At 54.5% G+C, this 57,671-nt stretch carries 48 protein-coding genes and 1 pseudogene (2 of these 49 only partly in view); 23 read left to right on the forward strand and 26 right to left on the reverse strand.

The features are described 5' to 3' along the window. The 5 genes from ABD931_RS21640 to ABD931_RS21660 form a co-directional block, all read right to left on the reverse strand. Positions 1 to 1,110, reverse strand: the 5' portion of a protein-coding gene (locus ABD931_RS21640; protein ID WP_345270049.1) for a SusC/RagA family TonB-linked outer membrane protein. The gene continues 2,043 nt to the left of window position 1, outside the view; the window shows 1,110 of its 3,153 coding nt (coding positions 1-1,110); the start codon lies at positions 1,108 to 1,110; its stop codon lies beyond the left edge, outside the window. Positions 1,111 to 1,131: 21 nt separating this feature from the next. Then, complete coding sequence (locus tag ABD931_RS21645) at positions 1,132 to 2,025, reverse strand: carbohydrate kinase family protein (RefSeq protein ID WP_345270050.1); 894 nt, start codon at positions 2,023 to 2,025, stop codon at positions 1,132 to 1,134. Between the two features lie 18 nt (positions 2,026 to 2,043). Then, positions 2,044 to 3,372: a sugar porter family MFS transporter gene (locus tag ABD931_RS21650; RefSeq protein WP_370469344.1), complete on the reverse strand. Its 1,329-nt coding sequence runs from the start codon at positions 3,370 to 3,372 to the stop codon at positions 2,044 to 2,046. Positions 3,373 to 3,578: 206 nt separating this feature from the next. Next, on the reverse strand, positions 3,579 to 6,302 hold the full coding sequence (locus ABD931_RS21655; protein WP_345270051.1) for a substrate-binding domain-containing protein: 2,724 nt from the start codon (positions 6,300 to 6,302) through the stop codon (positions 3,579 to 3,581). Between the two features lie 39 nt (positions 6,303 to 6,341). After that, on the reverse strand, positions 6,342 to 7,025 hold the full coding sequence (locus ABD931_RS21660) for an MCP four helix bundle domain-containing protein (protein ID WP_345270052.1): 684 nt from the start codon (positions 7,023 to 7,025) through the stop codon (positions 6,342 to 6,344). Positions 7,026 to 7,555: 530 nt separating this feature from the next. Between ABD931_RS21660 and ABD931_RS21665 the strand changes: the two genes are divergently transcribed. Beyond that, positions 7,556 to 8,368 carry a class I SAM-dependent methyltransferase gene (locus tag ABD931_RS21665; RefSeq protein ID WP_345270054.1) on the forward strand — a complete coding sequence of 271 codons (813 nt, stop codon included), beginning with the start codon at positions 7,556 to 7,558 and terminating at the stop codon, positions 8,366 to 8,368. Between the two features lie 18 nt (positions 8,369 to 8,386). Here ABD931_RS21665 and ABD931_RS21670 read toward each other — a convergent pair whose 3' ends face one another. The 3 genes and pseudogenes from ABD931_RS21670 to ABD931_RS21680 all read right to left on the reverse strand — a co-directional run bounded on the left by ABD931_RS21670 (position 8,387) and on the right by ABD931_RS21680 (position 8,852). Continuing rightward, the gene (locus ABD931_RS21670) at positions 8,387 to 8,542 is read right to left on the reverse strand and encodes a hypothetical protein (RefSeq protein WP_345270195.1); all 156 of its coding nucleotides are present in this window, start codon (positions 8,540 to 8,542) and stop codon (positions 8,387 to 8,389) included. A gap of 56 nt (positions 8,543 to 8,598) precedes the next feature. Continuing rightward, positions 8,599 to 8,649, reverse strand: a pseudogene (locus ABD931_RS21675) (hypothetical protein); the annotation flags it as partial. Positions 8,650 to 8,705: 56 nt separating this feature from the next. Further along, positions 8,706 to 8,852, reverse strand: coding sequence for a hypothetical protein (locus ABD931_RS21680; protein ID WP_345270055.1), 147 nt, complete (start codon positions 8,850 to 8,852; stop codon positions 8,706 to 8,708). A gap of 318 nt (positions 8,853 to 9,170) precedes the next feature. On the opposite strand from ABD931_RS21680, the gene ABD931_RS21685 reads away from it, so the two are divergent. Together ABD931_RS21685 and ABD931_RS21690 are read left to right on the forward strand one after the other, a co-directional pair. Then, a complete protein-coding gene (locus ABD931_RS21685) occupies positions 9,171 to 10,007 on the forward strand; it encodes a hypothetical protein (RefSeq protein ID WP_345270056.1) in 837 nt (278 codons plus the stop codon). 336 nt (positions 10,008 to 10,343) lie between these two features. Further along, positions 10,344 to 11,297 (forward strand): AraC family transcriptional regulator, encoded by a 954-nt coding sequence (locus ABD931_RS21690; RefSeq protein ID WP_345270057.1) that lies wholly within the window; start codon positions 10,344 to 10,346, stop codon positions 11,295 to 11,297. Positions 11,298 to 11,341: 44 nt separating this feature from the next. Here ABD931_RS21690 and ABD931_RS21695 read toward each other — a convergent pair whose 3' ends face one another. From ABD931_RS21695 to ABD931_RS21720, 6 genes are all read right to left on the reverse strand, one after another. Further along, positions 11,342 to 11,827, reverse strand: a complete 486-nt coding sequence (locus tag ABD931_RS21695; protein ID WP_345270058.1) for a DUF2165 family protein — start codon at positions 11,825 to 11,827, stop codon at positions 11,342 to 11,344. A 92-nt stretch (positions 11,828 to 11,919) separates the two neighbouring features. Beyond that, positions 11,920 to 12,306, reverse strand: coding sequence for a DUF3471 domain-containing protein (locus ABD931_RS21700; RefSeq protein WP_345270059.1), 387 nt, complete (start codon positions 12,304 to 12,306; stop codon positions 11,920 to 11,922). Positions 12,307 to 12,329: 23 nt separating this feature from the next. After that, positions 12,330 to 13,313, reverse strand: coding sequence for an alpha/beta hydrolase (locus ABD931_RS21705; RefSeq protein ID WP_345270060.1), 984 nt, complete (start codon positions 13,311 to 13,313; stop codon positions 12,330 to 12,332). 149 nt (positions 13,314 to 13,462) lie between these two features. Further along, positions 13,463 to 13,882 (reverse strand): hypothetical protein, encoded by a 420-nt coding sequence (locus ABD931_RS21710; RefSeq protein WP_345270061.1) that lies wholly within the window; start codon positions 13,880 to 13,882, stop codon positions 13,463 to 13,465. 299 nt (positions 13,883 to 14,181) lie between these two features. Further along, positions 14,182 to 14,508 (reverse strand): alpha/beta hydrolase family protein, encoded by a 327-nt coding sequence (locus tag ABD931_RS21715; RefSeq protein WP_345270062.1) that lies wholly within the window; start codon positions 14,506 to 14,508, stop codon positions 14,182 to 14,184. A gap of 2 nt (positions 14,509 to 14,510) precedes the next feature. Then, positions 14,511 to 14,972: an alpha/beta fold hydrolase gene (locus ABD931_RS21720; protein WP_345270063.1), complete on the reverse strand. Its 462-nt coding sequence runs from the start codon at positions 14,970 to 14,972 to the stop codon at positions 14,511 to 14,513. A gap of 157 nt (positions 14,973 to 15,129) precedes the next feature. Between ABD931_RS21720 and ABD931_RS21725 the strand changes: the two genes are divergently transcribed. After that, a complete protein-coding gene (locus ABD931_RS21725; protein ID WP_345270064.1) occupies positions 15,130 to 16,050 on the forward strand; it encodes a phosphotransferase family protein in 921 nt (306 codons plus the stop codon). Positions 16,051 to 16,075: 25 nt separating this feature from the next. Here the strand turns inward: ABD931_RS21725 and ABD931_RS21730 are convergent, their stop codons facing one another. Beyond that, on the reverse strand, positions 16,076 to 16,498 hold the full coding sequence (locus ABD931_RS21730; protein ID WP_345270065.1) for a GNAT family N-acetyltransferase: 423 nt from the start codon (positions 16,496 to 16,498) through the stop codon (positions 16,076 to 16,078). A 47-nt stretch (positions 16,499 to 16,545) separates the two neighbouring features. Between ABD931_RS21730 and ABD931_RS21735 the strand changes: the two genes are divergently transcribed. The 3 genes from ABD931_RS21735 to ABD931_RS21745 all read left to right on the forward strand — a co-directional run bounded on the left by ABD931_RS21735 (position 16,546) and on the right by ABD931_RS21745 (position 21,158). Next, positions 16,546 to 17,919 carry a TrpB-like pyridoxal phosphate-dependent enzyme gene (locus tag ABD931_RS21735; RefSeq protein ID WP_345270067.1) on the forward strand — a complete coding sequence of 458 codons (1,374 nt, stop codon included), beginning with the start codon at positions 16,546 to 16,548 and terminating at the stop codon, positions 17,917 to 17,919. Between the two features lie 671 nt (positions 17,920 to 18,590). Further along, a complete protein-coding gene (locus ABD931_RS21740) occupies positions 18,591 to 19,556 on the forward strand; it encodes a sugar phosphate isomerase/epimerase family protein (RefSeq protein ID WP_345270068.1) in 966 nt (321 codons plus the stop codon). A 48-nt stretch (positions 19,557 to 19,604) separates the two neighbouring features. Next, positions 19,605 to 21,158 (forward strand): M20/M25/M40 family metallo-hydrolase, encoded by a 1,554-nt coding sequence (locus ABD931_RS21745; protein WP_345270069.1) that lies wholly within the window; start codon positions 19,605 to 19,607, stop codon positions 21,156 to 21,158. A 3-nt stretch (positions 21,159 to 21,161) separates the two neighbouring features. On the opposite strand, the gene ABD931_RS21750 is transcribed toward ABD931_RS21745, so the two are convergent. Both ABD931_RS21750 and ABD931_RS21755 read right to left on the reverse strand, forming a co-directional pair. Further along, positions 21,162 to 21,989, reverse strand: coding sequence for a sterol desaturase family protein (locus ABD931_RS21750; protein ID WP_345270070.1), 828 nt, complete (start codon positions 21,987 to 21,989; stop codon positions 21,162 to 21,164). A gap of 237 nt (positions 21,990 to 22,226) precedes the next feature. Next, positions 22,227 to 23,177: a threonine ammonia-lyase gene (locus tag ABD931_RS21755; RefSeq protein ID WP_345270071.1), complete on the reverse strand. Its 951-nt coding sequence runs from the start codon at positions 23,175 to 23,177 to the stop codon at positions 22,227 to 22,229. Between the two features lie 161 nt (positions 23,178 to 23,338). Here ABD931_RS21755 and ABD931_RS21760 point away from each other — a divergent pair, with 161 nt between their 5' ends. Beyond that, positions 23,339 to 25,981, forward strand: coding sequence for a DUF7133 domain-containing protein (locus ABD931_RS21760; RefSeq protein ID WP_345270072.1), 2,643 nt, complete (start codon positions 23,339 to 23,341; stop codon positions 25,979 to 25,981). Positions 25,982 to 26,054: 73 nt separating this feature from the next. Here ABD931_RS21760 and ABD931_RS21765 read toward each other — a convergent pair whose 3' ends face one another. Then, the gene (locus tag ABD931_RS21765; protein WP_345270073.1) at positions 26,055 to 27,545 is read right to left on the reverse strand and encodes a glutamate synthase subunit beta; all 1,491 of its coding nucleotides are present in this window, start codon (positions 27,543 to 27,545) and stop codon (positions 26,055 to 26,057) included. A gap of 91 nt (positions 27,546 to 27,636) precedes the next feature. Further along, on the reverse strand, positions 27,637 to 32,220 hold the full coding sequence (gene gltB, locus ABD931_RS21770) for a glutamate synthase large subunit (RefSeq protein ID WP_345270075.1): 4,584 nt from the start codon (positions 32,218 to 32,220) through the stop codon (positions 27,637 to 27,639). Between the two features lie 499 nt (positions 32,221 to 32,719). Between gltB and ABD931_RS21775 the strand changes: the two genes are divergently transcribed. From ABD931_RS21775 to ABD931_RS21785, 3 genes are all read left to right on the forward strand, one after another. Beyond that, positions 32,720 to 32,938, forward strand: coding sequence for a LytR/AlgR family response regulator transcription factor (locus ABD931_RS21775; protein WP_345270076.1), 219 nt, complete (start codon positions 32,720 to 32,722; stop codon positions 32,936 to 32,938). Between the two features lie 143 nt (positions 32,939 to 33,081). Beyond that, positions 33,082 to 33,192 (forward strand): hypothetical protein, encoded by a 111-nt coding sequence (locus ABD931_RS21780; protein WP_345270190.1) that lies wholly within the window; start codon positions 33,082 to 33,084, stop codon positions 33,190 to 33,192. A gap of 253 nt (positions 33,193 to 33,445) precedes the next feature. Next, positions 33,446 to 34,129 (forward strand): hypothetical protein, encoded by a 684-nt coding sequence (locus tag ABD931_RS21785; RefSeq protein WP_345270077.1) that lies wholly within the window; start codon positions 33,446 to 33,448, stop codon positions 34,127 to 34,129. A gap of 132 nt (positions 34,130 to 34,261) precedes the next feature. Here ABD931_RS21785 and folP read toward each other — a convergent pair whose 3' ends face one another. After that, on the reverse strand, positions 34,262 to 35,116 hold the full coding sequence (gene folP / locus ABD931_RS21790; RefSeq protein ID WP_345270078.1) for a dihydropteroate synthase: 855 nt from the start codon (positions 35,114 to 35,116) through the stop codon (positions 34,262 to 34,264). Between the two features lie 117 nt (positions 35,117 to 35,233). Here folP and ABD931_RS21795 point away from each other — a divergent pair, with 117 nt between their 5' ends. The 3 genes from ABD931_RS21795 to ABD931_RS21805 all read left to right on the forward strand — a co-directional run bounded on the left by ABD931_RS21795 (position 35,234) and on the right by ABD931_RS21805 (position 37,512). After that, a complete protein-coding gene (locus tag ABD931_RS21795; protein ID WP_345270080.1) occupies positions 35,234 to 35,779 on the forward strand; it encodes a DUF1599 domain-containing protein in 546 nt (181 codons plus the stop codon). Continuing rightward, positions 35,776 to 36,918, forward strand: coding sequence for a BT_3928 family protein (locus ABD931_RS21800; protein ID WP_345270081.1), 1,143 nt, complete (start codon positions 35,776 to 35,778; stop codon positions 36,916 to 36,918). The genes ABD931_RS21795 and ABD931_RS21800 overlap by 4 nt, the downstream gene beginning before the upstream one ends. Before the next feature lie 87 nt (positions 36,919 to 37,005). Then, positions 37,006 to 37,512 (forward strand): shikimate kinase, encoded by a 507-nt coding sequence (locus ABD931_RS21805; RefSeq protein ID WP_345270082.1) that lies wholly within the window; start codon positions 37,006 to 37,008, stop codon positions 37,510 to 37,512. A gap of 92 nt (positions 37,513 to 37,604) precedes the next feature. Here ABD931_RS21805 and ABD931_RS21810 read toward each other — a convergent pair whose 3' ends face one another. After that, the gene (locus tag ABD931_RS21810; protein ID WP_345270084.1) at positions 37,605 to 39,158 is read right to left on the reverse strand and encodes an OmpP1/FadL family transporter; all 1,554 of its coding nucleotides are present in this window, start codon (positions 39,156 to 39,158) and stop codon (positions 37,605 to 37,607) included. A gap of 149 nt (positions 39,159 to 39,307) precedes the next feature. Then, entirely contained in the window at positions 39,308 to 40,606 is a 1,299-nt protein-coding gene (locus ABD931_RS21815) for a pilus assembly protein (protein ID WP_345270085.1), read from the reverse strand. 186 nt (positions 40,607 to 40,792) lie between these two features. Here ABD931_RS21815 and proS point away from each other — a divergent pair, with 186 nt between their 5' ends. The 3 genes from proS (at position 40,793) to ABD931_RS21830 (ending at position 44,993) form a co-directional block, all read left to right on the forward strand. Then, positions 40,793 to 42,265, forward strand: coding sequence for a proline--tRNA ligase (gene proS / locus ABD931_RS21820; RefSeq protein WP_345270086.1), 1,473 nt, complete (start codon positions 40,793 to 40,795; stop codon positions 42,263 to 42,265). 159 nt (positions 42,266 to 42,424) lie between these two features. Further along, the gene (locus tag ABD931_RS21825) at positions 42,425 to 44,359 is read left to right on the forward strand and encodes a redoxin domain-containing protein (protein WP_345270087.1); all 1,935 of its coding nucleotides are present in this window, start codon (positions 42,425 to 42,427) and stop codon (positions 44,357 to 44,359) included. Positions 44,360 to 44,561: 202 nt separating this feature from the next. Beyond that, positions 44,562 to 44,993: an FKBP-type peptidyl-prolyl cis-trans isomerase gene (locus ABD931_RS21830; protein ID WP_345270088.1), complete on the forward strand. Its 432-nt coding sequence runs from the start codon at positions 44,562 to 44,564 to the stop codon at positions 44,991 to 44,993. Between the two features lie 54 nt (positions 44,994 to 45,047). Here ABD931_RS21830 and ABD931_RS21835 read toward each other — a convergent pair whose 3' ends face one another. After that, the gene (locus tag ABD931_RS21835; protein ID WP_345270089.1) at positions 45,048 to 45,455 is read right to left on the reverse strand and encodes a hypothetical protein; all 408 of its coding nucleotides are present in this window, start codon (positions 45,453 to 45,455) and stop codon (positions 45,048 to 45,050) included. A 137-nt stretch (positions 45,456 to 45,592) separates the two neighbouring features. On the opposite strand from ABD931_RS21835, the gene uvsE reads away from it, so the two are divergent. Continuing rightward, positions 45,593 to 46,510 (forward strand): UV DNA damage repair endonuclease UvsE, encoded by a 918-nt coding sequence (uvsE, locus tag ABD931_RS21840; protein WP_345270191.1) that lies wholly within the window; start codon positions 45,593 to 45,595, stop codon positions 46,508 to 46,510. An 85-nt stretch (positions 46,511 to 46,595) separates the two neighbouring features. On the opposite strand, the gene ABD931_RS21845 is transcribed toward uvsE, so the two are convergent. Both ABD931_RS21845 and ABD931_RS21850 read right to left on the reverse strand, forming a co-directional pair. Continuing rightward, the gene (locus ABD931_RS21845; protein WP_345270090.1) at positions 46,596 to 47,219 is read right to left on the reverse strand and encodes a T9SS C-terminal target domain-containing protein; all 624 of its coding nucleotides are present in this window, start codon (positions 47,217 to 47,219) and stop codon (positions 46,596 to 46,598) included. Between the two features lie 313 nt (positions 47,220 to 47,532). Next, positions 47,533 to 48,207 carry a TetR/AcrR family transcriptional regulator gene (locus ABD931_RS21850; RefSeq protein WP_345270091.1) on the reverse strand — a complete coding sequence of 225 codons (675 nt, stop codon included), beginning with the start codon at positions 48,205 to 48,207 and terminating at the stop codon, positions 47,533 to 47,535. A 197-nt stretch (positions 48,208 to 48,404) separates the two neighbouring features. On the opposite strand from ABD931_RS21850, the gene ABD931_RS21855 reads away from it, so the two are divergent. The 5 genes from ABD931_RS21855 (at position 48,405) to ABD931_RS21875 (ending at position 57,335) form a co-directional block, all read left to right on the forward strand. Continuing rightward, the gene (locus tag ABD931_RS21855) at positions 48,405 to 49,415 is read left to right on the forward strand and encodes an ABC transporter transmembrane domain-containing protein (protein WP_345270092.1); all 1,011 of its coding nucleotides are present in this window, start codon (positions 48,405 to 48,407) and stop codon (positions 49,413 to 49,415) included. Between the two features lie 25 nt (positions 49,416 to 49,440). Further along, entirely contained in the window at positions 49,441 to 50,790 is a 1,350-nt protein-coding gene (locus ABD931_RS21860) for an HlyD family secretion protein (protein ID WP_345270093.1), read from the forward strand. A gap of 17 nt (positions 50,791 to 50,807) precedes the next feature. Continuing rightward, positions 50,808 to 52,190, forward strand: a complete 1,383-nt coding sequence (locus ABD931_RS21865; RefSeq protein WP_345270094.1) for a TolC family protein — start codon at positions 50,808 to 50,810, stop codon at positions 52,188 to 52,190. Between the two features lie 61 nt (positions 52,191 to 52,251). Then, complete coding sequence (locus ABD931_RS21870; RefSeq protein WP_345270095.1) at positions 52,252 to 55,728, forward strand: carboxypeptidase regulatory-like domain-containing protein; 3,477 nt, start codon at positions 52,252 to 52,254, stop codon at positions 55,726 to 55,728. A 146-nt stretch (positions 55,729 to 55,874) separates the two neighbouring features. Next, positions 55,875 to 57,335, forward strand: a complete 1,461-nt coding sequence (locus ABD931_RS21875) for a DUF6600 domain-containing protein (protein WP_345270096.1) — start codon at positions 55,875 to 55,877, stop codon at positions 57,333 to 57,335. Positions 57,336 to 57,410: 75 nt separating this feature from the next. On the opposite strand, the gene ABD931_RS21880 is transcribed toward ABD931_RS21875, so the two are convergent. Continuing rightward, positions 57,411 to 57,671 carry the 3' end of a hypothetical protein gene (locus tag ABD931_RS21880; RefSeq protein WP_345270098.1) on the reverse strand. 546 nt of this gene lie beyond the right edge of the window, so only the last 261 of its 807 coding nucleotides appear in the window; its start codon lies beyond the right edge, outside the window; the stop codon is at positions 57,411 to 57,413.

Below are 57,671 nucleotides of genomic sequence, written 5' to 3' on the forward strand. Positions count from 1 at the left end.
GCGGCCACTCAGTTTATCGGCACCCGTGTAGCGCAGCATACCGGTATTCTTATAGTAGCCGAGATTTACCTGCAGCGATGACGTTTTGGTGCCGCCCGAAATGGTCAGTTCGTTGTTGGTGACCACACCGGTTTTGTACATCACATCCTGCCAGTCGGTATCGCCGGCGGGCATATTGGCGTTGCCACCCACCAGCGGTTTCACGCTGACACTGTTCAGCTTCGGGTTCTTGAAATCTTTGTTCCAGTCGAAGGCGTACAGCGCACCGTAGCCATCTTCCGGATTAACGCCATCGTTGACGGATGCCTGCCACAAGGCCTTCCCCCGGTCAACGGCATTGAGCATCTTAAACCGGGCGTACTTTTCAGACTGGGCCGCAATGCTGCTGTTAAAGTCGATGTTGAGCTTACCGTTGGTATTGGCCCCGTTTTTGGTTGTCACGATAATAACACCGTTAGAGGCCCGGGAGCCGTAGATGGATGCCGCCGAGGCATCTTTCAGCACCTGTACCGATTCAATGGAGTTGGGGTTCAGGCCCTGAAAAACCTCCGGCCGTTTCGTCGGAACGCCGTCGATGATGTAGAGCGGGTCGGTATTGCCGAGGGTATTGGCTCCGCGAATCAGGATGCGGGAGTTGGCTCCGCTGGGTGTACCCGTCTTCTCGATATAGAGGCCCGGTACGCGGCCCTGCAGCGCCTGCATCGGATTACCCGGACTTACGTTCCGGATCGGCGCTAAATCCACCACTGCCACGGCACCGGTCAGGTCTTCTTTGCGGGAGGTGGTGTACCCCACCACCACGACTTCAGATAATTGGCCACCGTCGGCCAGAGCAACCTGGATGCTGTTCTTGCCGACAATAGAGACCTGCTGCGTGGCATAGCCGATGTACGACACCTGCACCGAGGTAGCGCTGGTTGGTACAGACAGGGTAAACGCACCTTTCGCATCCGTAGCGGTGCCGGTGGTGGTACCGGGCACAATGATATTAGCTCCGGGCAGGGGCTCATTGGTTTTTGCGTCGGTGACGCTCCCCGTCAGCACCCGCTGTGCCAGGGCCAGTTGCAGGGTCAGCAGCAGGGCTGCGAGGGTAAATAGACAGCTTTTCATGAGAAAAAGGTTTGAGAGAAACTATACAGATTGGTTGGTGGTAATGGCTTTGTAACCCGGTATCGTCTCCGGGATGATGGGCGTAGCTCCCCGCTGCGTGGCTACGTAGGCGCCCACGGCGCAGGCATACCGCAGGGTGTGTTCGGGGGTTTCGCCGGCCAGGTACATCGTCAGGAAAGCAGCCAGGAAAGCGTCTCCGCTGCCTATGGTATCTTCGACCTGCACCGAAACGCCGGGGCTTTCGTAATAGCCGGTGTTGTCCAGCAGCGCGGCTCCGTTTTCGCCCCGCGTCAGGCACACAGCCCGGAGAGCATACCGCTGCCGCAGCAGATTCATGGCTTCCTGCTCGTCGGTCTCCCCGCTGTACCAGCCCACGATTTCGGCCAGTTCGTTGTGGTTGACCTTCAGTATATCGGCCTTCTTCATCAGCGCTTCGATGACTTCCCGCGTGTAGTGCGGAGTCCTCAGGTTGACGTCGAATACCTTCAGCGACGCTTCATCCAGCAGATGGAGCAGGGTGTCGCGGGTGGTTTGGCTGCGGGCGGCCAGACTGCCGTAGACCAGCACCGCGCCCCGGCAGAGTGCCTTCAGGCTGTCGTCGAACTGGATATAATCGTAAGCTACCGGCTGCAGGAGTTTGTAGATAACCTCGTTGCGGTCGGTGATATTGGCTTTGGCCACACCCGTCAGATGCGTGTGGCTCGTCTGCACATACGTAGTCGGCAGCGAATTAGCCTCTAAGAACTCAATCAGTTCGCGGCCCAGGTCGTCGGTGCCGACGCGGCTGATGAGTTGGGCGTCGAGGCCGAAGTTGCGCAGGTGGACGGCTACATTCATTGGAGCGCCCCCGGCCTGTTTGCCGGTAGGGAGTACGTCCCAGAGAATTTCTCCGAAACAGATTAGGGTTGGTGTCATCAGATGAAGGGAAACGGATTAGTGAACAACGAACGTCCTGCCGACCTGCTCCAGGCTGGTGCCTTTGGTTTCGGGCATCAGTCGGGCCACAAACAGGAGTTGCAGAACCATCATGAACGAGAAGAACAGGAACGTATGCCCACCCCCGAAATGCCCGGCCAGGTACGGGAACGTGAACGTGATGACGGCCGCCATCAGCCAGTGCGTGAAGCTGCCCAGCGCCTGACCAGTAGCCCGGACTTCATTCGGGAAAATTTCGGAGATAAACACCCAGATAACGGCTCCCTGCGAGAAGGCGAAGAAGGCAATGTAAACGAACAGGAACAGCGGCACCGACATGCCCCCGAAATCTTCGGTGTAGAAAGCACGGGCCACCAGTGCCAGCATCAGAATTAGCCCCACGGAGCCGATTTTCATGAGCGTCCGCCGACCGAAACGGTCGATGAGGTTCATAGAAATCATGGTGAAGATGAGGTTGATGAGGCCGATACCCGCCGACGACAGCAGGGCCGAACTTTTGCCCAGGCCCGTCATTTCGAAAATCCGGGGAGCGTAGTAGATGATAGCGTTGATACCGGATACCTGGTTGAAGACCGCGAACAGCATAGCCAGCATCACGGGTGTTTTGTACTTTGCGGAGAACAGCCGGATTTTTGATTCGCTGGTCTGACCGGCGCTTACCTGCAGGTCCAGCAGGGTTTGTTCACTGGCAGTAGGGTCAATAAGGTTCAGCACCTCGCGGGCTTCGGCGACCAGACCCTTCTTCAGCAGCAGCCAGCGGGGGCTCTCCGGAATTTTTAGAACTGCTACAAGAAAGATGAACGACGGCAGCGCCTGTACGCCCAGCATCCACCGCCACGAGTCGGTACCGATACCCGCCAGCAGGTAGTTGGACAGGTAGGCCACCAGAATACCCAGTACGATATTGAACTGGAACAGGGCCACCAGCCGTCCGCGTGATTTGGCCGGCGATATTTCGGTAATGTACATGGGAGCCGCCACCGACGAAGCACCTACACCCAGGCCGCCCAGAAACCGGAACACCAGAAACATACTCCAGTCGACCGCCAGCGCCGTGCCGAGCGACGACACCAGGTACAGCACCGCAATCCAGAACAACGTCTTTTTACGACCCAGTGCCTCTGCCGGAATACCACCCAGCATGGCACCGAACACCGTACCCATGAGGGCGATGGAGACGGTGAGCCCGTGCTGCCAGACCGACAGCTCCCATAACGTTTGCAGGGACTGCTCGACACCGGAAATAACGGCGGTATCAAATCCGAAAAGAAAACCGCCGAGTGCTGCGGTAATTGACCAAAAAAAGATGCGTTGTTTCTGACTCATGGTTGACTGAATTGGAATCGTTGTGCGTCAATCGATGAGTCAAAGCTACCGTCCCTGTTACGGACCGCCTTTCGCTAACCGTTCAAATCCTTTCGAATTTGGGTCTGCTGGTAAATGCCTTATAATCAAGGCTTTATTTGGTTTGCTGGAAGCGGGGGTTTCAAAATTGTTACACGGATTTTCAGTTTTGTTTCAACAGAATCCGCTTAGGCATTTACTGAGGAGGACCTGCGGTATTCCGACGGTGTTTGCTGCGTATGCTGCTTGAAGAAGGTGGTGAAATAAGCCGGGGAACTGAAACCGGCTTCGTAGGCGATTTCCGCCATGGTTTTGGTCGATTCTTTGAGGAGGTATTTAGCCCGTTTCAGCCGAATCTGAGCAAAGTAGTCTGTAATGTTCATGTCGAGCAGCGCCTGCACTTTACGGTACAGTTGCACCCGCGACAGTCCCATATCGCGGCTGAGTTGCTCCACGCCGTAATTGGTATCGGTGAGGTTCTGCTCAATATGGGCGGTGAGCTCATTCAGAAATTTTTTCTCCTGCCGGTTACCCGACTGCGACACAAAATCGGCGTTCATCCGGCGCTGCCATTTTTCGCGATTGGCAAGGGTAGTCCGAATGGTTTCAATCAGGTGAACGGTATTAAAGGGTTTGGCGATGTAGGCGTCGGCTCCGGCTCGGGTACCGTCAATGCGGTGTTCCATCTGCCCTTTGGCCGTGAGCAAAATCACCGGTATGTGCGATGTTCGGAAATCGGCCTTCGTGCGCTGGGTCAGTTGCAGGCCGTCCAGGCCGGGAAGCATAATGTCGCTGATGATTAAATCCGGTACCGCTTCCAGTATACGCTCCCAGCCTTTTTCGCCCGTCGGCTCGGCCAGTATCTCGTATTCGTCGCTGAGCCGGCTGACCAGAAACTGGCGTAAATCGTCGTGATCCTCTACCACCAGCAGCGTGCCCTTTTGTCCGGAAGCCGGCGCGGGTTTTTCCGGCACCTCGTCAAGTTCGGGCAGGATAACAGGTGAGTGGGCAACGGGTGTGCCTTCCCTTTCTTCCGGGGCCAGGTGGGCGCTGCCCAGCGGCAGTAGCATGGTAAAGGTTGCGCCTTTGCCTTTCTCCGACTGCACGTCAATGTAACCCTGGTGCAGGTTAACAAACTCGCGGGAGAGCGCCAGCCCGAGACCGTTGCCGAGATTGAAGGGCTTCGTACCGCTGAAAAACAAATCAAATGCGTGCGCCTGCTCTTCGGGCGTCATGCCTTCGCCGTTATCCTGCACCTGAATCATGACCTGATTGTCGCGTACATCCAGCAGTACATGAATCAGGCCGCCTTTGGGCGTATACTTAAACGCGTTGGACAGCAGGTTGAACAGCACCTTGTCCAGCTTCTCCCCGTCGAACCAGACCATCAGTTCCGGCCGGGCGGTTATAAATTGCAGGTCAATGCGCTGTTTATCGGCCTTCCGGCGGAAATCCTGCACAATGTCCCGCACAAACGCTACGATGTCCTGCTCTGAGGCTTTCAGAGCCAGTTTGCCGGCATCGGTTTTGCGCAGGTCAAGCATTTGATTAACGAGCCGGAGCAGCCGGTGGGCATTTTTCTGAACGAGTGACAGGCTGCTTCTGAGTTCGTGCGGGCTAACGGTTTTCTTCGTCAGCAAATCTTCTGTCGGCGTCAGAATCAGGCTGAGTGGGGTATTAAATTCGTGGGAGATGTACGAATAAAAGCGCAGCTTGTCTTCCGTAGCCAGCCGGGCCTGTTTGGAAACGGCTTCTATTTTGTCCTTCTGCTCCAGAATTTCCGCGTTCTGCTTTTCCAGCTTCCGGTAGGCCGCCTGTTTTTCGCGAACCAGGTACAACGCCCAGGCACCCAGCACCAGGACAATGACCAGACTGCCGAGGGTAATGTACAGCGTGTTTCGCTGGGTAGAATACGTATGGGTTAATTCGTCGATGCGCCGGCTCTGCTTTTCAATGTCGTACTGCTGGTCCAGGAGTTTGTCGGTCTGGGCTTTAAGCGCCCGGATATTCGACGCATCCACCTGAATCGAATTCAGAATGTTATCCCGCTTTACCGATTTCCCTTCCAGAATCCGCACGGCCGTCTCAATGGCTTCCTGTCCACCGGTTGGGTACAGAAACGAAGCCGTCAGAATCCCTTTACTAATAAACTGCATACCGGCATTCGGACCTGGCAGGGCGTCAATGCCGACAAACCGAAGCTGTTTATCCAGCCCGGCGGCTTTACTAATTTCATAGACCCCCAGTCCCATTACATCGTTATGGGTAAAGACCAGATCAGCCGTTCTGAGGTCGGCGAGGTGCGCAGCCGCTACCCGGCGGGCCGTGTCTTTTTCCCACTGGCCGTTCAGTTCTTTGCTAATCTGTACCTGCGGGTAGTGGGCTAAGGCTTCGCGTAAGCCCCGGTGCCGCTCCTGCGCCGGCGACGAGCCGGGGAGGCCCCAGACTTCGACAATCCGGCCTTTGCCTTTCAGCAGATTTCCGATGTAGGCACCGGCCATCCGGCCAATCGCCACGTTATCGGCCCCGATGTAGGCGTTGTAGGACTCGGTCTCAATCTTCCGGTCAATCACCACCACAGGAATGCCTTTTTTAAAGACCGCTTCTACCGCCTGGGTAATGGGCGTCGAGGTTTCGTTGGGCGAGACAATTAGCAGGTCAATACCCTGATCAACCAGCGCCTGAATCTGGCTGATCTGCCGGGCTGTACTGTTGCCCGCATCTTCGTAAAGGAGCGTATAATTTGGATGAAACGTTAGTTCACGGTTCATCTCGTTGAGCATGTACCGTCGCCATTCGTCGGCACCGGTGCATTGCGAAAACCCAATTCGATACGTTTTCTGCTGCTGACCAGAGGTACAGCCACTGAGCGCAGGAAGGATAGCGAAAATAAAAACGATATAAAGACGCATGACTCGCTTCTCCCTACCTTGTTTTCCTGGTGTAACGGCTCAGTTAAGCGGAAACGACCGCGGGTTCTGTTTGATAATGCTGGAGCTATGAATCAGGCCCAGGATCAGGGCCCCTGTAATAATAGCCAGGGCAATCTGCAGCGTGGCAATCAGATCGACCATGGCCGATTCGGAGTGGGATTCTTTCATCAACTGCCGGCCCACTTCCGACTGGATATTGGTCAGCTCATTGAGGTGGCGGATGGCACTGCGGAACGGAACGGCGCTGTCGGTCGTATACAGTTTATTACGCGCTGCTGTCTGGCCGGTTTCGCTTAGGCTTAGCATGCGTTGCTCCATGCCGGCATACGTCTGTACAGACTGCTTAAACGCCTGCAGGCTTTCCGACTCTTTCTGGATCAGGTACGTTTCTTCTACCTTCCGGATCAGCGAGTCGATCCGCGCGTTGTAGTGGCTTAGCTGGCCCCGAATCTGCGTGGGGGTAAGCCGGTTGCCTGCCATAAGATGCTCCTCCAGCAGGAGCCGTTTGTTGTACAGGTTTTCACTCAGATAGACCAGGTCAACGGCCGGGAGCAGCCGGTCCTGGTAAATCGAGGAGAACGATTTATCGATACCACGAATGTTACTCCGGCTAATAACGGTATTCAGGGTAACAAACACCATGATACCCGTGAGCAGCAACGCTGCCTTTATTTTCTGCTGAATGACAAATGACCACTTCATACACGTGCTGACGAAGGTACTATACGTCCCAATATAGAACGAAATAACGGGTTCATTTCAATATACCCCTAATGAAATAGTTAATGTACAACATAAGGCTGGTTTATACAACGGTCTGGCAACGTATACCTTGTTTCAATTCCGAAGACCGCAAAGGAGAATAAAGCGAGCGCTCACTGGTTTAGGTCCCGGCTGGTCGATGACAGTGCCCGGAAACGACCGGGTGTTCTGGACCGGTTCCGCTTTAGCCGGGCGGAGTAGGCTACCCGGGCAATACTAAGCAGCGGGTACAGCAAACGCAGCAGTAGGAAAAGTTTCGTGGCAGCAAGCGGGAAAAGAGGCTGGTTTAAACAGATACCGCCGGAATAAAGCAGGAGGACAGGGGCAAAACAGGATGGAAATCAGCAGGCGTGTTAATTAACTGCCAGACCCTTAAGAAACTAAATGGACCAGACAGTCGGTAAGTTGTCAGAGCGCCAATCTATTTACTAACTTTTGCTGGTTATTTTCACGCTCAATCCCCTCACGCTATGAATCCCAACCATGTTGCCTTTACCGGAACTGTCCCTAAGAACTATGAGAAGTACCTGGGCCCTTACCTGTTCGAGCCTTACGCCAAAGACCTGATAGGGCACATCGACCACCCGGCTGAGGCTGTGCTGGAGCTTGCCTGCGGAACAGGTCGGGTAACCCGTCACCTCCGGCAGCATTTTCCGGCTGCCACGCGGCTGGTTGCCACCGACCTGAATCCGGATATGCTGACCATAGCCCGGCAACTGATTTCCGGGGAAAACATGGAATGGCAGGTAGCCGATATGCAGGCGCTGCCGTTCGACGATCATACGTTTGATCTGGTGGTGTGTCAGTTCGGGTTTATGTTTGTGCCGGACAAACCCCTGGCTTTTGGCGAAGTGTACCGCGTGCTGCGGCCGGGTGGGCGTTTGCTGTTCAACACCTGGGATAAACTGGCGTACAACCAGACATCGGATCTGACAAACCAGGTCGTTGCGCAGTTTTTTCCGGATAGTCCGCCCAATTTTTTCAATATCCCGTTCTCCATGCATGACCAGCATCAGATTCGGAGCTGGCTTGAGAACGCGGGCTTTCAGGATATTTCGGTTGAACTGATAGCGAAGCAATCGGTAGGAGAGTCGCCGGAAGCCATTGCCAGGGGGCTGTTGCTGGGTACCCCGCTGTACCCGATCATTCAGGAAAGACGGCCCGACCTGCTGCCCCGGATTATCGAGGCCGCATCCAAAGCCATAGGGGAACGATTTGGATTCGAAAGCCCCGCCAGCCGAATGCAGGCCTGGGTGGCTCAGGGGGTTAAACAAGAGGAGTAGCGCCGGATAAAGCCGGCTTTATCTCCGTATCGATGTGTGTCCGTCTATGGCGTGTTCCAGGTCCAGTTCGTCGGTTGGCTCCTTGTTCAGGTGCGTATCGGCTTTCTCGCCAACGGGTTTTTTGCTGATGGTGATGCCGCCGTCGACAGAGTAAATAGCGCCCGTGACGTACAAGCCTCATCGGACGCCAGGAACAGGTACACATTGGCCACTTCTTCGGGCCTGCCCCGGCGGCTCATCGGCGTAGCTGCGGTGTTAAGCTGCTCCCTCTCCTTAGCCATCGGTCCGGTTTGCTTATGCGTCCAGGCCGTATCAATCGGGCCGGGTGTAACAAGGGTTACCGCACGCCAAATTGCGCCTGTTCCGATGCCAGCCCTTTGCAGAAGGCATGCATAAAGCCTTTGGTCCCCCCGTAGGGAGCTACCTGTGCAGTGCCAACCAGAGCGGATTCGGAGCCGGCGGTCAATACCGGCCTGCTTTTCAATTTCCGGTGCTATCGCGTCGACAGGGTCTTCCGGCAGGCCGGCTACCAGCACGCGGGCACTTTCCCAGGCAAAGGGTTACAAATAGCCTCGCCAATGCGGGAGCCCTCCGGTCACAATGGCCGGAAAAGCGGCCAGGCGTTGTCCCGGGTGTTTGTCTGTTTAAACATAGTATACTTACTATGCAGACTGGAAAGATATTAGACGATTGGTTTGTTAAATAATCTGCGTCCGGTTCTGGTGATGAATAGCTGTGGTGCTAAAATTTATGTACATTCAATGGCGAATAGTTTTCAGGAATTGTTTTACCCCTCAGTTCAATGAAACGAAAACCGTATCGTCCTAACCCCTACCTAATCCATCCGAAAGGGTATGCGCTCTCCGCAGAAAGGCGAGGCACCTCCGCCAGTGCGTATAATAACCTCGGCTACTGGTTCCTGCTGCTGATTATTCTGGTTCTGGCCGGATTCTACCATACTTACCTGTCGAAAATCCTGCAACCGCAGGCCGCCATTATCCATATCCATTTTGGGTTAATGGCAATCTGGATTGGTATGCTGATTGCCCAGCCGTTTTTGATTAAATACAAAAAAGTGGCTCTGCATCGCAGGGTGGGCCGGATCAGTTATTGGGTAGTGCCGCTGGCCATATTCTCCGGCTTTCTGATGCTGCGGGATACCTACTACCGCTTTATCGCCGATGCCCAGCAAAAAGCGGCTCAGAGCCTGTCTCCACTGGCCTCCGACGAACTACAGCGGCAGGCTGCTGCATACGTATCGGTAGTAGTATTCTGGCTCGCTATGTTCGCTACATTTTATACAATGGCTATCCTCAACCGGAAGCGGTCAGCCGTTCACGCCCGGTATATGGTCGCTGCGGCCTTATCGCTGCTGGGACCTACCGTCGACCGTATTGTCGTATTTATTCTCGGGCTGGAGAGTCTGCCCGCCGGACTACCCATTGAAATTATAGCGTTCTTTCTGGCGAATACAACGCTGGCCCTGTTGCTGTGGAACGATTATCGGTATAAGCGCCCTATCTCTGCCTTACGCAACAGCCTGCTTATTTATCTGCTTGGTCAGACCCTTTATTTTACCCTGCCGCTAACGGATGTATGGGGCCATATCATGGCGTTTATCATGAGACCGGTGCCCTGATGAAGGAGGGTTGTTTATAAAGATGTTTTTGAGGGATTTCTGACGTTTTGCTGAATTTTAGCTTTGAATAGTAAGTGATTCTTCTTGTTTTCTGAGGCTTTTGTCTAAAATCACATTTATTACTATCGTACGGTTTAATTTTAATTTTTTATGAAGTTTTGAAGCCCATTGTCTAAAAATTATCGTTTGGGTTGGATGGTAGTTGGAATATTTTGTTATTGGTGCTGTGTATTTCTGAATACTCCGGCTGTATGCCGGAAAGCCGCTTGCAAAAGCACCGGTTCCGACGCTGTTGTGCGGCCTGTAAACAGAAGACCATCATCAACCTGAACATGTATGTATACCTACAATAAAATTATTGAATCTCTGGTAGTAAACGTTAGCCGGGCCGAGTACCGGCACTGGCTTCAGTCGCTCACCATCACCGGAAACAATCACGCCCTAAACGTACTGCTACGGGTTTACGAGGGTAATGTAACCATAAAAGGCCTGGGTAAACTGGAGGCCGGTGACCTGCTGTTTATTCCGGCGGGCACATCCCTGGAGATGACGCTGGGCGAGGCAGCCAAGGCGCATATCCTTTCGCCGGAGGCCTTGCTGACCGATTCCGGCCAATACCTGCAGGTCAAGGCGGACCCCCAGTTGCTGGGTCAGTTCCCCAACTCGTTCGGCTATATCTCGTTTGGCGCTACGGTTTTCGATCAGGTCGATTTTTTTGCGGCTCTGGATGTTCCCCCGTTTATCATTTCGCCGGCAGTCCGTTCGGAAACCCATGGCCCGCCGGCCTTATCGCTGACCGAATCCCTGGATCGGGTGTTACTGGAGGTCTCTCTGGAACAGGCGGGTAAAGACCGGCTGATCCGGAACAAGACTGAAGAACTGGTTGTTGGTATTATCCGGTACATGCTGGCGAAGGGTCTGTTTGTGGAGCAACTGGTAACCAACAGCACCTACTTCAACGATCCACGGCTGATCGGCCTCTTCGCGTATATCAAAGAAAATTTAGGCGGGGATCTCTCCAATAAGGCGCTGGCCAACATAGCCCATGTGTCGGAGGATTACCTGGGCCAGTATTTCAAACAGCGGACGGGTATGAACCCGCAGGACTATATCGAATATCAGCGCATGGAAGCGGCTCTGGCGCTGCTGGGCGATTCGCGCACGAGTATCAAGGAGATAGGGAGCCGGGTGGGGTATAAGGACACGGCTTATTTCTGCCGCCGGTTTAAGCGAACCTTTGGGATACCAGCGGCTAAAATGCGCCGGCGGGGTACCCTGGCCGTTGGTTAAGTAAGCCCACATTTGCAGCTTATCTCCGGCAGGGACCGGTAACCTCAGGCATCTTTCTGTGTATGGTAGAGCAAAAACAGCAGAAAGCAGGCCGTGAGCTGGAAACCCGTGTTCTGGGCGTTCCAGGTTTTGGACTGCCACATCAGGAACCATTCACCGCCAACGGCGATAAATACTGTAAACCACAACAAAACCCCCAGGGCTAAGCCCATCGTTACGGCTTGTTTCGCTTGTCTGAACTCGTTGGCCGGTGCCCGGAACCGCCGGATCATGCGGAAAACACCCGTAAAGATCAGTAGGGCGCTGCTGAACTCTCCGCCGATAATCAGGATGAACAGGGCGTACTGAATGCCTTCGTGGTGAATGGCCCGCCAGCCGTTGCGCTCCAGCGAGAAGGTATCCGTCATCTGGGTAACCATCCGGACAAACTCAAAATTGGACGGATAATCGACCACGTTGTTCAGGCAGACCAGCGACAGGTACAGGCCCACGGCCCCGCTGAAGAGAATCTTGATGAGTCGGCTGTTCATAAGAGGGTAGGAATACCGGCAAGGTAACAAACAAAAATTGTCCATGCGTGTGGGCACAGACAATTTCGTAAGCGGAAAAAATAAAGGAGGTTCTACTGTTTGTCTTTCGTGCCCTCCAGGTTGTAGTCCATGATTTTCATCCGGAAGCCCGTCACGGCTTTGGTGGTTGCATCGCGGGTGAACGTGTAAACGGAGCCGTAGGAGCTGGTTGATTTGTATGTGTCGGGTTCCGACTGCTTTACCAGTTTATAGCGTTCATTGCTGTCGACCTGCCCGTAGAGTTCACCGTTTTCAACCGTAATGGTAAGCTTTTGGAACGTGCCATTGTCGGCGAAAGTGTAGGTGCCGGCGTATGCCTGAAGCTCTTTATCGTCGGCCGATACCGAAGCGGTGACCGGAGGGGTAAGCCCGTGGGCCGAAGCCGGCGGAACAACCGAATACATACTTAGCAGCAGGGCCGTAATCAGTAAAATGCTCATAGGTAAAGGTATTGGTTTTTGGGTTAGTTCAAAACGGCAATAGGGGCGGTAGCAGGCTGGGCAGCTACCGGCAAGAACCGGCTGATGGCCTCCTTCCACTTCGCTTCTTCGTTTTTGCAGAACGACTGGTGGGCCGAGTTCTCGTAGATAACCAGTTGTTTGTGACGGCTTCCCAGATTCCGGAAAATAGTATCTGTTTCGTGGCGCAACACCCGTGGGTCCCGAGCGCCCCAGTTAAGCAGTACAGGCATGGTCAGGTCTCTGGCGTAGGCATCGGGGCGGTAGCCGAACGACCACATACCGCGTTGTAGCCCTCCCCATAGTAACAGCAGTTCGGAAGCTGGACTTTCGGGCAGGTGCATGGTGCGGATGCGGCCTTTCACAGCATCGTACATCGTCGCAAACGGGCATTCCAGAATAATCCGGCTGGGTTTCAGGTTATGCTCCGGTATGGCTTTCAGAATGGTAGCCGCCCCCATAGATACCCCCCACAGCACAATGTTCTGCTCGCCCCGGCCGGCTACGTACTCATAAGCGGCTTCCAGGTCACGCGTTTCGCGATAGCCGATGGTGCAGACATTGCCCGAACTGTTGCCGTGCGCCCGGAAGTCGAACGACAGTGTGTTGTAGTCCAGTTCGTGGAAATACTGGGTTTCCGCCAGGATCTTCGCTTTATTGGATGCGTGGCCGTGGCACAGGATCACCGTGCCCTGTGGTTGCCGGGCCGGGACATACCAGCCTTCGAGCAGAAAGCCGTCGTTGGTCAGCAGCCGAACGGTCTCGTGCGGCACCTGCGGAAAGCCATCAACCACTGATTTGATAAACTTCATCCCAAACAGGGAGCCGGTTAGCTTTTCGGCTGTGGTGTATTCTTCGGCTTTTCTCGCGGGTAGTTTCCGGGGATTATCGTAGAAGTAGGTGAACCGGTTGGCATGAAAAGCCAGAATAACATTGAGCAGGACGAGAATACCGAAGAAGATGCGCAGGGAATGGCGAAACCATTTCATAGGACTGAAGAAAGAGGTCTAAACAAAGCTACTAAATTTCCGGCTTTTACAAGCGGGTATGCTGCGTCGCGAAATTATCGGCTGGATTGAAGAACAGAAGGGGGGAATTGCTGTCGGCTGAACGGATGGTGGGCCACCAGTAGCCGTGGTTACTGCACTGTATATCCATAATGAAGAGCTACGGTGAGCCAGTCGATCTCAGGTTTTTGCTCTTTAAAGTCTAGGGTTAGAAAAAATTTACTGATTCGACTATAAAGCTTAGGCCCAATTCCGATGCGCTCGGAGAATTTTCTTTCAAACTGACGGGGACTCAAATTGGCTTGGTCGGCAATCCAATCCAATGAGAATGGGTTTGGATTGTAGGTAAGCAATTGTCCAATTTTGTCAATGGGATGATTGCTTACCTTAATTTTAGGCAGTTTTCCAAGTAAAAAGGTTTCGACGTGTTTTATCATTTCAAAATAGTCACCCGAATTGGCAATTCGATCGTTAACGGATTTTAATTCCGAACTGATCACCGATTCGGCATCACAAAATTCGCCTGTTAACTCGTTACTGGAAAAACCCAATAATCAATGCATGGCACCGGGCTGAAATACAACCATTAACATAAGGAATTCAGAAGCAGCATTTACCAGGAAATTACGTCTCGATACCTGTTGCCCGAATAAGGCATTGGACGCTATTTTTGAGGTAGTGTTTGTCAACGGATCGTGGGATTCGATGAAACCGCGTGCAAAAAAGACGAGTGCCTGCTCGGGACGTGTGGGGTATGGAGTTGTATGGTTAAAGTCACCATACAAATTGACCAGCAGGAAGTGTCTGATGATCGATTGCAAAGCAGGGCAGGGTAGTATCTTGCGGAAAATCATAATTCACCGAGGATAGCGGTTAGTTGCGCTGGCATCGAGAAAAATGGTGAGTGACTACTAGAAAGCTTATAAACCTTCTGGCAAGGAACATTTTGGACCAGCGTGCTTTTGTCCAAATCTTTTGCTTCGGTACAAAGAATGTAAACTTTTGGTATTATCCCATACCGATCGCTTGTCAGATTCACAGGTGTTGACAGGCAAGCCAAAGATTGCCAGCTTAAATGTGCTTTGGCAAAGGCCAAATCAGTTGAAGAGTAATCGTGGTAAAACAATTGGCCGACCATTTCCGGTTTAACCATCGTAGTTTTTTGATCCTCTGACATAATCAGGCTTGCAACGAGACTTGGCTCAAACGGCTTAATGCCATTGGCCTTGTTTTGAACGGTCGCTTTTCTACCAATCCAAACACGGAATCTCCATTGTTTGGCATGAAGGCATCTAAAAATACCAACATTTCTACTTTTCCTTTTTTTAAGTTCTCGGCAGCTTGAGCGATAACAACACCTGCCATTGAGTGACCGACTAAAACGACAGGACCAGGTTGAGAATTGGCCACATTGACTATTTTGTCTACATAATCATCAAAGATCACCATTGAAACTGGTGTCTTATCATCGCCATGACCCGGTAAATCAGGTGCGAATACTTTATTGCCAGAAGCTTCGAGCATTGGTTTTACATTTTTCCAGCACCAGGCACCATGAACCAACATGTACGTTTTGGGTTGAGCAAAGGATACGGATTGAACCAGGCTAACAATGAGCAGAAGTAATAGGTTGGTTCTCATTATCGTAACGGTTTAGTGTTACAACAAATTTATTTCACCAGTAAAGGGGTTGACAAGTAAAAAAACGACAAGTTTAGGATTGGTAAAGGCAATTAATTGACATTAAAATTAGGGGAAATATTGCCTTTAAGCTATGTAGCCTCACCTACAAAAATTTATGCTTTTTCAGGGGATGGGACTTCGTCATGAGATAGTCCGGTGGATAGAAGAACGTACAAAGACAACGCTATTATCGGCAGAGCGTATGGCCGGTAGTACGGCTACCTCGCTGTACCGTTGTCACCTGCACGGGAAACGCCATCCAGAGCAGCTTGTTCTTCGGTTGTTCGATGACCAAGTCTGGCAGGCAGAGGAGCCCGACATTGCCCGGCACGAAGCCGCAACGTTACAGAAACTGGCGTCTACCGACCTGCCCGCACCGCGATTGATAGCCGTCGATGAAACCGGAGCTATAGCCGGAATGCCGATGGTGTTAATGACCCATCTGGAGGGTCAGGTAGACCTTCAGCCGAAAAACCTGCACCGCTGGCTGGCCGATATGGCGGGTATGCTGGCGCGGATTCATGCCATACCCCCCGGCGATTTTGCCTGGAAGTACTACCGGTACAATCAACCGGAACAGTTACGAATTCCCGACTGGTCAGGACAACCGGCTGTCTGGCAGCAGGCGCTGGCCATTGCCGGCCAGGTTCCACCGGAGGGAACCACCTGCCTGCTGCATCGGGATTACCATCCAACGAATATCTTGTGGAACAAGGACCAACTCTCTGCCATTGTGGACTGGCCGAATGCCTGTGAAGGTCCGCCGGGCGTCGATGTGGGGCATTGCCGCCTGAACCTGGCGTTGCTGATGGGCATTGCCGAAGCGGAGCAGTTTTTAGCAGCCTATCAAGCGGCTGCCCCGTCATTCCGGCATGAACCGTACTGGGATGTTGTAGCTGCCCTGGAGTTTTTACCTGGGCCACCGGCTGTATACCCACCCTGGCGGGAGTTTGGCGTTACAGGGCTGATGGACGAATTAATCACCAGCCGGTATGACGCATATGTAAGTCAATTGGTTGGTAAAATTTCGATGTAATCTTACCGTCATGCACTACACCCTTTCACAAAGTCAGCACCATTTTATTGTAGGGAATCGCTCCTTTGTAGAACACATCCCCTTCGACGGCCATTCCGAACTTCCGGTAAAAAGCCGCCGTCTCCTGCCGGGCATCACACCAGAGCGTATGCGCTCCCTGTGCCCTGGCTTCGTCGATAACCCGGTTCAGTAGCTGGGTGCCGATACCCTGCCGCTGGTAATCCGGATGCGTGGCGAACTTGCGGAACCGGGCAACGCCCTCGTTGACAAACAAGGAGATCACCGCTACCAGCTCCGGGCCGATAAATGCGCCGTAGTGGAATCCGGCCGCATCCTCCTCTATCTTCACATAATCCAGCGGTTTGTCCGGCCACAGCACCTGATGTCGGAGCGGGTAAGTCGCTTCCGCCGGTATAATTTGAATACCTGGGGTACTTATATTGAGCATCTTCCGGTTTTTTTGTAGGTTTCGGGTCTGTATAAGCCCCTACAAAAATGAGTCAAATCAGGAAGATTACCTTAACGGAAAACGAAATACCCCGCCAGTGGTACAACATCGTGGCCGATATGCCCAACAAGCCTTTGCCTCCGCTGCATCCCGGCACCAAAGAGCCCATTGGCCCTGAAATGCTGACTCCACTGTTCCCGATGGAACTGATTAAGCAGGAGGTAACCGGCGATACCTGGGTGGACATTCCGGAGGAGGTCCGCGATGTCTACAAAATCTGGCGGCCTACGCCGATGTACCGCGCCTACGGCCTGGAAAAGGCCCTGGGTACGTCGTCTAAAATCTATTACAAATACGAGGGCGTCAGTCCGGCCGGTTCGCACAAACCCAACACGGCCGTGCCGCAGGCGTACTACAACAAACAGGAGGGCGTAAAACGCATCACCACCGAAACCGGTGCCGGTCAGTGGGGTAGTGCGCTGAGTTTTGCCTGTCAGCTGTTCGGCATCGAGTGCGAGGTGTACATGGTACGGGTCAGCTACGAGGGCAAACCCTACCGCAAAATTCTGATGAACACCTGGGGTGCCAATGTGTACCCTTCGCCCTCCGACCGTACCGAATCGGGCCGGAAGATTCTGGCGCAGGACCCCAATTCACCTGGCAGCCTCGGTATTGCCATTTCAGAAGCGGTGGAACTGGCCATGCAGGACGAGCAGACCAAATATGCCCTGGGCAGCGTACTCAACCACGTGCTTATGCACCAGACGGTGATCGGCCTGGAATCCATTAAGCAGTTGGAGAAAGCCGGCGATATGCCCGACATTGTGGTGGCACCCTTCGGTGGTGGTTCCAACTTTGCCGGTATTGCCTTCCCGTTCCTGCGCTACAACCTGACCGAAGGCAAAACCATCCGCTGCATTGCGGCCGAGCCGGCCTCCTGCCCCAAACTGACCCGTGGGGAGTTCCGCTACGACCTGGGCGATACCGTAGGCATGACGCCCCTGCTGCCGATGTACACCCTCGGCCATAACTTTGTGCCCGCGCCGATTCATGCTGGTGGGCTGCGCTACCACGGAGCCGGTGCCATTGTGAGCCAGTTGCTGAAAGACGGCCTGATCGAAGCGCAGTCGCTGAAGCAGTTGGAATGCTTTGAGTCGGGGATCCTGTTTGCCCGCACCGAAGGCATTGTTCCGGCTCCGGAGGCTACCCACGCCATTGCGACGGTGATTCGGGAAGCGAAGCAGGCCGACGAAGCAGGTGAGCCCAAAACCATTCTGTTCAACCTCTGCGGCCACGGCCATTTCGACATGGGCGCGTACGAGCAGTACCTGTCGGGCAAACTGGTGGAGCATGAGGTAACACAGGAAGAAATCAGCGCGTCGCTGGCCGAACTGGATACGCCGGTTATTGCCTGCGTGTAATGAAGATGAGGTCAAATCAGCTTTATGGAAATTGCCGTAAAACTAAAGATCGGTAAACTGCCCTTCTTTAAGGTGTCAGTCGACGAGCTAATGCAACAGGCAGTATTGGACGGGTTCAGGATTTTACCAGTAGCCAATGAGCATATTGCTGCCTATCCGACCATACCGTTATATGAGTAGCACCGTGATCCATTTGACAGGCTGCTTCTGGCAACAGCAGTTTGCCAAAGCTGGCCATTGGTTTTTGTCGATGAGAAGTTCCGCTTATACGAAAACATACTCATGCTGATAGATGGACGATTCAGATAAAATCCCTGGGTTGTAGCTTTCGCTCGTTAGCCGACCCGCCCGAACGGATTGTATCGCGAGACGGGTAAGGTGCACGACTATGTCGCCAATAGCATACAACGCCCTTCGATAGGGCTTTTATAATCCATTGCGACCGACCGGTGTACCACGCCCGTCTCGTGCCACAGAAGCGGACGAGTGTAGGCTTCCGGCTCTTACATGGGTTATTCCCGAGACAGTGGCCCGGGAACGGGATTCGGCAGTTAATTAATTCAAATCAATTAATTGGCAGTGGTCCGACAAATCGGCTACAAGATCGGTCATCCTATCGTTAACGACATGATTACCTCATTCACCTACTACTTAGCGTCACCCTTACACCTATGTCACTCAATTGTGTTATTCCGCGCCGGGAGGCCCTGAAAGGGCTGGCTGCGGCCAGCCTGATAAACCCGCTTACCGCTACGCAATCCGCTACAGCGGCTGCCGGCGACGTTGTGAAGCCGTTCAGCATTCATATCTTCTCCAAATGCCTGCAGTTCCTGAACTGGAACGAACTGGCCGCAGTAGCCGCCGATCTGGGGCTGGATGGGGTCGACCTTACCGTGCGTCCGGATGGGCATGTCGAACCGGCACGGGTAAAGGAAGACCTGCCCAAAGCGGTGGAGGCTCTGCGGAAGCGCGGCATACAGTGTCCGATGATGACCACCAAAGTTACCCAGGCATCGGATGCCCAAAGCCGGACGCTGCTGGAAACGGCCGGCCGGCAAGGTATCCGTTATTACCGCACAGACTGGCTGTCGTACCCCAGCGATCAGCCAATTCCGGCCGCCATGAAACAGGTTGAACGGCAGCTTGCCGAACTGGCGAAATTCAATCAGCAGTTAAACCTTGTTGGAGTCTATCAGAATCATGCCGGCACCAGCTTCGGCTCGGTGGTCTGGGATGTGGCCCAGGTGCTGAATGCCGTCAATAGCCCGGCCATGGGCAGTCAGTATGATATCCGGCATGCGGTGGTGGAAGGCGGCACGGCCTGGCCGCTGGGCCTGCGGCTGATTCAGCCGCACATCCGGATACTGGCCATCAAGGATTTTGTCTGGGAAAAGGTTAATGGCCGGTGGAAGGTGGTCAACGTACCGCTGGGGCAGGGTATGGTCGACTTTCCAGCGTTCTTTAAACTAGTGAAACAATACAACCTCCAGGTCCCGCTTTCCTTCCACGTCGAACACCCCATCGGCGGGGCTGAAGAGGGGCACCGGACCATCTCCATCCCACGCGATTCGGTATACAAGGCCATCAGCAAGGATCTGGTAGTATTGCGGGGGTATTTGAAGGAGGCTGGGTTGTGAACTTCACCCCCAACCCCCTTCAGGGGGTTGGGGGTAAATAAAAACTATATGAAACAAACCCTATTACTCGTTTCCCTGCTCTGCCTCTCGCTCAGCACAACCGCCCAACCCAAATCAACCGTTCAACCACTGAACCAGTCAACCCTGGACGGTATCGTGCAGAAACATATCCGGAACTACTACGGCGAGTTGTATGACTTTATCAGCCTGCCGAGCAACGCCTACATCAAAGAGCACGTTCAGCCTAATCTGGACTGGCTGCGTAATGCGTTTGGCCGGCGCGGCTTTTCGGTAGAGTTTTTGCCGACCAAAGGGCACCCGGTGGTCTTTGCCGAACGGAAAGCCGATGCGGCTCCGTCGGGCCCACTAAAAACCCTGCTGTTTTACATGCACTTCGACGGGCAGCCGGTGGAGCCGTCGGCCTGGCAGCAGGAGTCGCCGTATAAGCCGGTACTCAAGCGCATGAACGCCGGGGGCCAGTGGGAGGCTATGGGCTGGCAGACGCTGCAAACCAGTTATGACCCGGAGTGGCGCATTTACGCCCGCGCCGTCTCCGACGACAAAGGGCCCATTGCCATGATGCTGGCGGCTCTGGATATGATGCAGAAAGAGAAAATCGGGCAGCGCTATAATCTGAAAGTGCTGCTGGATAGCGAAGAGGAGATGGGCGCTCCCAACCTGCCGGCCGCCGTGCAGCAGTACCGCGACAAACTGGCCGCCGACTTCCTGATGATCATGGACGGTCCCCGCCACCTCTCGAACCGACCAACGCTCTCGTACGGCTGCCGCGGCATCACCGAACTGACACTGACGACCTACGGCCCCCGCGTATCGCAGCACAGCGGACACTATGGCAATTACGCCCCAAACCCGGCACTTCGGATGGCGCAGTTGCTGGCGTCTATGAAGGACGAAGACGGCCGCGTGACCATACCCGGTTACTACGACGGCATCACCATCGACGAAAATGCCCGCAACATCCTGGCCGCCGTGCCCGACAACGAAGAGGCCATCCGGCAGAAGGTAGGCTTTGCCCAACCCGATAAGGTGGGCCGGAACTACCAGGAAGCGTTGCAGTACCCGTCCCTTAACATTCGCGGGCTGGTCAGCGCCAACGTGGGCGAGAAGTCAAACACCATCGTGCCTGACAAAGCCGTAGCGGAGATCGACATTCGCACCGTGCCTGAGACCGACTCCCAGCGATTGATCGACCTCGTCCTGAACCACATCCGCAGCCAGGGGTACCATGTTCTGGACCGTGAGCCGACGGATGAAGAGCGTCAGAAGTACCCGAAGCTGATTTCGGTGAAATCCGTGATTGCCATGCTGCCGGTGCGGACGGAGTTTGGCATCTACCCCGACCGCTGGCTGTCGGCGGCCATGACCCGTGCCTTTGGGCAAGAGCCGGTCAAGATCCGGATAGGTGGCGGATCGGTGCCCATTGCGCCGTTTATCCGGGTGCTGAACATCCCGGCCATTCACGTACCGATGGTCAATATGGATAACAATCAGCACGCGGCCAATGAAAACCTCCGGCTGGGCAATTATGTAGACGGCGTAAAGACCTGGCTGGCCATTCTGACCCAACCAGACGTGAAGTAGTGCCTACACTGGTGGGCCAAATAGCACCTTTACGGCTCCTTTCAGCGACCTGGTCTTGCGCAGGTCGTGCCAGATGTCGCGCCATTCGTGGAAGTTGAGGTAAACTACGTTCTGCGATTCGACGGGTTTGGTTAAGCCATACTTCGGTGTCTCGGTTTCCTCCTGAAACGTACCAAACAGCCGGTCCCAGACAATCAGCATGGAGCCGAAGTTCTTGTCCAGGTAAGCGTCATTGCTGCCGTGGTGGACGCGGTGGTGCGAGGGCGTCACGAAGATGAACTCGAACCAGCGGGGTAGCCGGCCAATCACTTCCGTATGAATCCAGAACTGGTACAGCAGATCAAGCTGGTAGCAGGAGAACGCAATCACCGGATGAACGCCGGTAAGCCAGGCTGGTATGAAGAAAATGATCTTCAGGTGCTGCGTCCAGGAGTTGCGGAAGGCCGTCGACAGGTTCAGGTGCTCCGACGAATGATGCGTCACGTGCGTTGCCCACCAGACACGTTGCTTATGCGCCGTGTAGTGAGCCAGGTAATTGCAGAAGTCTATAACCACCAGCGCCACCAGCCACGACCACCAGGTAGGCGGGATGCGCCAGGGTGTCAATTCGTAAAAGAAAATACCCAGGGCCAGCATAAAGCTTTTCAGGAGGGCATTAATAATCAGGCTGCCGATGCCGATGCCCAGCGACGCCCGGAAATCGGCTCCGTCGTAGTCTTTTTCCGGATGAATGCGGATGATGAGCCACTCGATAAGCAATGCCAGAATAAGAATCGGGACGGCATACAATAGGATAGGTGGCAGGTCCTGCTCAAGCTGTTGTACGTTCATAAGTCTGGAATGGTGTGGTGAAACATGGAATTCCAGAAGCAGCGTTGGCTGCTCCCTTATGAAGACCTTTATGTAAACAACGCCCCCTATTCCGCAATTGTTAAAAATTTGTAACGAACGCGTCTGCTTTGTAGAAGCTTGAAAATCAATTGGATAGATGTTAATAGAAAAGAGTGTCATGCATAATCGGCGTTTAAACCGCAGCATGACACTCTCTTGGGCGGGTGGGGTAGATGGTTAACTAAACGGCAGTTTTCCCAGGTCGACGTTGCCGCCGGTCAGAATTATGCCTACTTTTTTTCCGGCAAAGCGGTCGGGATGTTTCAGTACCACCGCGAGGGGTACGGCACAGGAGGGCTCGATAATGATTTTCATCCGTTCCCAGACCAGCCGCATGGCCGCCGTAATCTCCGGGTCCGAAACGGTCAGAATGTCGGCGACGTGCTGCCGGATATAGCCCAGGGTCCGCTCGCTGAGGGTCGTCAGCAAACCATCGGCAATGGTGTTGATGTAGGGCGCTTTCTCGACGCGGCCGGACTGAAACGACTGGATGGCGTCGGCGGCTCCTTCCGGCTCTCCGGCAATCACGATGGTTGTAGGAGAGAGGTAATGCGTAGCAAGCGCCGTACCGCTCAGCAGACCGCCCCCGCCGACGGGAGCCATCAGGATGTCAAACGGCTTGTCCTGTCCGGCATCTTCAATGAGTTCTTTGGCGGCCGTGGCCTGTCCGGCAATCACCCGGTCGTCATCGAAGGGGTGAACCATCACGGCACCGGTGCGGGTCATCACCTCCTGAACCCCGGTTTCGCGGGCCTCCAGCGTGGGTTCGCATTCAATCACCTCGGCACCGTAGCCGAGGACAGCTTCTTTCTTCACCTGCGGGGCCGTGCGCGGCATCACAATGTACGCTTTGGTACCCACCTGCCGGGCGGCATAGGCAATCGCCTGCGCGTGGTTACCGGAAGAGTGGGTGGTTACCCCATTAGTCAGGTCGTCGGGGGTAAGCTGCAACACGGCATTGACCCCACCACGCGCTTTAAAGGCACCAATTTTCTGGAAATTCTCAGGTTTAAAGTAAATATCGGCACCCGAGCGTTGGTTGATGGTCTGGTTGGTCAGAACGGGGGTGCGGTGAATATAGGGCCGGATGCGGTCGTGGGCCTCCTGAATGGTTTCGAGGGTAATCATGGTTTGTGCGATTGGGCAGCGAAAGTTACGAAAAAGCCGCCGTTGCCAAACGGACGCTTTTCTCATTCGGGGCTGCTGCCGGATTAGGGTATAATTGCTGGTTCTTTTTCGGTTATAAATCCGACGCATCAGGCTTTCTATACTAATCCCGAACATGTGATATGATAAAGTTTACCTTTACCCTCATTGCCGCCTTCTTTTTGTTTTCCTGGGCACCTACCGATAAGACCGTCACCCGGCCGTCGGGCCACGCGCTGTATAAACCCGGTGCAGACTCGTTGCTGAAAGCCGTCCGCTGGCCGGTGGATATTAATCTGACCTATTTTTCCGGCCCGGAACTGACACCCAGTCCGGCCTGTCTGGCGGTAGCGGCTACCGGAGAGATCTTCGTAGGCGTTGATAAGCAGGGGTCGCTGGGTAAAAAGCCGAACCTGGGCAGCATTGTCCGGCTGGTCGACACCGATAACGACGGCAAAGCAGACGCGCATACGGTATTTGCGGAAGTGAACAACCCACGCGGCATCATTGCCCTGGGCGATCAGTTGTTTGTGCTGCACGCTATCTTTTCGCCGGAAACGGGCAAAGCTACGGGTATGGATCTGGTTGTATTTGACGATAAGAACCGGGATGGGGTGGCTGATGGCCCTTCGAGGCCCCTCATTCAGCACATCAGCAACCCCAGGTTCATCCAGGAACGGGGTGTCGACCATGCCACCAATGGTATACGGATGGGCATCGACGGCTGGATCTACATCGCGGTTGGGGACTTTGGCTTCCACAACGCCGTTGACCGTTCCGGCAAAAAGCTGACTATGCTGGGCGGAGGCATCGTGCGCGTACGACCCGATGGCACCGAAATGGAGCTGTTTTCCCACGGCCTGCGCAATATCTACGATGTGGCCATTGACCCCTACATGAATGTGTTTACCCGCGACAACACCAACGACGGGGGCGGCTGGAACATCCGTTTCTCGCACCAGATACAGTCCGGCGAATATGGTTACCCGGTGCTGTTCAAGAACTTCACCGATGAAATTATTCCGGCGCTGGTTGATGTAGGGGGCGGTTCGGGTACGGGCTCGCTGTTCCTGGACGAACCTACCTGGCCCCAGAAATACAACCAGGTACCGATGATGGCCGACTGGGGAAGAAACCAGTTGTATATTCACCGGGTAACGCCGGACCGGGCCAGCTTCACCCAGCAGGAAGAAGAGTTTATCAAACTGCCGCAGATCTCGGATGTCGATGTCGACGGATCGGGCCGGTTGTACATGGCAGCTTGGAACGGGGCGGGTTACATGGGTAATCCCAACAAAGGGTTTGTGGTGCGTGCCATTCCGCAGAACTGGACCTACCAGGCGTTTCCCGATGTAAAGAAAGCGTCGGTTAAGCAACTGACTAATCTGCTCAAATCGAATAGTGCCGTAGCCCGGTTGCAGGCATCACAGGAACTGCTGACCCGGCCGGTAAAGCAGACAGCTAAAGCGGCCTGGAACATAGCCACCGATAAAAAATTGCCGTTGGCAAACCGGGTGGCGGGTATGTTTACCTACGCGCAGGCTGCCGGCGAGGCTGGTATCGGCAACCTGGTTACACTGACGCAGGATGCACCCATGCGTGAGTTTGCGCTACGGGCGCTGGCCGACCGCAAGCCGCTGGTAAACAAGGTGCCGCTGGAGCCTTTCCTGGCCGGGGCGAACGATCCGTCGGAGCGGGTTCAGGTGGCAGCATTGATTGGCCTGGGCCGGCTGGAGCGGAAAGAAGCGGCCCAAACGCTGTTGCAGGTGAGGGTTCCTGAGTCCTTTGCCGCACCGGTCAAAGGCACAGAAGGGCCGCACGCCAAACCGAATGCCGCTATTGTACCGGCCCATGTGGCGGTGCAGTCGCTGGTGAAACTAAACGCCGTAGAAGCCTGTGTGCAGGCAATTGGCTCGCCAAACAGCACTCTGGCCCTGTGGGCACTTCGGTATATGCACACGCCGGCCGCCGTGGATGGGATGATTCAGGCGTATAAGCAGACCAGGGATGACCGGCTTAAGCAGCAGCTCCTGATAACCCTCGCGCGGCTGTACAAAAAAGAAGCGCCGTATGATGCGTCGTGGTGGTGGAGCACCCGCCCGGATACCCACGGCCCCTACTACAAAGCCATTGACTGGGAATCGTCCCTGGCGATAAAGAACCTGTTGCTGGATGCGTGGAAACAAGCCAATGACAAGCCCTTTTTCACTGACTTGAATAGCCGGCTCCGGCTGGAAATTGCCGAATTCGGCCAGGAGGAGCCTGTAGTTGTTCAGGAGGAGCGCAAAGTCGACCTGGAGAAGATCCGGAGCAAAAAGGGACAGGTGGGCGAGGCTTCCATTGAAGACGTTATGCTGGCCATTGCCAAAATTCCGGGCGAACCCGCTCTGGGTAAAACGCTGTTTACCCAGCAGGGTTGCGTAGCCTGTCACAGCCTCGCGAGGAACGAGCCGATGAAAGGCCCCTTTATGGGTCAGATCGGCTCTATTATGACGCGGGAGCAGATTGCCGAGTCTATTCTCAAGCCCAACGCATCCATCTCGCAGGGATTTTCGACGGTACTGGTAACGGCCAAAGGCAACAAGAGCTATACCGGATTTATCACGGAAGAATCGGCTACCCGGCTGGTGATGCGGGACATTACCGGGCAGGTGTACACCGTCCGGAAAGCTGATGTGCTGAGCCGCAAAGAAATGGATACCTCCATGATGCCGGCCGGTCTGGCCAACGCCTTGTCTTACGATGAATTCGCTTCGCTGATTACATTTCTGGCGCAGCAGAAATAGCAGCGCATCCGTTTATAAAGCAAAGCCGCCGGTTGAGAGACCGGCGGCTTTGTATTAATCGTTTATATGGGTGTTACACCGTTGCAAACATCGACTTGGCTTTAGCTTCCAGCAGCGTATCTCCCATCAGATACAGATCGGCCTGGCGGGCGGCTTCGCGGCCTTCCGAGATAGCCCACACCACCAGCGACTGACCCCGGCGCATATCGCCGGCGGCAAATACCTTCGGGTTGGTGGTGGTCTGGTAGTTGCTGGCTTTTACGTTCCCGCGCTCGTCGTACTCCACGCCCAGTTCATCCAGTAGCCCCTGGTGCTGCGGGTACAGGAAGCCGGCCGCCAGCAGTGCCAGTTCGCAGGGCATATCACGCTCGGAGCCTGGTACCTCAACCATCTGCATCCGGCCGTTAACGCTCTTCCACTCCAGGTCTACAATTCGCAGGGCTTTCAAATTCCCGTTTTCGTCGCCAATGAACGCCTTGGTATTGATGGACCAGTACCGGTCGCAGCCTTCTTCGTGCGAGGTCGAGGTACGTACCATCATGGGCCAGTTGGGCCAGGGTGTACTTTCGGCCCGCTCTTTGGGCGGCATCGGCATCAGTTCGATCTGCGTCACGGTTGCGGCACCGTGGCGGTTGGAGGTTCCTACGCAGTCGGAGCCGGTGTCGCCACCGCCGATCACGACTACGTTTTTGCCCGTTGCCCAGATGTCGCCGTGGGTGTACTCAGCGCCCTGATGATCTTTTTTGACCGGCAGTTCGGATACCCGCTTGTTCTGCTGGCTCAGGAACTCCATCGCAAAGTGTATGCCGTTCAGCTCGCGGCCTGGTATGGCCAGGTCACGGGGCACGGTGGAGCCGCCGGTGAGCATCACCAGGTCAAATTGCTCCATGAGTTCGTTGGCTTTGATATCTACGCCAACGTTGGTGTTGGTTTTAAACACCACGCCTTCGTCTTCCATCACCTGCAACCGGCGGTCGATCACCCACTTCTCCAGCTTAAAATCAGGGATTCCGTAGCGCAGCAGACCCCCAATCTGATCGGCCCGTTCGAATACTGTTACGGAATGACCGGCTTTGTTCAACTGGGCCGCAGCCGCCAGACCCGCCGGTCCGGAGCCGACAATGGCCACTTTCTTGCCTGTCCGTTTGGCAGGAATCTGGGGTGTCACCAGGCCTTTGGCAAAAGCGGCTTCAATGATCGATTTCTCGATAAACTCAATGGCAACGGGCGGTTTGTTGATGCCCAGCACGCAGGACGATTCGCAGGGGGCGGGGCAGATACGGCCCGTAAATTCCGGGAAGTTGTTGGTCGACGCCAGAATTTCGTAGGCGTAGGCCCAGTTCTGCTCGTAAACGGCATCGTTGAACTCCGGTATGATATTGCCCAGCGGACAGCCGCTATGGCAGAAAGGGGTGCCGCAGTCCATACAGCGGGCCGCCTGCTTCTGCGAGTCGGCCTCCGTAAACGGCATTTCAATTTCCTTATAATCGTGAATCCGCTCCTGTGGGTTGCGCTTCTTCGGCAGTTCGCGGGTGAATTCTAAAAATCCAGTGGGCTTTCCCATGGGATATTATTTATGAATAGGTGAATTGCGATTTTACATTGTTTCAGGTTCCAGGTTAGCGCTGGTGCGTTAGCCTACCTGAAACCTGAAACTACCTTAAAGCGGATACGCTAACTGTCTCTGCGGCCTGCTCAGCTTTGCGGGTGAGCAGGGCCTTCTTGTAGTCGGTCGGGAATACCTTGACAAACTGGCGGGAGGTTTCTGCCCAGTTCTCCAGAATGCCGGCGGCTACCGTACTGCCGGTCAACTGCTGGTGCTTCTCGATATAGGCACGCAGCGTTTGCCGGTCGGCTTCATCCGGCGTTTCCAGTTCCACCATCTCCTGGTTGCAGCGATCCGGGAACACGCCGTTCGGGTCGAAGACGTAAGCGATACCCCCGCTCATGCCGGCGGCAAAGTTGCGGCCGGTTTCGCCCAGAATAATCGCCAGCCCACCCGTCATGTATTCACACCCGTGGTCGCCTATGCCTTCTACCACCACTTTCGCGCCCGAATTACGCACGGCAAAGCGCTCACCGGCCATGCCGCGGATAAAGGCTTCGCCGGAGGTAGCGCCGTAGAACGATACGTTACCGACAATGCTGTTTTCCTCCGGCTTAAACTTCGCCGTCCGGTCCGGATAAACAATCAGTTCCGCCCCGCAGAGACCCTTACCGAAGTAGTCGTTGGCGTCGCCTTCCAGTTCGAGGGTGACACCCCGCGTGTTGAACGCGCCGAAGCTCTGACCGGCCGTACCGCGAAACTTGAAGTGGATCGTGCCGTCGGGCAGGCCGGGACCACCGTACACCCTGGATATTTCATTGGACAGCATTGTGCCCAGCGAACGGTTCAGGTTGATGACTTTATAATCGGCTGCCACCGGCTCGGCTTCTTCCAGGGCGGGCTTAGCCTTCAACAGGAAGTCCCAATCCAGAATATCCGCTATGCCGTGATCCTGTTCTTCCTGTTTGTAGAGGGCTACATCCAGGCTCACCGGCTCTTTGTACAGCAGCGCCGACAGGTCTACGTTCTTGTACTTCCAGTGCTGAATATCCCTGCGCATTTCCAGCATCTGCACCTGACCCACCATTTCGTCGACGGTGCGGAAGCCCAGTTCGGCCATGATCTCGCGGAGTTCCATAGCCAGGAACGTGAACATGTTCACCACATATTCCGGCTTCCCTGTAAATAAGGCCCGCAACTCTTTGTTCTGGGTCGCTACGCCTACCGGGCAGGTGTTCAGATGGCACTTGCGCATCATAATGCAGCCGGTAGCGACCAGCGCGGCCGTGGCTACGCCGAACTCTTCGGCACCCAGCAGGGCCGCAATGGCGAGGTCACGACCGGTCCGAATTTGTCCGTCGGCCTGAATGGTGACGCGGCCGCGCAGTTTGTTTTTCACCAGCGTCTGGTGCGTTTCGGCCAGCCCCAGTTCCCAGGGCAGACCCGCGTGCCGGATTGAACTCAGCGGAGAGGCTCCCGTACCGCCATCGTGTCCCGAAATCAGGATGTGGTCGGCATGGGCTTTGGCAACGCCGGTAGCGATGGTGCCTACGCCGGCTTCCGATACCAGCTTCACGCTGATGCGGGCGGCCCGGTTGGCATTCTTCAGGTCGAAGATGAGCTGGGCCAGGTCCTCAATGGAGTAGATATCGTGGTGGGGCGGGGGAGAGATCAGACCTACACCCGGTGTGGAGTGCCGCACGCGACCGATCCACTCGTCCACCTTATGACCGGGTAACTGACCACCCTCGCCGGGCTTGGCTCCCTGCGCCATTTTGATTTGCAGCTCTTTGGCGTTGGTCAGGTAATAGCTCGTTACGCCAAAGCGACCGGAGGCTACCTGCTTGATCGCCGAACTCAGGTTGTTGCCGTTTTCGTCGGGCTGGTAGCGGATTTCGTCTTCACCGCCTTCGCCGGAGTTGCTCTTGCCGCCGATGCGGTTCATGGCAATAGCCAGCGTCGTGTGGGCTTCCCACGAAATAGAGCCGAACGACATGGCTCCCGTGGCGAACCGTTTGAAGATCGACTCAATCGGTTCTACTTCATCGAGCGGTACCGGATTGCCTTTTTTGAACTTCAACAGGCCGCGCAGGGTCATGGCCTGCTGCGTCTGATCGTCGATGAGCTTCGCGTATTTTTTATAAACCTGGTAGTCGTTCGTTTTGGTCGAGTGCTGTAGCAGGTGAATGGTATCCGGGTTGAACAAGTGACGTTCTCCGCGCTGTTTCCACTGGTACACACCGCCCACTTCCAGCCGCTGGGCAGAAGCGATTGGCTTTTCGGGGAAAGCGGCCCGGTGCCGTACCTCTACCTCCCGCGCAATTTCCTCCAGACCCATTCCACCAATACGGGAAACCGTACCGGTGAAATAATGGTCAACAACCTCTTTGTTCAGGCCCAGGCACTCAAAAATTTGCGCGCCCTGGTACGACTGCAGGGTCGAGATGCCCATCTTCGAGAAGATCTTGAGCAACTCGCCGTTCACGGCTTTAATGTAGTTTTTGTAAAGTTTATCGACAGGGTAGTCGCTCTCGAGCAGCCCCTGCTCCCTCATATTGGCGATGCTCTCAAACGCCATGTAGGGGTTGATACCGGCCGCACCATAACCGATCAGCGTAGCAAAATGGTGCGTTTCCCACACATCACCTGCTTCCACCAGAATACCTACTTTGCCGCGCAGACCCTGGCGGATCAGGTGGTGGTGTACGGCCGCCGTAACCAGCAGCGACGGAATGGGCGCGTGGTCGGAGTCGATAGCCCGGTCAGAGAGAATAATGATCTCAAAGCCGTCTTCGATGGCGTCTTCGGCGTAGCGGCAAACCCGCTCCAGCGCCCGCTCCAGGCCAGCACCACCGGCATCGGCCCGGAAATAGGTGTTCAGCGTCTTGGCCTGGAAGTGGTGCCGGTCAATGAACCGCAGCTTATCAAATTCTTCGGTGGTCAGCACCGGCTGGTCCAGTTCTACCTGCCGGCAGTGCTGGGGCGTTTCGGTGAGCAGGTTGTAGGTAGCACCCACGAACGAGATCAGCGACATGATGGACCGCTCCCGGATGGGGTCGATGGGCGGGTTGGTTACCTGCGCAAACAACTGCTTGAAGTAGTTGGCCATGTGCTGACTCTGGTCCGACAAAACGGCCAGCGGCACATCGGTACCCATTGAACCGAGTGCTTCTTTGCCGGTCTCCGCCATAGGAGCCAGGATCATGCGGAGGTCTTCGGAGGTCATCCCGAAGGCCTTCTGGCGCTTCAGCAGGGTCTTCTCGTCGTAGCGGTTGTACGAGCGCACCGGAGCTTCCAGACCCGAGATACGCATTTTATACTCGTCCAGCCACTCCTGGTACGGCTGCCGGGCGCAGATGTCGGCTTTCAGCTCTTCGTCGGCGATAATGCGGCCCTGCTCCAGATCAACCACAAACATTTTGCCCGGTTGCAGACGCCCTTTCTTCACTACCTTCGCCTGATCAACGTCCAGCACCCCCGCTTCCGACGCCATAATCACGACATCGTCTTCGGTGACCCAGAAACGCGACGGACGCAGCCCATTCCGGTCGAGGGTAGCGCCCACAATGCGGCCGTCGGTGAACGAAATAGAGGCCGGGCCGTCCCAGGGTTCCATCAGGGCTGCATGATATTCATAGAACGCACGCCGGGCGGGGTCCATCTGCTCGTTGCCGTCCCAGGCTTCCGGAATCAGCATCATCATGACGTGCGGCAACGACCGCCCGCTCATCACCAGCAGTTCGATGGCATTGTCGAGGTTAGCCGAATCCGACTGATTATGATCGCAGATCGGCCGCAGCATGTCGAGTTCTTCTTTCGTGAACTTCGACGACTCCAGCAGCGCTTCTGCCGCCTTTATCCAGTTGACGTTACCCTTCACGGTGTTAATTTCTCCGTTATGGGCAATGTACCGGAACGGCTGCGCCAGTTTCCACGACGGGAACGTATTAGTCGAAAAGCGTGAGTGAATGACCGCCAGTGCCGAAACCACTTCTTCGTGCTGCAGGTCGGGGAAGTACTGCTCCAACTGACCGGTTGTGAGCTGACCTTTATACGTAATGGTCCGGCAGGAGAGTGAGGAGAAATAGAAATTATCAACACCCGCCACGGTTTCGTTAATCATGCGGGTACTATGATTTCTTAGTACGTATAGTTTACGCTCAAAATCGTCGGCGTTTGTAATAGTAGACGGGCGACGGATAAATACCTGCTCCATCTGGGGTTCGCAGGACCGGGAGCCTTCGCCCAGGTCACTGTTATCGACCGGTACAACCCGGTAGCCCAGCAGGTGAAGGCCCAGTTTCTTGATCTTTCGGTTCAGGACCGCCCGGCATTCGTCGCGCAGGCGCTGTTCCTTCGGAAAATACACCATACCCACGCCGTATTCCAGCGCCGGGGGCAAGGCAATATTGAGCTTGCGGCACTCGTCAACGAAGAACTCGTGGGGAATCTGGAGTAAAATGCCCGCGCCATCACCGGTATTAGGTTCGCAGCCACAGGCTCCGCGGTGGTCCATACGCCTGAGCATCGACAGGCCGTCGGCAACAATCTGGTGCGATTTACGACCCTTGATGTGGGCGACAAAGCCGATGCCACAGGCGTCGTGTTCAAATTCGGACCGGTAGAGGCCCTCAGTAGCGGGTATCCGGAAGTCAGCAGGCTGGTGCTCCCGTTGGTCAATCTGGTCAGCCATGGGCGTAACTAGGTTGGTTAGGCCATTGAAAATTTAACAATTCGAAGAATTAATAGCCACTTATTAAAATTTGAAGAAAGCGGCTTTTTAGGAGCGTTTGTGATAAAGTCATGCAATATAATACATAAAAGATTTGGTTAAAATAGCGATTGGCGGAATAATATTCGTATGCATCTATATTATGAGATTTATACTAATCTTTCTCTTTTAATGAATAGAATTTTAAAGAAAACCAACCTTTCATTTTTTAGTTTTTATGCGTTACCAGCAGAAATGTTCTAACTAAGTTATTAGTTGTTAGCTGTCTTTGACCATTTATCCATAATAGGTGCGCTAAAGGTTATTCATCCCATCAGGTTTCAGAAAAGCATATCCGTTCCGGAGTCAGGTCAATAGCTGGTAGTAACCGCTTGCTCAAACCAGTTTGCTTATAATAAGTAATTACCCTACCTTAATTCAAAAAATATCAATCTTTTTCGCTCTAAAAACTATCGTATTTATGATACGTACACTCCTGATTGATGATGAAGAGCATTGCCTGGCTACGCTTCGCTGGCATCTCGACACGTATTGTCCCCAGGTGCAGATAGTCGGGAGCTGTTTTTCGGGGGCAGAAGGCCTTACAGGTATTTATACGCATCAGCCTGACCTGGTCTTCCTCGATATAGAACTGATTACCACCAGCGTGTTATCCACGCGATCCGGTTCAGTGCCTTAGATTATATCTTAAAACCTATCGATAAAGAAGAATTAAAGAGGGCAGTCGACAAACTCAGTCGTCATCCCGGCCAGTATATCACGGCCGACCAACTGACCCTGCTTTTTCGGGTCCATCACTCGCACCTGGTCAATCTGAACGAGATCAGTAAGTATGTAAAAGGCGACGGTGGCTATGTGGTCATGAGTGACAGCACTATTGTCAACGTGGCCCGTAGCCGGAAAGAGGCCCTGCTGAACTTTTTCGTCTCCTGAGTTTGCCACTCTCTTTGACTAAATACAGAGAGTGCCGGCTCCGTTAGTTGACCGGTTTTGCCAAATACTCATTGAGAATAACCATCTGAAGCTCCGAATCGTAAACGGCTAAATACCTGTTTTTGGTTGGGTGTAGCTTTCTTACATTCAGGTTAGTATTTTCAGATTGAAATAACTTCCTCGAAACCAGATACGTTAAGGTATGACTCTTTTTAACCACCATCCGCCAAAATGGCTTATCTGCCTTTGTGCAATGTTACTTTTCTCCATAACAGGACAGGCTCAGCAGGATACGTATGCTGAAGAAGCCAACTACTCCGGGAAGGGACATTGGAAACTGTTTACCGATAATCAGAGCCACAGCACAATTATTAAATTCTACAATGCCGAGCGTCGGTTGGTCTACGAAGAGGTGCTTGCCGGGAAATACATAAAGCTGACTGACCAGAATGTCTATCTGATCAATCGGGTCTTTGACCAAATAATGGAGAACCGGCTTATTGCGGGCAGCGTAAAATCTGCTCCGCTCGAAGCGGTAATGGTCAGTAACCGGACAGCCGTATGGACAGGGCCGGCGCTTAAGCCTGAATCCATTGCGGGGGTAAACGTACACAACGGACTGAATTACAACATAGGCCTGAACACTCACCTGACTGATTACAACGCCAGACAGATGTTGCACGTGCAGGTGGACAATCCGGAACGGTACCGCCTATACATCCGGTTGCAGGATCGGAACGGGCAGACCATTTATGCGGAGACGGTTACCCAACCTGCCTGTCTGGTTAAATTAAATCTTACCCAATTAAAGGCTGAATCCTACACGCTGGAGGTAGCAACGCCGAACAAAAAGTATACGTACGAACGGAAGATCGTGTTAGGCGTAGCTACTCCGTCGACCCGCTTTAACCACAGCGCTTTCGCCAATACTCAGTAGCCGCTTCTGATCCGCAGGGTATGGGCTGGCAGGTCTGCGCATCCGCTACGGAGCGTAGTCATACTTGGTTTATTTAGGTTAGGGATGACCTATTTGTTTACTCAGCATGTGACCGGTTGGCCACATGCTGTTTTATTTGGCCGCGACGGGTTGAAGTTGTTGCAGTAGCCGTACGGCTTCTACCGCTTCCTTCACATCATGTACCCGCAGGATTGATGCCCCTTTAAGCAGCGCCACCGTATTCAGCACCGTGGTGCCGTTCAGAGCCTCTTCGGGGGTGATGTTGAGCGTTCGCCAGATAGTCGACTTGCGGGACAGCCCGACCAGCAGCGGTTCATCAAACACCTGGAAGGCTTCCAGATGGTTCAGAAGCTGAAAATTCTGCGTCGGGACTTTGGCGAATCCAAAACCGGGGTCCAGCACGATGTCTGTCTGGCCCAGTGCCCGTAGCGCTGCCAGCGGAGTTTGGAGTTCGTCGATGACATCGGTAACCACATCCTGATACTGAGTCAACTGCGCCATTGTCTGCGGGGTACCGCGCATGTGCATCAGCACATAGGGTACGCCCAGTTCGGCTACGGTCTGAAACATCGCCGGGTCCAGCCCCCCGCCCGACACATCATTCACCAGACACGCGCCGGCCTCTACCGCCTGCCGCGCTACCGATGCCCGAAACGTATCCACCGAAAGCAGCGCATCCGGAAAACGATCCAGAATGGCTTCTATCACGGGCAGCACCCGGTCGGCTTCTTCGCCGGCACTGATGTCGGCGGCACCGGGGCGGGTTGAGTACCCCCCCACATCCAGAAACGTAGCTCCCTCGGCCAACATGCGCTCCGCCGTTACTACCGCCTGTTCGGCGGTAATCACTCGGCTGCCGCTGTAAAACGAATCCGGGGTGAGATTCAGAATGCCCATCACCGCAGCCGGGCGTAAATCCACCAGCTTCCCCCGGCAGTTGAGCGTTTTTTTCGTAACTTTCGGCAATTTGATCGTTTGAGGTTTGAATGGTCCGCCATTGCGGTTTGAGGTTTGAAGTTATTTGGTCTACAACCAAATATTGGCCCCGTTCAACCTTAAACGTTAAACGTCAAACCTCAAACCATGACTACCGAGGTTCAATATCGGCAAGTTATTCAGCGCTGCAAAGAGTTATTCTTAAAAAAGAACCAGGATTACGGCACGGCCTGGCGTATTCTGCGGCTGCCTTCCATCACCGACCAGATTTTTATCAAAGCCCAGCGCATCCGCACCCTACAGGAAAAAGGGGTCAGCCGGGTAGGGGAGGGTATTGAGCCGGAGTTTGTCGGCATTATCAATTACTGCGTCATGGCGCTGATTCAGTTGCAGTTGCGCGGGGATGCCCGGATGGAGATTCCTACCAGTGAACTGGAGCCGTTGTATGATGGGCAGATGCAGCAGGTCATGGATCTGCTGTTTGCCAAGAACCACGATTACGGCGAGGCCTGGCGCGAAATGCGGGTAAGCTCTATGACCGATATTATTCTGATGAAATTGCTGCGCACCAAGCAGATTGAAGATAACCGGGGCGCAACGCTGGTGTCGGAAGGAGTGGAGGCTAATTATATGGATATGATAAATTACGCCGTTTTTTGTTTGATCAAGCTGGAAGAACAAGTCTTACAATGAATACAAACCAGGTAAAACCACCAAAGGTCAAGACCGGTACGCCGGGTATGAAAATTGCCGCACAAATCGCCCGTATTCTGGTGGGCGTTGTGTTTGTTTTTTCGGGGCTGATCAAGCTGAACGATCCCGTCGGCACCCAGATTAAGCTGGAAGAGTACTTTGAGGTGTTTGCCCAGGACCTGCCCCTGCTGCATGATTTCTTTATGGCGCTGGTGCCGCTCACGCTCGGGCTATCGGTGTTCCTGTGCGCGGCTGAGGTGGTGCTGGGAGTGGCCCTGCTGGTGTCGTACCGGCCCCGGCTTACGTCCTGGATCATTCTGCTGCTGGTATCGTTCTTTACCTTCCTGACGTTCTATTCGGCCTACTTCAATAAGGTGACCGACTGCGGCTGTTTCGGCGACGCCATTAAGCTGACACCCTGGACGTCGTTCGGCAAGGACATTGTGCTAATGGTGCTGATCCTGTTTATCATCGGGCACCGTAACCGCTTCCGGGCGGCTAATACCGGTTGGATCGTATTCCTGACTACCGTGCTGTCGGTAGCCCTGGGTATTTACGCCATTATGTATCTGCCCCCGCTGGACCTGCTGCCGTATGCCGTGGGCAAGAGTGTACCGGACCAGATGAAACCCTCGGAGCCGCTGCGCTACAAGTATATCGTGGAAAGGGGCGGCAAAACATTTGAGTTTGAGCAATATCCCTCCGATACTACCTACAAGTTCAAGCAGATGGTGCTGGTCAACGAAAATGCCAAACCCAAAATTACCGACTACCGCGTCTGGACGGAGGAGAGCGATTTTACCCAGCAGACCTTCGAGGGCAACAAACTGTTTGTGATCATCAAAGAAACCAAAGACTTTGATTCCGGTACCATCACGGCCATCCGGGCGCTGGTCAATGGCCTGAAAAATACCAATGTAGAACCCCAGATCCTGACCTCCGTCAGCGACGATGACATCAAGCGTTTCCGGCAGGAATACCAGTTGGATATTCCGTATTACAAGGCCGACGCCACCGTGCTGAAAACTATCATGCGTTCCAACCCGGGCACCTGGCTGCTCAGCAACGGCCTGGTTAAAGGCAAATGGCACCACAACGCCACCCCGGAAGCGGGGGAAGTAATTGGGTTGGTAAAATGAAAATGGTTTGAAGTTTAAGGTTTGAAGTTTGAAGTTGCTTCGCCATTTTAACCTTAAACCTCAAACCTCAAACCTCAAATTACTCCGTTGAAAAACATTTTCCTAATAGGTATGCCATCGTCGGGGAAGAGTACGATTGGCAGGCAACTGGCGCGGGAACTGCATTATCGGTTTACGGATACCGATAAGCTGATTGTCCGGCAGGAGGGACGCAGTATCAACGATATTTTTGCCCAGGACGGGGAGGATTACTTCCGGCGGGTAGAAAGCGAGGTGCTGCATTCGATCCGGCCGGGGAGCAGCCTGGTGGTCGCTACCGGGGGCGGAGCGCCTTGTTTCCACAACAACATGGCGTATATGAAGGCAACGGGTATTTCGGTGTTTCTGGACATCGAGCCCGACGTCTTGCTTCAGCGTATGCTGGTCCACGCCATTGCCGACCGGCCGCTCTATCCCCAAAACGATCCGACTCTGCTGGAGAATCTCCGGAAGAAATATGCCGACCGGCTGCCGTATTATGCCCAGGCCGATATTACCGTCTCCGGTGAAACAACGGCTGGGGAAGTTTTGCAGCGATTGGGGGATTGGTTGTAATGGGTCATAAACCGCAAAGACGCAAAGTTGGCGCAAAGAAAAAAACTGCGACCTTTGCGCCAACTTTGCGTCTTTGCGGTTAAAACTCCTTCTTAAAAAAACACCCCCACCGACAGCATCAGATTCGTATTCCGGTTCGTCAACTGCGCGGAAGCATAGTCCTGCGGGCTGTTTAGGGTATATGGCGTATAAGCCGATTTGAACGTCAGAAACGAGCCCGCCACATCGGCAAAGAACCGGTCATTACGCACCCCGAAGCCACCGGAGAAGAGAAACTTGGTCCGGTCCAGGTTATCGAGTTTCACCTTATACGGGTCCGGCAGATAAGCCACTCCCGCCCGTACCCGAAACAGGTTGATGCGGGCTTCACCCCCCACCCGAAAGTTAACTACGTTTTGGTACGTATTCTGCACCTCCCGCTTGTTGTCTTCCCGGAACGCCTGGTTGTCGGCGGCTGCGCTGTAGAAAGTAGTACCGATGCGCATACCAGAATACCCAACATACTCCGCCGTAGCCGTCAGAAAGCCGTTGCGGCCGAAAAAGTAGGTAGCTCCCCCCGAAGCCCGAAGCGGGCTGGTAATGGAATACTCAAAATTATTAGGCGCAACATCAACGCTGGTAAACGCGAGATTAACATACGTGGGGCGTCCCTGATTATCGACCCCATCTGGAATGGCGATGGGGTCAATGCTAATCGAGCGGTTATACTCTTCGCGCAGGCTGCTGAACGTTGGCGAGGTGATCACCGCTCCGATCTGAAAATTCTGGTCGGGTTTGAAAATCGCACCAAACGACGCATTGATGCCGCCACCGGTAACCGTCAGGTCGGAGTTTTCGGTGAAGCCCCGGAACACGCGCCCACCTACATACCGGTCTTCGAGCACGTTGGTAAAATCGAAGCGGGTGCGGGTCAGGCCCAGCGACGCGCCCAGATACAGCCGGTCTTCCAGATTACCGGCATAAGCAATGGTCCACTGCGACTGTCCGCCCCGGGCGGTGTAGCTACCCCGCTGATCGGTCGGTACACCCACATCGTAGCGGAAATACGGCGGACCAGCCTGGGTTGATGGGTTGACCAGGTACAGCTGGTAAGCCGCTCCTTCAATTGTATTGGCAGTGTTCGTCTGCGTACTAAACTCCCGGTCAAGGTCAGTTGAGTTGATATTGCGCCGGTTTACATCCTGCACGTAGGCATCGGCCAGGGAACTGCGCAGATTGCGGCCCGAATACGTGAAAATGTTGTTGAAGTTAACCTGCCGCGAATAGCTAATGGCCAGTGAGGTCCGGCGCCAGGCCCGGTTCTCGTTCTGGGGACTACCCGCAAACACCAGCGCAGCCTGACCAATGGTGGGGAACGCCCGCTGGGCGTTGGTGTTTGTACCGGCATAGCTCGCATCGGCGTTCACCAGGCTTATGGCGGGGCTGATGCTGAACTCTGAGCGGTTGTAGAAACCCAGGCCGGCGGGGTTGCCGAAAGCGGCACTGGCGTCGCCACCCAAAGCTACATGGTTACCTCCTAAGCCCTGAAAGCGGGCGGTTCCGTTTATGGTCTGTTCTGAATAGCGGAAGGCATCGCTGGCGTACTGTCCGTACGATACGGCGGCTGATAAGAGCAGGCCGCCGGTAATCCATATACTTCTGTTCATGGTATTTATCAGATGTGGTGTATCATTAGACTACACCGGCTCCCAAAAGGTTTAGCCGGTGTAGGGATACAAACTGAAGTATAAACGAAAAACCCCGCCGTTTGTAGCAACCGGCGGGGGTTTTTTATGAAAAAATGACGTAAGACTAGTTAGCGCGGTCCGCGTGAGCCGCCACCAACACTACCACCACCGCCACCGCTTGGGGCGCTGTATCCGCCACCCCGGCTACCGCTCGACGGCGGTGAATAGCTGGGTTGCTGATAGCTCGGCTGCTGGTAGCTTGGCTGCTGATAAGACGGTTGCTGCCGGGGAGCCTGGTACTGGGGTGTCTGGTTTTGGTAGCTACCCCGAGCTCCTGAGCTGTACCCGTTGTCGGATGGTGTATACGAGCCCCGGCTGTTCTGACGCGGACGAGCGTAGTAGCTGTCGTTCGACGATGTGCTGGGTGTGCTGTATGAACCGGCGTCTGAACTGGTGCGGCCTCCGCTGCTCGACGGGTTCTCATAGTAGTACGAGCCCCGGCTATTCTGGCGCGGACGGGCGTAGTAAGCATCGCTCGAACTACTGTTGGTGGTAGCCGGTGCTGTGGTGGTATACCCTGCGTTATCGGTACTTGCCCGACGGCCACCGTTGTTCGGCGTGTACGTGCGTGGCGTATTGGTAAAGGCGTTGTTGTACCGGTCAGATGAACTGCCGCTGCGGGGACCATACGTCCGCGTACGCTCTGATGCCGGACCGGTAATGATGCCCGAATTGTTTACGATAACCGGACGGGTGTAGAAACCACCGCCATAATACGAATTATTGAACGGGCTGTAGAAGTTGTTGAAGCCGTAGGGTGAATAGCCCCAGAACGGATCATAAAAGCTGCCGAACCCACCGTATGCATAGCTTGGCCCCCAGAACGGATCGTAGAAGCGGTTCCAGCTATTGAAGCCCCAGGGCGAGTAACCCCAGCCCATAGGCATCATGCCGATACCAACACCAATATTGAAACCGTTCCAGAACATAGAGTTGTTCCAGCCCCAGCGGTTCCAGCGCCAGGAGTTGAAGCCAGGGTTCCAGGCGGCTGCGGTGTACCCGTCGGCAAAACCGCTCCGGTACGCATTATCGTTGTTCCAGCCCGGATCGGCCGAAAGCCCCCGCTGGAGTTTCCGGGTATTCAGGTCGGTATAGTACTCGTCGGTGTTGCTGTAGCTCCGCTGCTCGTCGTACTCGCTGTACTCCGGGTTCCGGTCACGCAGAGTACGGCTGCTCATCCGCCCGGGACGCTCCGCCTGCTGTGTCCGGGTCGGCTGGGTACCGGCGTACACAACCGCGTCCGACGAATTGCCGTACAGGTCGTCTACTTCACCGGCATTCTGGGCCGTCTGGCGGCTGGAGCTACAACCCCAGAACCCCATAACGGCCACCATGGCGAGGTATTTCCAGGTATGACTCGTTTTCATGACAAATGCTTTTATGTAGAAAGGTTTGACCAATGCGAATTTATTACAATACTAACGTTGAAAAGGGCCATTTAATTCAGCCTGCAACAAATATAGGATAAAAACCTATCTTTGCAAGCTCCTCTGATAGTTAGACCCGTTTAGCTACCATATGGTTTAAATGGGCTGGAAAATTTTTTACAGAAAATGGCAAAAGCGATTCCCTCACGCAGTGAAAATTACTCCGAGTGGTATAACGAATTGATTAAGAAAGCCGACCTGGCCGAGAACTCGGCCGTGCGCGGCTGTATGGTCATCAAGCCCTATGGCTTCTCTATTTGGGAAAAAATGCAGCGGGCGCTGGACGATATGTTCAAGGAGACTGGCCACTCCAATGCGTACTTCCCGCTGTTTATCCCTAAGTCGTACCTGAGCAAGGAAGCCTCGCATGTCGAGGGCTTCGCCAAAGAGTGTGCCGTGGTGACGCACTACCGGCTCAAGAATGCCGAAGACGGCAGCGGGGTGATTGTAGACCCCGAAGCCAAACTGGAGGAAGAACTGATCGTGCGCCCGACCTCGGAGACGGTGATCTGGAGTACCTACCGCAACTGGATACAGTCGTACCGCGACCTGCCGCTGCTCATCAACCAATGGGCCAATGTGGTGCGCTGGGAAATGCGGACGCGGATCTTTCTGCGCACCGCCGAATTTCTCTGGCAGGAGGGCCACACCGCCCACGCTACCGCCGACGAAGCCATGGACGAAACCCGGCAGATGCTGGATGTTTACGCGCGCTTTGCCGAGGAGTGGATGGCCATGCCTGTGATCCGGGGGGCAAAAACACCCAACGAGCGCTTTGCCGGTGCCGAAGATACGCTCTGCATCGAAGCCATGATGCAGGACGGTAAAGCCCTGCAGGCCGGTACCTCACACTTCCTGGGTCAGAACTTTGCCAAAGCGTTTGAGGTGCAGTTCCTGACCAAAGAAAACAAGCTGGATTATGTCTGGGGTACCTCCTGGGGCGTCAGCACCCGCCTGATGGGTGCCCTAATTATGGCCCATTCCGACGATGATGGACTGGTGCTGCCGCCGAAGCTGGCGCCGATTCAGGTGGTCATCGTGCCGATCTACAAGAACGACGAGCAACTGGCGCAACTAACCGCCAAGGTGAAGCCGGTCATGCAGGAACTGCGCAAACTGGGTATTACGGTAAAGTTCGACGACAGCGATGCCAACAAGCCCGGCTGGAAATTTGCCGAGTACGAATTGCGGGGCGTACCTGTCCGCCTGGCGATGGGGATGCGCGATCTGGAAAACGAAACCGTGGAGGTGGCCCGTCGCGACCTGAAAACCAAAGAAACCGTAGCCCTGGAAGGCATTGTTGGCCATATTCAGAGCCTGCTGGACGACATCCAAAAGACCATTTACCAGAAGGCGCTTCAGTTCCGCGAGGCCAACATGTTCCGTGTCGATACCTACGATGAGTTCAAGGAGCAGATCGAGAAAGGCGGCTTCATCCTGGCTCACTGGGATGGCACCTCCGAGACCGAAGACGCCATTAAGGAAGAAACCAAAGCCACCATCCGCTGCATTCCGCTGGACGCGCCGGAAGAAGAGGGCCAGTGTATTTACACCGGCAAGCCGTCGAACCGACGGGTTGTGTTTGCGCGGGCGTATTAACAGTGTTAGATTTTTAGAAGATACGTAAGAGCGGGCTTTGGCCCGCTTTTTTGTTGCCGGGAACCTAACCGCGGGTTACCGATAAATAGAAAGTAAGACGTTGATTAGGAAATCGATACGGGATCGCTACGTTTGTGTTTATACCAATTTGCTGGTTTTATGAACGCTTCCTTTCTGAATAGCTTCCTCTTGCTGGTAATCGGTAGCCTATCGGCTACCGCCCAGGTTGAGTTTACGCCTGATAAGCCATTGGCTGGGCAAACCGTCCGCTTCGTGTACACCCCTAAAGGAACTCCGCTTGCAGATGATCCGAATGTGCAGTGTCAGGCCATGTACTATGGCTCACCCGGGTTTATGAATACAAGCCGGCCAAAAACGGTCACCCTTATCCGGCAGGGGAATACCTGGACGGGTGAGTTGCCTTTGCCGGAAAGAGCCGCCGGAGTGGCTATTGCGTTTATCGATCCCAAAGACCCAAAGAAGGTCGATCACAACAAGTCTGATTTTTATTCGGTAGCGGTTCATACCACCGCCGGGCAGCCGGCTCGTCACGCGCTGGGTGGATTAGGATTGGTGTATGGTGGTTCCTTTCCCTATATGCTTGGAGCGGATCGCGAAACGGACAAGTCTTTACGCTATTATGAGCAGGAGGTAAAGGCTTATCCCGAAAGTATGGAAGACTACTGGCCACCCATTTTGTTTGCCTATGCTTATGAGCGAAAGGATGGTTACCGGGAGAAGGTTAGAAAAGGAATTGAGGAAGCTAAAGCGGCTAAAAAGGAGCCGAATCCCAATGACCTGAGTTTGATCTTTCAATTGTATGAGCTTATTGGAGACAAGGAAAATGCTGCCGTCTATCAACAGCGGGTAATACAGGCGGATCCTAAAGGAGTAGTAGCCCAGGGCGAACGGGCGAAGCTAGTCCAGAAAGAGGAAGATCTGACCCGGAAAAAAGCGTTGTTGCTGGCCTTCGAGAAAGACTTTGCCGGTAATCCAACGTACTGGCTGGAAAGCCTGACCAGTCATGTAGCTATGACCTTCCTGAAACACAATGAGCTGGCAGGTCTGAAGCAGTTCATTGCTGAGCGACCGGATCAGTTTAAGAACCACGGTACACTGAACGATATTGCCTGGAAACTGGCGGAAGAAAGCAAAGGCTTACTTTTTGCGGAAGAGCTATCGAAAAAGTCATTGGTGGTTCTAAAGGCGGAGAAACAGCCGGATAATTTCATTTTGCCTCCGGGCATGGATTGGGCCGACTACCAGAATGGGCAGTACCGGATGTACATGGATACCTACGCCTACATTGTGGAGCGGCAGGGGCGGTTGGCGGAGGCTTATGAAGCCTATAAGGAAGCCATAGACCGTACTCCAGAACGATCAAATCCTGAAGTGAACGAGCGGTATGTAGTTTGTGCCATTAAAGCCGGTCATGCCGCTGAGGCAAAACAGAACGGTGAGGCTTTTGTAAAGGCCGGTAAGGGTACCCCGAAGATTAAAGAAGTCCTCCGGGAGCTGTATCTGAAGCAGCCGGGTAATGGTCAGGACGCCGATGCATACATGGCCGGCCTGGAAGCGGAGTACAAGGCCAAACAGCACGAACACATTCTGAAATCGCTGGTCAACGAGCCGGCACCGGCATTTGCGCTGAATGATCTGGACGGAAATAAAATAGCATTGGCCGACCTGAAAGGGAAGATCGTGGTGGTCGATTTCTGGGCTACCTGGTGCGGACCCTGTGTGGCCTCCTTCCCCAGTATGCAGCAGGCTCAGGCTAAGTTTCAGCGCAATCCAAACGTAAAGTTTCTTTTCATCAATACCATGGAGGGGCGCGATGAGGCTGCGGTGCTGACCAAAAAGGTAGCCGAGTTTATCCAGAAAAAACAATATGCCTTCACCGTGCCGCTCGACTTTGATAACAAGGTTTCCCAAGCTTATAAGGTGGAGGGTATACCAACCAAATTTGTCATTGACCAGGAGGGCAATATCCGGTACCGGAGCATCGGATTTGATGGAAATCCCGAGAAGACCGTCACCGAATTAGCAACCGTTATCGACATTCTCAGCACAAGGCCCATTGGCGCCAATAAATGAGTGTTGTAATGTACGCTCAATATTTATGAGAAGCAGCCAGCCACGGCGGTGTTGGAACCGGCAACCGGTAGCCAGGCAAGTGCCTGATGGTGAATCAGAACATACCCGGCTATGTTTGGGTAAACAATAGCAAAAAAATAGGAAACGGTGCCGGGTTTCGGAAGCGTTTCGGTAGTTTTGTCGAAAATCAATTGTTTTTACTATGGCACAAGCAAAAGCCGGCGATACCGTTCAGGTACATTATACCGGTACACTGACAGATGGTACGGTTTTCGATTCATCGAAAGGCCGTGAGCCGCTGGAATTTACCCTCGGCAGCGGACAGGTAATCAAAGGGTTCGATGAAGGGATCAGTGGAATGGAAATAGGGGAGACCAGAACCGTTGAAATTCCGGTGGAGGAAGCCTACGGCCCGGCCCACGAAGAAATGATATTTACCCTCGAACGCTCCGAAATACCGGATGATATTCCGCTGGAGATCGGGATGACGCTCAATATGCACGAAGACGGCAATCCGCAGCCGGTTCCGGTTATCGTCCGCGATCTGACCGACGAAAGTGTAACCCTGGATGCCAACCACCCGCTGGCCGGGCAGGATCTGGTATTTGAAGTGCAACTGGTTGATATTCGCTAAGAAGTCTTTGTCGACGCTTTTGTGTAGGCCCGCTCCGCAAACGAGCGGGCTTTTTTATGGATGCACACCTGCCAGATCATCCAGTTCGCGCAGAGCGTGCTGCATGGCACTAGTATTCCGGCGAGCTGTAGCCGCAGCCAGGGTTACCAGCACAGCACCGATGTTCAGCCCTATAGGAATAGTGTTGGTTGACTGCAATAATTTCTGGGCTTCAATGGCTACGAGCGAAATGGTTTGTATGGCTTGTACATTGTCTTCAAACCCGATTTTGGCGGTCCCAGTCTCCAGGTCATGAGCGCGGTTGAGCAGGCTGCTCTGGTAGGCGTTGATGTCCAGGTGCTGTTCAAGCGTAAGCGTATCCCAGCAGCGGGCCTGGTATTGATGTAAGCTGTAGGCGGATACCTTCCAGGTTTGAGCCAGGGCTGTTAGTTGTTCGGTCGTCAGGAAATTCATGACCATCATAGCATAGCCGGGGACAAAGACATCATACGGTCAAGGTAGGTTACTTACGGCAGATTGCCAATAAAAAGCCGGACTTTTGAACGAACGGTAAATCGGCAAAACCCCCAGGCTATTCACCGGGTTTTTGCTTTATGGACATGGAAGCATCCCCGAATATCGGTTACGCCTGCATTAACCTGAGCCTGCAGGCCGAGAAAGTCACGACCAACCGAGGTATGATCAGGAAAACCTATCAGGAGAAGGGCATTGCCTATGCCTCGCAACTGGCGTTGAAAAATGTGCAGGACCTGCTCAAGATCGTTGACTGGAATCTGGCACACGGATTCCGAATTTTCCGCGTATCCTCTGACCTGTTTCCGTGGGCCTCGGAATACAGAATTTCGTCTCTGCCCGATTTTTTCGAAATCAGAGCTTTGCTGGAAGAGATCGGTAGTCGTCCTATCCGTCTCACGGTGCATCCGGGACCGTTCAACCACCTGGCCGGGCAGGGACACGTGCTTGACAATACCATTAGGGATCTGGAATACCACTCCGATGTATTTGACCTGATGGGTCTGAAACCATCGCACTGGAACAAGATAAACATCCACGCCGGTGGTACCTACGGCGACAAAACGGCTACGCTGATCCGCTTTGCCCAAAACTTCCGGCTGCTGTCGGAGAACCTGCGGGCACGGCTGACGATAGAGAACGACGACCGGCCCAGCCTGTATACCGTCACCGACCTGGTGCCTTTGCACGAAACCATTGGTACACCCATTGTCTTCGACTATTTCCACCACTCCCTCAATCCCGGCTACCAGACCGAAGAAGAAGCGTTTCTGACAGCTTACAAAACCTGGGATGTGCGGCCGGTGGTGCATTATTCTGATTCTCGCCAGGACCGCGAGGACCCCAAGGCCCGGCGCGAAGCCCATGCCGACTGGCTATATTCGGCCGTGAATACCTACGGCAAAGAGGTGGATATTGTGTTTGAGGCTAAAATGAAGGAGCAGGCTATTATGCGCCTGAGAGGAGAGGTTCCCCTTATCGCAAAAAGCCCGGCACTCCGCTAAGAGTGCCGGGCATGGAGGTGTGAGTAGCCATCAGCCCCGTCCGAGTGGGGCTGGTGGTGCAATCAAGACGCAAAATTTTGCGTCTCTACTTAATCGAAATCGGCTCAATAAAATCCGTTTGGGCCAGCCGGACCACAAACTTGTACGGGCCGGCAGGCAGGCGGGTCAGATCGAACCGGTGCGGCCGTTCGCTGGAGATCACATCGGCAAAGACTTCTTCATCCCAGCGGTTCAAAATCCATACCTTTACCTCATTGGCGCTAACGCTGGGAAACGATACCTGGTACTTGTTGGTATCGTAAGTCTCCACCGCCGGCTTCAGGAGCATGTTATAATCCAGCTCATCAACAATCAGATTGTCGTTCTGGATCGTCAGACCCTGCGACATCCACCAGTCATTGGTCGAGGCCCGCAGGTAGTACCGGCCATCGGGCAGGTTTTTCAGATCGAACGAAGTAACGGCCTCCCCTCTTTTTGCTACTTTACCTTCGTAGAGCAGCACACCATTGGGGTCCATAATGGTCACGTAATAGGGCTGAACATTCTGCAATCCCTGTTCGGGGGTATATAAACGAAACTTCTTTTGCTCGGACTTTACTACTTTCACCTTACTCACCCCTGGGTTTTTGTCGTCGGCCATGGCACCTCCCATGCTGGCCAGACTCCACGCTGCGAGCAGCACGGCAACCTTAATTCGGAACTTTTTCATTGGTGAAGAAAATTTGGTTTTTCCGGGAGCTAAGGTAGGGTGCACGACAAATGTAATGCAAGCAGAAACAGGCTGGTTAACAATGGATTAACCAAAGTTCTTTAAAACGTCATACTCGAAATTTGAAAAATTTGACGTTTCGCGGGAAAATACCAAAGGTTCCTATAGAGTTGCAAAGAATTGTATTTTTCCAATAAAACGAAAAAATAGAACTCTCAGAGAACGGGTTACGCTTTTTACTTCATATAATACAATAACAATCCTAACCCGTTGGGGTTGCCGACGGTTGGAGAGGCCCCAGAAAAGACCACTATCAGTGTTCGAGCGAGGTAAAGAGCAGGTGATCGAGGTAGGCAAGCAGTTGATTCTCGTCCTTGGTAACGCCGAAGTCGGTCAGCGACGGCAGATGCTGCATAAAGAACGACTGGTAGTGCGCTGTCTCAATAATAGTACTAGCCAGCGAACGGGCAAACGGGTAGTTGGGGCGGTAAGTCAGCATCAGGTTAGCAATGCGGCTGCACAAATCTTTGTAGGGTTTGAACAACTGCTGCCGGTTGTCTTCTGTCACGTGCCGGGTCAGGTAGGCCTTGCTGGCCTCACGGATCACAATGCGGTGCAATGCCCGGATGTCGATATCATCGGAGGCCATCTCATCAATATCCTTTAGCAGCAGCAACCGCAACACACTTTCGAGCTTATCGTGCGGATTACTCAGGTTATGGGTCTGAAAAACTACCTGATACTCCAGCCACTGCCAGTACCAGGCTACCAGGTATACCAGCAGCCGGTGCTTGTTTTCGAAATAGCGGTAGATGCTGGCCTCTTTGGTGTTGAGCCGGTCTGCCAGTTTTCGGAAGGTCGTTTCCTCAAAGCCAAGTTCATCAATCAGCGTAATGCCCAGCCGGATGATCCGGCGACCTAACTCCGACTGTTCCGGATCGCGCAGAAATAGCCTCTCGTTCATCCGGACGTGTACTGTATACTCCATTCTGTGCGATTAAGTCTTACCCTAAATTTTCGCCCAAAGTTAATGAACTTTTAGGTTTAATAGTTATGTTTGCAAATGTGAAAGTAAAACTATCGATATTGTAAGTTTGTCTCTTTAAACAATAAGCATCTGAATAAGTTCGAGAAAGTGTTTAATTAAAGAGACAGGTAGTTTGTGCAAGCTCAACCGTTGCTGTTATGATCGCCCCTTATACTGATAACCTGAAGCCGCTTACCCCACTACAGCGCCTGATCCGGCTGCTGACCAACGAGAAACGGGACATCTGGTATGTGTATCTGTACGCCGTGGTAGCCGGTGCCATCAGCCTGTCGTTGCCGCTGGGTATTCAGGCCGTTTTTAACCTGGTGTCGAGCGGCATGGTCTTCAACTCCATTTATCTGCTGATTTTTCTGGTTGTTGTCGGGGTAATTGTGACGGGTACGTTATTGATTAGTCAAATGGCCCTGGTGGAGTATCTGCAACAGCGGATATTCGTCAAAGCGGCCTTTGAGTTTACCTTTCGGCTGCCCCGTATCCAGCCCGAAGCCCTGGAGCCGTACTACCCCCCCGAATTGATGAACCGCTTCTTTGACGTATTAACGTTACAGAAGGGACTTCCCAAACTGCTGATCGATATATCGGCCGCCCTTATTCAGATTCTGTTCGGGATTATTCTACTCTCGTTCTATCACCCTATTTTTATTGCGGTAGGAATCCTGACCGTGCTGATGCTCATTGGGGTCGTGCTGATTTACGGGCCCTCGGGCCTGCGTACCAGCCTGAGCGAGTCGAAGTTTAAATATAAGGTAGCAGGCTGGCTGGAAGAGATTGCCGGCAACCTGCCCGACTACCGGCAGGAGCCCGAGTCGGCGGCTATGATGGATAAAACCGATGAACTGGTTGCCAATTACCTGAAATACCGGAATGACCATTTCAGTGTGCTGAAGCGCTTTTACTACAATGCCGTCGGCTTCAAAACCATTGTAACCGGCGGACTGCTCATCCTGGGAACCGTACTGGTCGTAGACCGGCAGATGACGCTGGGACAGTTTGTGGCCGCCGAGCTGGTCATCGTCCTGATTACCAGTTCGGTTGAGAAGCTGATCATGAGTATCGACGTTGTCTTTGACCTGCTGACGGCCGTCGAAAAGCTGGGCCACGTAACGGATCTGCCTCTGGTGGAAACCGACGTCACCTATCAACCTTAATCCGGCTTTTGTAAAGAACAAGACAATGCTAAATTTATCAAGACATCGGGTCGACGAAACCATATTTGAACATTATGAGGTCAAAACCCTGCATACCCTGCCCAATTTGCGGGCAGGCCGGCGTTTGGCCAGGGTATTGGTGGCGCTGATGATCATTCTGATTATTGTGCTGTTTGTGCCCTGGCGGCAGAACGTAACCGGCGAGGGCTCCGTAACGGCACTTACTCCGCAGGACCGGCCGCAAACCATTCAGAATGCCATTGCGGGCCGGATTGAGCGGTGGGCGATTCAGGAAGGCGAATACGTTCGCAGGGGCGATACGCTGGTGGTTATCTCCGAGATCAAGGATGAATATTTCGATCCCAACTTACCTGTCCGTCTTCAGGAGCAGCGTGAAGCCAAAGTAGGTAGCCTGGAAGCTACCGAGACTAAAATAGTAGCGCTGGATGATCAGATAGGGGCGCTGCAGGCCGGCTTGAAGGTGAAACTGGAGTCGGCGCGGAATAAGGTACGCCAGTCGCAGTTTAAGGTTGTGAGTGACAGTACAGATCTGATTGCTACCCAGAACAACTATCAGATTGCCCGCGACCGGCTCGAACGTTTCGAGAAAGGGTATCAGGAAGGTTTATTCTCCCTGACCGATCTGGAATCTCGCCGGCTGAAGGTTCAGGAGGATTATGCTAAAGTGATTGCTCAGGAAAATAAGCTGAATGTGGCGAGGCAGGAGCTCATTAACGCCCGGCTTGACCTCTTCAACATTCAGGCCGACTACCAGGAGAAACTGGCTAAAGCCATGTCGGACCGCAGCTCGGCGGTATCGTACCGGGCTGAAGCTTCCGGTGAAATTTCCAAAATACGGAACAAAATATCGAGTGTTGATGTCCGTCGGGGTATGTACATTATCCGGGCTCCGCAGGATGGCTACATTGTTCGGGCCTTAAAAGCAGGTATTGGGGAGACCATTAAAGAAGGAGAGTCTATTGCTACCCTGCAGCCGGATTCACCCATGCTGGCTGTTGAGCTCTATATACGGCCAATGGATGTACCCCTGATTTCGCGAGGTCGGACGGTGCGGCTGGAGTTCGACGGCTGGCCGGCTGTGCAATTTTCGGGTTGGCCACTGGTAGCGGTTGGTACATTCGGGGGGGAAGTAGCGGTAGTGGACGCGGTTAACAGCACGAACGGTAAGTACCGTTTGCTGGTCAAGCCGAAAAATGACGATCACCCCTGGCCAAAACAGCTCCGGGCGGGCTCGGGTGTATACGGCTGGGTCATGCTGGATGATGTACCGGTCTGGTACGAAATCTGGCGGCAGTTGAATGGTTTCCCACCAAGTTTGAAATCAGAACCTTTAGCGCAGGAGGCAAAGAAATGATAAAGGCCGTCTTGTTAATGACCAATCTGTGTACGGCCGAGCCGGATACGAGTGTACTCACGGCCCGGTCGTTCTACGAGGTTGTGGCGCAGAACCACCCGCTGGTACGGCAGGCTGCTTTGTTCAACGACGAAGCCCGCCAGGAGGTACTACAGGCTCAGGGGGCGTTTGACCCGAAGCTGTTTGGCAATTATTACCGCAAAGATTTCGGCAACAAACTGTATTACGACAAATGGCTGTCGGGCTTGTCGGTGCCCGTATGGCTGGGTGGGGCCGATATTAAAGTTACCCACGAACGCAACCGGGGGTCGTTCGTCAACGCCGAAGACCGGCTGGCTACCCCCGGTATGACGGCTATAGGCCTCAATGTTCCTGTAGGGCAGGGTTTTCTGATCGACGCCCGCCGGAATGCCCTGCGACAGGCCGAACTGGCCGTTACTCTGGCCGATGCCGACCGGCTGAAACTGATCAACAAAACGCTGTTCGATGCGGCTAAAACGTATTGGGACTGGTATGTAGCGTACCAGCAGTATACCCTGATTCAGGAAGGATACCAGTTGGCCGATGTTCGATACCGGGCCGTCCGGCAGCGGGCTTTACTGGGCGATGCGGCTCCAATTGATACGACAGAGGCCCTTATTACGGCGCAGGACCGGCTGGTGCAGCGTCAGCAGGCCGAAGTAGAGTTGCAAAATGCCCGACTTCGTATGTCGGCGTTTTTGTGGAACGGCAACAACCAGGCAGTAGACCTGCCCAGCAATGTAACGCCCCAGGCAGGCGGCTTCGCCCTGGCCAATGAAGAGGTGCTGCAGTCGCTGCTGAACCGGGCCGCCGAGCAGCACCCCGACCTCACCAAACTGGACACAAAAGTCCGGCAACTGATTCTGGAAGAACGTTTCCGGCGCGAAATGCTGAAGCCGCAAATCAACCTGAACGCCAGTTTGCTGAGTGGTACGGCGCTTATTGGCGGTCCCAACGACTGGCCTACGTATTACTCGTTCCGGCCGGCTAACCACAAGATCGGCGTGGATCTGATGTTCCCTCTGTTTTTGCGGAAAGAGCGCGGAAAGCTTCGGCAGGTGCAGATTAAGGCGCAGCAGGTGAACCTGGAACGGCAGCAGACCAGCCGCTTCATCTTGAACGCCGTGCAGGGCGCCTATAACGAACTGAAAGCGCTGGAAAACCAGATTGCCGTGCAGCAGCAGGCCGTGACCAACCAGCGAATTTTGTTACGGGCTGAGCAGCAGAAATTTGAGATTGGCGAAAGCTCGCTGTTCCTGGTGAATGCCCGGGAAGCCAAACTGATCGATATGGCAGTAAAGCTGGAGCAACTCCGGGCCAAATACCAAAAGGCTATCGCCGAGTTGTACTTCACCGCCGGTACCAATACGCCGATTTGATAGCAGTTAACGCTTTTTTGTACTATGTTTGGCTGGTAACCACCCTTTAGCCAGGTATTGTATGAACGTGCGCTTCTGGATACCCGGATTGTTAGCCTGGTTGTCGGTGAGCGTGCTGCTGGGCCAAACGCCGGTCACAACCCTGAGCGGGCAGATTTCGGACGCGAAAACCGGGCTGCCGCTGCCGTTTGCTACGGTATACCTCAATAACACCTCAAAAGGTACCCTGGCCGACTCCAATGGCGTGTACCGGCTGACAAACGTACCCTTGGGCAGTCAGGAGCTGGTAGCGTCGGTGCTGGGCTACAAAACAGGCCGGCAGGCGCTTCGGCTTACCGACACCAGTCCGCGCCGGGTGAACCTGCGCCTGGAACCTACCGATCAGATGCTGGCCACGGTCACCGTAAAAGCCCGGCGCAGCAAGGAGTGGCTCCGGCAGTTCCGAATCCTGAGCCGCGAACTGCTGGGAAACCGCCCGGAGGCTCGCAAATGCCGCATCCTGAATCCGGAAGTCCTCTCCTTTAGGGAAGAGAATGGTCATCTGCTGGCTACGGCTGTCGAACCGCTCGTTATTGTCAACGAGGCTCTGGGCTACCGGCTATACTACAACTTGCTGCACTTCGACTATTACCGGTATCACCTGCTTTTTGCCGGTACCACCCGTTTTGAGGAACTGACGGCCACAAATCCCCGGCAGCCGGCTCAGTGGCAGGCCGGCCGCATGAAAGCCTATCGGGGCTCTCTTCAGCATCTGCTGGCCAACCTGCTGACGGGTACCCACGAGCAGGCCGGCTATCAGGTTTACCAGGCACCGCTGCTGGTGACTACCAGTACCCAGACCTTACCCCTGGTGAGCCGGGAGGCCCGTCAGTACATCGATTCGCAGCGCGCCCTGACCTTGTTTTCGCCGGGTGAACTGCCCTTTGAACGACGGCTAGGGTCAGAGCAACCCCTCGAAGTCTACTACAATCGGGTGTATACCAGCAATTCGCCTTACCGAGATTCGCCCTATGCCTATTCTCTCCTGATCTTACCCAAAGGGTTGGTCGGCTTAAACACCAATGGGTGTATTACGCAGGGTAATGGGCTTGATGTCAGAGGGTATTTAAGCAATGATCGGCTGGCTACGCTGCTGCCTGCCGACTGGAACCCCATTGAAGAGGAAGGGCTGACACCAGTTGCCATAACGGCGGGGCGCATACTGCGGGCCGATGCCGGCCTGGATTCCCTATCGACCCTTCGTCGCCGGCACGCCCGCCGAACACCGCCCCTGGTGTATGTGCAGACCGACAAAGCGCTCTACAGTACCGGCGATCAGCTCTGGCTGAGCGCTTACGTGCTGGATGCCGCCCGGCAGCTTCCCATTGCCGGTCGCGACGGTACCCTGCAGGTGGAACTTGTTGCTCCCTCAGGCCGGCCGGTATATCACCAGTGGCTGCCACTGACAGACGGCCGGGTGGCAACCGGTTTCCGGCTTTCAGATACTCTTCAGGCGGGTACCTACCGCCTGCGGGCGTACACGGCCCTCAACCAGCCGGCAGAAGGGCCGACCTTCGAAAAGACATTCATTCTCTTCAATACCATTCGGCCGTCGGCTCCTTCCCGGCCGATCAACCCGAAGCCATCGTTGCCGGCGACTACCGTAGCCCTGGCAGCAGATTCGCCTGACATGCAGTTTTTGCCCGAAGGCGGGCGCTGGCTTATGGAGGTACCCGGTCGGCTAGGCATTAAAGTATTGCAACCTAACGGGCGGGGCCTATCGGTCAGTGGCCGTATTGTGGATCAGCATGGTAATGAAGCGGCCCGTTTCAGGACCAATGACCTGGGCATGGGGCAGGTGGTGCTTACGCCCAGGGCAGGTCACCGGTATGCAGCTGTTCTGGATGAACCCGTCGGTCAGTCTACCCAAACGGTTCCTTTACCGGTGCCTGAAGCGGAAGGCTGGCTGCTGACGGTGGATGCCGTTTCCGACAGCAGTCAGTTAACCGTAACTATAAAGGCGACGGGTCGTTACAGCCGGTTGCCGGTGTATGTGACGCTGCAAAGCCGGGAGCAGTTGGTCTACCGCCAGAAGTGGCAGTTGACCAAAGGCGAAGCGCAGTTCGCGCTGTCTACCGTAGCCCTGCCGCCCGGTGTGTGCCGGCTGACGCTTTGGGACTCGGCCTATCAGCCCAGAGCCGAGCGGTTGGTGTTTGTGCCGGATCATACACCGAGTGTACAGATGCGGGTATCTACGGCAAAACCCCGCTTTGACCCGCAGGAGCCTATTGCCATTGGCCTTCAGTTTCGCGATGCCGAAGGGTATCCGGTCAGTGGTTTCTGGTCGGCGGCCGTGACCGATGCTGAGCAGGTGCCGGCCGACACTAACGGCTCCGATATGCGAACACACCTGTTGCTGACCAGCGGCCTGCGGGGGCATGTTGAGTCGCCGGCCTATTACATGGAACCGGACCGCTTAGGCGACCTCGACAACCTGCTGCTGACCCAGGGCTGGCGACGACTGCCCGCCCCGGAACCGGCCGACTCAAGCAGTGGATGGCTACTCAGCGGTCGGGTTCTCGACAGCCGGGGCCGTCCGCTGGCGGGTGAATCGGTCATGCTGCAATTCCAAAGTAAAGAGCTTAAGGTACTTCGTAGCCTGACTACGGGTCTGCAGGGGGATTTCAGCCTGAATGGGCTGCTGCTGCCGGATACCGTTCAGGTGCGGGCGGTAGTGCCCCGCGTCAAAAATGCGGTTGTCCGTTTCGACAGACCCGGCAACCGCTTTCCGGCCGCGCCACTCCCCCCGCCCGACTGGGAAGCCCTGGCTCCGTGGCGAGCCCTCGGCATGCTGCGGCAGGCCACCTTTCCCGCCTTGTACCGCGACTCGACGGCGCGAACGTTAGCGGAGGTGATTGTTCGGGCGGCCAAACCGGTTGACAAACGCCCCATTGAGGTAGAACGGGCCAGTCTGCACACCCAGGCCGACGGAGTACTGGTTGTAGAGGATAATGGTATCGCTATGCGAACGGCAACTATGAAAGAACTCCTCGACATGGTTCCGGGGATTAAGTCACTTAGCCGGGGGATAACCTCGGGCGATAATACTCCGCTGTATATTGTTGACGGCATTTATGCCAATTATGAAACTGTGGATTTACTGGATCCCCGTATGGTGCAGCGGATCGAAATTCTGAAAAACGCGGGCACGGCCGCTATATACGGCGTGCGGGCGGCCAATGGGATTATTGCGATTTATACGCTAAAGGGAAAGAGAACCGAAGAACTAACGGCCTCGCTGGGACCGGCCACCACCCTGATGGGTTTATCTACGCCACAGACATATTACACACCTAAATACCTGCCGGCCGGCGAAACGGCTCACGCAGACCGTCGGGATGTGTTATACTGGAAACCCCTGGGGACCATGGATGCGAATGGACTGGCTAATCTGGTCTTCCCGCTGAGTGATACGGCAAAACGACTGCGGATTGTGGTGCAGGGGTTAACGTCGGAGGGAGTGCCTCTGGTGTTCTCCTGGGAGTTGCCTGTTCGGTAACCCGTGGCCGACTTCGCCGGAGGCTCCGTTCCAGACTGTACGGGTTTGGTGTACCGCATTAAAAAAGTTAAACGTCATTAAACCTTTTGGGTGAGCGCTTGTCAAACAACTGCCCCGGATTTCGCTATCCCAAAATCCGGCAGAACATGAGCGCGATTCAACCAATAAAACCGATCTGGCTGCTGGTCTTCCTGGTGGTCGGAACATTTCTCCCGGTAACGGGAATGGCCCAGCCGGGTTATGGTCCCTACGGACAGGGCCAATACGGGCCGGGTCAGTATGGTCAGGACCCCTATGGCTACGACCAGCCGTATGGCTATGATAACCCCTCCGGTGATTTTTACAATGACCTGGCCCCCTATGGTCAGTGGATGGACCACCCGAATTATGGCCCGGTATGGGTTCCCAGAGTGGACCGGAGTTTTCAGCCGTATGCCACCAACGGGCATTGGGTGATTACCGAATACGGCAACACCTGGGTATCTGATTATGCCTGGGGCTGGGCTCCGTTTCACTACGGCCGCTGGTTTTTAGACAACTATTACGGCTGGACCTGGGTACCCGGTTACGAGTGGGGACCGGCCTGGGTTAGCTGGCGGTCGGGCGGAGGCTATTACGGCTGGGCACCGCTGGGGCCGGGCGTGAATATCAACGTCAACCTCAATATTCCGGCCCGGCATTGGGTCTTTGTGCCGCAGGTGTACATCACCAGTCCCCGGCTGTACAGCTACTGTGTACCCCGGCCGCAGGTGATTACCATCTACAACAATACCACGATCATCAACAACATATACCGGACCAATAACCGGGCGTATGTGTACGGTCCGTACCGTAACGAGATCGAGTACGTAACCCGGAGCCGCGTGCCGGTATACCGCATCGACAATATGAACCGTCCGGGTCGTACAGTCATCCGCGATGGCTATGTGGGCCTGTACCGCCCCGACATCCGGAACTACGGGAACAACGGCTACAACCGTCGGGATTCCAATTACCCCGGCTACGGCGCTACCCGGCCCAACAACCGGAGTACCTATGGCAACCGCTACCCGGATACGCCGGACCGGTATTCGCGGGGAAATGCCTACCCGGATTCCTACGGCACCAACCGGGGCCGGTCATCGGCAGACGAATCGCCGTCGACTAACCGGGATTATAATGGAACGTACAACCGGCAGAATTCGCGGGGGCACTACACTCAGCCGGAAGTAACTCAACCCTCCGACAACCGGGCCAACCCGTTTGAGGGATCGCGCAATCAGCAGCCGAATTACTCTGAGCAGTACAACCGGAATCAGGACCGCAGGACCCGTTCCGACGAGACGACGGTTAATCCGCAGACTCAGGTTGAACGACCCCGGAGCCGTTTTGAGAACTATGGCGGCTCTATGCAACCGCAGCCACGCAGCGAAAGCAACGACCGGCAGGGACTTGGCAGCGGTGGTTTTCAGGGAGGCCGGCGCGGGGCCGATGTAGCCCAGCCACAGCCTGCCCCGGAGGTACATATTCAGCGCGAACGCCCACAAGTGCGCGAGCAGCAGCCATCACCAGGCCCGTCCGGCGAGGAGACGGGTGGTGCGCGGGGCGGCCGGCGTGGCCCATTTTAACAGCTAGTACATACCTAATCAAAAAAAGCCATATTCCGGATGGAGTATGGCTTTTTTTGATTAGTGTAGCTCCGATTATCGGTTCCGGCGTTTGTGGGTAACCTTCTCCTGCCGTTGCTCGAACAGCAGCGCGACCTTGTCATTTTCCGACGGCGTAGGATAATTGAGTAGCAGGTAAGCGGCTTCCTGCGTTTTGGGCAGGTACACAAAGCCGCGCACCGATTCGCCGGCCGGCACCGTAGTCGGTTTCAGCGCGAGTTGTTTCCAGCGGTAGGCTTCGTAGTCGTAGCGCTGCATCTTGTCGGCAAAGGAGCCATGGTCGATCATCCGCTTTAG

The sequence above is a fragment of the Nibrella viscosa genome (genome assembly GCF_039541875.1).
In the GTDB taxonomy this organism is placed as follows: domain Bacteria; phylum Bacteroidota; class Bacteroidia; order Cytophagales; family Spirosomataceae; genus Nibrella; species Nibrella viscosa.

What these genes read in the sequence shown, in the direction of transcription:
- ABD931_RS21685 (WP_345270056.1), top strand. Translation starts at nt 9,171, where the DNA reads ATGAAACGAAAACCGTATCGTCCTAACCCCTACCTAATCCATCCGAAA.
- ABD931_RS21785 (WP_345270077.1), top strand. Translation starts at nt 33,446, where the DNA reads ATGTTACTTTTCTCCATAACAGGACAGGCTCAGCAGGATACGTATGCT.
- ABD931_RS21645 (WP_345270050.1), bottom strand. Translation starts at nt 2,025, where the DNA reads ATGACACCAACCCTAATCTGTTTCGGAGAAATTCTCTGGGACGTACTC.
- ABD931_RS21725 (WP_345270064.1), top strand. Translation starts at nt 15,130, where the DNA reads ATGCTTTTTCAGGGGATGGGACTTCGTCATGAGATAGTCCGGTGGATA.
- ABD931_RS21870 (WP_345270095.1), top strand. Translation starts at nt 52,252, where the DNA reads ATGAACGTGCGCTTCTGGATACCCGGATTGTTAGCCTGGTTGTCGGTG.
- uvsE (WP_345270191.1), top strand. Translation starts at nt 45,593, where the DNA reads ATGGAAGCATCCCCGAATATCGGTTACGCCTGCATTAACCTGAGCCTG.
- ABD931_RS21825 (WP_345270087.1), top strand. Translation starts at nt 42,425, where the DNA reads ATGAACGCTTCCTTTCTGAATAGCTTCCTCTTGCTGGTAATCGGTAGC.
- ABD931_RS21650 (WP_370469344.1), bottom strand. Translation starts at nt 3,372, where the DNA reads ATGAGTCAGAAACAACGCATCTTTTTTTGGTCAATTACCGCAGCACTC.
- ABD931_RS21720 (WP_345270063.1), bottom strand. Translation starts at nt 14,972, where the DNA reads ATGAGAACCAACCTATTACTTCTGCTCATTGTTAGCCTGGTTCAATCC.
- ABD931_RS21765 (WP_345270073.1), bottom strand. Translation starts at nt 27,545, where the DNA reads ATGGGAAAGCCCACTGGATTTTTAGAATTCACCCGCGAACTGCCGAAG.
- ABD931_RS21740 (WP_345270068.1), top strand. Translation starts at nt 18,591, where the DNA reads ATGTCACTCAATTGTGTTATTCCGCGCCGGGAGGCCCTGAAAGGGCTG.
- ABD931_RS21700 (WP_345270059.1), bottom strand. Translation starts at nt 12,306, where the DNA reads ATGAGCATTTTACTGATTACGGCCCTGCTGCTAAGTATGTATTCGGTT.
- ABD931_RS21795 (WP_345270080.1), top strand. Translation starts at nt 35,234, where the DNA reads ATGACTACCGAGGTTCAATATCGGCAAGTTATTCAGCGCTGCAAAGAG.
- ABD931_RS21715 (WP_345270062.1), bottom strand. Translation starts at nt 14,508, where the DNA reads ATGTCAGAGGATCAAAAAACTACGATGGTTAAACCGGAAATGGTCGGC.
- ABD931_RS21690 (WP_345270057.1), top strand. Translation starts at nt 10,344, where the DNA reads ATGTATACCTACAATAAAATTATTGAATCTCTGGTAGTAAACGTTAGC.
- ABD931_RS21830 (WP_345270088.1), top strand. Translation starts at nt 44,562, where the DNA reads ATGGCACAAGCAAAAGCCGGCGATACCGTTCAGGTACATTATACCGGT.
- ABD931_RS21865 (WP_345270094.1), top strand. Translation starts at nt 50,808, where the DNA reads ATGACCAATCTGTGTACGGCCGAGCCGGATACGAGTGTACTCACGGCC.
- ABD931_RS21775 (WP_345270076.1), top strand. Translation starts at nt 32,720, where the DNA reads ATGATACGTACACTCCTGATTGATGATGAAGAGCATTGCCTGGCTACG.
- ABD931_RS21750 (WP_345270070.1), bottom strand. Translation starts at nt 21,989, where the DNA reads ATGAACGTACAACAGCTTGAGCAGGACCTGCCACCTATCCTATTGTAT.
- ABD931_RS21810 (WP_345270084.1), bottom strand. Translation starts at nt 39,158, where the DNA reads ATGAACAGAAGTATATGGATTACCGGCGGCCTGCTCTTATCAGCCGCC.
- gltB (WP_345270075.1), bottom strand. Translation starts at nt 32,220, where the DNA reads ATGGCTGACCAGATTGACCAACGGGAGCACCAGCCTGCTGACTTCCGG.
- ABD931_RS21860 (WP_345270093.1), top strand. Translation starts at nt 49,441, where the DNA reads ATGCTAAATTTATCAAGACATCGGGTCGACGAAACCATATTTGAACAT.
- proS (WP_345270086.1), top strand. Translation starts at nt 40,793, where the DNA reads ATGGCAAAAGCGATTCCCTCACGCAGTGAAAATTACTCCGAGTGGTAT.
- ABD931_RS21835 (WP_345270089.1), bottom strand. Translation starts at nt 45,455, where the DNA reads ATGATGGTCATGAATTTCCTGACGACCGAACAACTAACAGCCCTGGCT.
- ABD931_RS21855 (WP_345270092.1), top strand. Translation starts at nt 48,405, where the DNA reads ATGATCGCCCCTTATACTGATAACCTGAAGCCGCTTACCCCACTACAG.
- ABD931_RS21800 (WP_345270081.1), top strand. Translation starts at nt 35,776, where the DNA reads ATGAATACAAACCAGGTAAAACCACCAAAGGTCAAGACCGGTACGCCG.
- ABD931_RS21660 (WP_345270052.1), bottom strand. Translation starts at nt 7,025, where the DNA reads ATGAAGTGGTCATTTGTCATTCAGCAGAAAATAAAGGCAGCGTTGCTG.
- ABD931_RS21760 (WP_345270072.1), top strand. Translation starts at nt 23,339, where the DNA reads ATGATAAAGTTTACCTTTACCCTCATTGCCGCCTTCTTTTTGTTTTCC.
- ABD931_RS21695 (WP_345270058.1), bottom strand. Translation starts at nt 11,827, where the DNA reads ATGAACAGCCGACTCATCAAGATTCTCTTCAGCGGGGCCGTGGGCCTG.
- ABD931_RS21755 (WP_345270071.1), bottom strand. Translation starts at nt 23,177, where the DNA reads ATGATTACCCTCGAAACCATTCAGGAGGCCCACGACCGCATCCGGCCC.
- ABD931_RS21735 (WP_345270067.1), top strand. Translation starts at nt 16,546, where the DNA reads ATGAGTCAAATCAGGAAGATTACCTTAACGGAAAACGAAATACCCCGC.
- ABD931_RS21655 (WP_345270051.1), bottom strand. Translation starts at nt 6,302, where the DNA reads ATGCGTCTTTATATCGTTTTTATTTTCGCTATCCTTCCTGCGCTCAGT.
- ABD931_RS21745 (WP_345270069.1), top strand. Translation starts at nt 19,605, where the DNA reads ATGAAACAAACCCTATTACTCGTTTCCCTGCTCTGCCTCTCGCTCAGC.
- ABD931_RS21845 (WP_345270090.1), bottom strand. Translation starts at nt 47,219, where the DNA reads ATGAAAAAGTTCCGAATTAAGGTTGCCGTGCTGCTCGCAGCGTGGAGT.
- ABD931_RS21705 (WP_345270060.1), bottom strand. Translation starts at nt 13,313, where the DNA reads ATGAAATGGTTTCGCCATTCCCTGCGCATCTTCTTCGGTATTCTCGTC.
- ABD931_RS21875 (WP_345270096.1), top strand. Translation starts at nt 55,875, where the DNA reads ATGAGCGCGATTCAACCAATAAAACCGATCTGGCTGCTGGTCTTCCTG.
- ABD931_RS21815 (WP_345270085.1), bottom strand. Translation starts at nt 40,606, where the DNA reads ATGAAAACGAGTCATACCTGGAAATACCTCGCCATGGTGGCCGTTATG.
- ABD931_RS21730 (WP_345270065.1), bottom strand. Translation starts at nt 16,498, where the DNA reads ATGCTCAATATAAGTACCCCAGGTATTCAAATTATACCGGCGGAAGCG.
- ABD931_RS21665 (WP_345270054.1), top strand. Translation starts at nt 7,556, where the DNA reads ATGAATCCCAACCATGTTGCCTTTACCGGAACTGTCCCTAAGAACTAT.
- ABD931_RS21850 (WP_345270091.1), bottom strand. Translation starts at nt 48,207, where the DNA reads ATGGAGTATACAGTACACGTCCGGATGAACGAGAGGCTATTTCTGCGC.